A 57,671-nucleotide genomic window follows, 5' to 3' on the forward strand; every position below is an offset into this window, starting at 1 on the left:
AGGCCGTGATCAAGGGCTTCCACCTGCTGACCACCAAGCCTGTGATGTACATCGCCAACGTCGCTGAAGACGGCTTCGAAAACAACCCGCACCTGGACGTGGTTCGCGCCATCGCCGAAGAAGAAGGCGCCATGCTGGTGCCGGTCTGCAACAAGATCGAAGCCGAGATCGCCGAACTCGACGACGGTGAAGAGAAGGACATGTTCCTCGAAGCCCTGGGCCTTGAAGAGCCGGGTCTGAACCGCGTGATCCGCGCCGGTTATGAAATGCTCAACCTGCAGACCTACTTCACCGCCGGTGTCGAAGAAGTCCGCGCCTGGACCGTCCGTGTCGGCGCCACCGCGCCACAAGCCGCTGGCGTCATCCACACCGACTTCGAAAAAGGCTTCATCCGCGCCGAGTGCGTGGCCTACAGCGACTTCATCCAGTACAAGGGCGAAGCCGGTGCCAAAGAAGCTGGTAAATGGCGTCTGGAAGGCAAGGACTACATCGTCAAGGACGGTGACGTTTTGCATTTCCGCTTCAACGTCTGATCGCAGCGCGCTTTGTAACAGGAAAGCCCCCATCTCCGGGGGCTTTTTTGTGGGCCAATCGCCACACGCTCGCCCGGCATTTTTCCTGACTCAGGTCAATCCGAGCAGAAAATGCGAATTAATCTCAAATAGATCCTTGCTATTCCACGGATAAGAATTATTCTCATTGAACATTTTCAAGGAGAACGAACATGACTTATCTGATAGACGCCTGGCTGGACCGGCCACACCCTTACCTGCGCATCCTGCACCGTGAAACTGGTGAGGTGTGTGCCGTGCTGGAAGAAGACGCACTCGATGAACTGCGGGATCAGGGGGATCTGGATGTGCACAGCCTCAGTTCGTGTGAACCGGGTGTGCAGAAGGAAATGGTACGAAGCCTGTTTCTGTTCTGCTACGCCCGAGCGTTGCGCCCGGCGTGTGAACTTCATTGAACAGCTCAACCTTCAAGCTGCGCGCTGCTGACTGAGCGAAAGCGTCAATCCGCAACGTACAGCTTTGACAGCTTGAAGCTTGTGGCTGCTTTTACAGGACGTCGAGCAGTTCGACGTCGAATACCAGCACGCTGTGCGGCGGAATGCTGCCCACGCCCTGAGCGCCATAGGCCAGTTCGCTTGGAACGTGCAGACGCCATTTACTGCCGGCCTTCATAAGTTGCAGCGCTTCGGTCCAGCCAGCGATCACGCCACCCACCGGAAATTCAGCGGGCTCACCACGGTCGTAGGAGCTATCGAACACAGTGCCGTCGATCAGCATGCCGTGGTAGTGAGTGCGCACGTTGCTTTCACGGGTAGGTTGCTCGCCTTCACCTTGAGTGATGACTTCGAATTGCAGCCCGGACGCCAAAGTGGTCACGCCCTCACGCTTGGCGTTTTCGGCCAGGTATTCCTTGCCAGCGCCAGCAGCGGCTTCGGCTTTGGCAGCCGCTTCAGCCTGCATGATGTCGCGAATGACTTTGAAGCTGGCGGCCATTTCTTCCTGGCTGACGCGGCTTGGCTGGCCACCGAAGGCGTCGGTCAGGCCTGCCAAGATGGCATCCAGGTTCACGCCCGGTGGCGGGTTGTCACGCAACTGGTCACCCAACTGGCGGCCAATGCCGTAGCTGACACGGGTTTCGTCGGTAGACAGATTGACTTCGGACATGCTGCTGCTCCGCTTGGAGAACGCCCGCAGGCGCCCTGAACTAAAAGGCCGAGCAGCCTAGCACAAGCCGACGCATCAGGTCATGGCTTACCACGCCGAGCGGATTGACATCGGCACACGCACGGTTTGCTCTTCGGTATCCCGGATTCCGCACATCTCATCGTGAACCACGGCGTGCACCAGATTGAAGGGCATGTCCGACACCGCATGCAAGACCTCCCGGGCGTGCTCGACCGAACGCAAGTGCATCGTCTTGCCGTGGGCATCATTGAGCGGGTGAGCCGCGCCATGCATGCGCGCTTCAAGCAGGTAAATACCGCCTTCCATGGAGATAAGGTTGAGTTCGTCAATGCGACCGGCACTGGCGTGGGCGGTGAGTTCCTGAAGATTCATGAGAGGGTCCTCGTTGATCCAGGATGAAGATGAACGAGTGACAAGTCTTGCTCAGTCTGGCTGAAGTACAAGGTTGGGAGGGAGCCGCTGGTCTGCTTTATGTAGGAGTGAGCTTGCTCGCGATAGCGTTATATCAGACACAGATGAGGTGTCGGATATAACGCTATCGCGAGCAAGCTCACTCCTACAGGTCGGTGGCGAACCTCTGACTCAATGCTTGGTCAGCTTGTCCAGATAGCCCATCGCAAACGCCGACACCACGAAGGTCATGTGAATGATCACGTACCACATCAGGTATTGGGTTTCGATGTTCTTGGCGTCCATGAACACCCGAAGCAGGTGAATGGAGGAGATAGCGACGATGGAAGCCGCGACTTTCATCTTCAGGGAAGATGAGTCCATCTTGCCCAGCCAGTTGAGCTTTTCCTTGCTCTCGTCGATGTCCAGTTGCGAAACGAAGTTCTCGTAACCGGAGATCATCACCATCACCAGCAGACCGCCCACCAGCGCCATGTCGATCAACGACAGCAGCACCAGAATCAGGTCCGATTCAGCCAGCGAAAATACATTGGGAATGACGTGAAAGATTTCCTGGAAGAACTTCAGCGCCAGCGCCAACAGCCCCAGAGACAAACCAAAGTAGATCGGCGCCAGCAACCAGCGCGACGCGTACATGGCATTTTCGATAAAACGTTCCATTGAAACTCACAGTTAATTGAAAGCTCGCGAGTATAGGGCGAAGGCTGTGCAGCACAACCCATCACGACAAAACTTGAAACAATTAACTCGGAGACAGATCCGCCTGCGGTGAAGTGCACGCCACGTTACGACCCTGTGTCACAGGAAAAACGACGTGGCGCTCACTGGATCGTAATCCGTCAGTTGAGTGGGAACGTTCGATGGCCGTGAGACGTGCCCCCATTGATCCGGCGCAATTCGCCTTGCAGATGAAGGCTCCAGATCGGAATTTCCTCGGCCGTTTGATAGCCATGCAACGCAAGGCTTTCAGCAATCGCATCCAGTACCGATTCGGCCGCAACCGGCCCATGAAACGGTCCTTGAGCTTTTAGCGCAGAAGGTTGTTCACCCGACATTCCAGCGGCGAACAGTAAGGTCCACATTCCGTTATCGCCAGACAGCGGGCGAATGACACATTCGATACGGGTCACAAGACCCAGGCATTGACGAGTAAGACAGAGGCTGCGCGGCATGGCGAGCTCCTCATTGATTGCAGTATTCATTCCCTTGAAACGACCGAAGGAAACGCGTCAGTCCGTTTGACAACTGCTGTAACACGACAATACGAAGAAATATCCCACAGGAAAAGAGCGAAAACAAAAAGGGCGCCGAATGGTCATTTGGCCATCAAACGCCCGGTTTAGTTGACGTCAAACCCTTAACTTTTCAGCTCAGGCTGTAATTGTGGCGCCTCTTTTTCGATCTCTTTGAGGTCATCTTCGCTGAGCATTTCGGCGATATCGCGCAGGCGATCCACCACACGGCCATTGACCGAGTTTTCAGGGAACTGCCCCTCTTCGTCGGCTTCGCCCACCGGCTCGCCCACCAACAGGCTCAGCGCTTCGTCCACTTGGCGTACCGCGTACACATGGAATTGCCCCGCACGTACGGCCTGCAATACGCGCTCATCGAGCATCAGCGTGGCGACGTTGGCCTGCGGGATGATCGCGCCTTGATCCCCTGTCAGGCCACGAGCCTCACAGAGTCGGAAAAAGCCTTCGATCTTCTCGTTGACCCCGCCCACCGCCTGCACTTCGCCGAACTGGTTGATGGACCCGGTGATCGCAAAGCATTGCTTGAGTGGCGTTTTCGACAGCGCGGAAATCAGCGTGCAGACCTCGCCCAGCGACGCACTGTCGCCGTCCACGTAGCCGTAGGACTGTTCCAGCGCGATGCTTGCGGAGATCGCCAGCGGGAACTCCTGCGCATAACGACTGCCCAGATAGCCCGTCAAAATCATCACGCCCTTGGAGTGGATCGGCTGACCGAGGTTGACCTCACGTTCGATGTCAACGATGCCGCTGCCGCCCGGGTACACCGTGGCGGAAATCCGCGCAGGCACCCCGAACGCCGAATCGCCCACTTCCAGCACCGTCAGGCCGTTGCATTTGCCAACGGCTGCGCCTGCGGTGTCGATGAGGATGATCCCGGCGAGCATGTCGTCGAGAATCCGCGCCGACACCCGCCCCGTGCGCGTGGCCTTGGCCTTGAGTGCACGCTCGATATGTCCGGCGTCCGTGCGTTCATCATTGGCCAGGCTGCGAATGAAATCGGCTTCGCTGACCAACTGGAACAGATCGCCAATACGCGCCGACAAACGCCCCTGGTGCTCGGCCAGCCGCGCACTGTAGGTCGCCAGTCGGGCAACGGCATCGGCGGTCAACGGCGCCATGCCCTCTTCCGAGGTGCGGGTTTTCAGCAGTTGGGCGAACTGCTCAAGGCTCTCGTCGACCATCGGGATGTCTTCGTCGAAGTCCACCAGTACCCGGAACATCTCCTGGAAATCCGGATCGAGGTCTTGCAGCGTGTAGTACAGCGAACGGGCACCGATGATGATGACCTTCACCTGCAACGGGATGGTTTGCGGGGTCAGGGTCACGGTGGCGATGCGGCCCAACTCACCCAGCGGCGATTCCATCTTCAGTTTGCGCGATTGCAGAGAACGCTTGAGCGCGTCCCACACGAACGGCTCGCTGAGCATTTTCTCCGCTTCAAGGATCAGGAAACCGCCGTTGGCCCGGTGAATCGCCCCCGGACGCAACTGGCGATAGGTGGTGTACAGCGCGCCTTGGTCGGTGCTGTATTCGATGCGGCCGAACAGGTTGTCGTAGGTCGGGTGCGGCTCGAACACCACAGGCGCCCCGCCGCTTGCCGAATGCCCCACCACCAGGCTTGGGCAGTATTGCTCTTCCAGCAGCTTGCGCGCCTGAGCATCGCTCTTGCTGTCATCGACCAGTTGCTCGACCACCGTTTTCAGCAGATTGACCTGCACGGCTTGCAGGTACGCACAAACCGCCGCGTTTTCGGCGTATTGCTCGGACAGCGGCGCCAGCAACGGCTGCAACGCCAGAATGATGGTTTCTTCATTCAGTTGGCGCATCTGGTTGCTGGACTCGCGTTTCCATTGTGGCAGGCTGGCCAGCTCCTCATTCAAACGCTCTTCCAGCGCCGAAATATCGCTGTGGAAACGCTCGCGCTCAGCATCCGGCAATTGTGAGAACTCGGCCTCATCCAGCGCCTTGCCATCGAGCATCGGGGTGAAGGCGATGTTGCTGCTGTCCCGATAAAGCGCGATGTCCTTTTCCAGTGCCAGACGCTCGATCACGTCCAGTGCACGGTCGTAGCGCTGGTTGAAGGCGCGGTCAATGCCGCTTTTCTTTTGCTGGTAGGACGGGTGCTCGAAGACCGCAGGAAATGTCGACAGAAGGTTGTCGATCAGTCCGTTGATGTCGGCAATGAACGAACTCGCACTGCCGGGCGGCAATTCCACCGCACGTGGCTCGCGTGGCTCGTCGAAATTGTTGACGTAAACCCAGTCCGACGGGGTCTGCAAACGCTTGCCCTCGGCCTTGAGGTAGCGTTTTACGAAAGAAAAACGGCCCGTGCCGGGCTCGCCCATGACGAAGACGTTGTAACCGGGGCGCGGCATGGCGACCCCGAACTGTAAGGCCTCGACCGCTCGTTCCTGACCGAGCACGCCGCGAAAGGGTTCCAGATCGTTGGTTGTCGTGAAGCTGAACTGTTCAGCGGAAAAGGGACGGGTCAGCGCCTCAGGCGCTAGTCGCAGGCTGGCAGCTACAGAATCGGGCATCGGACATCCTTACATCAGGCGGGGCAGATGGGGGCATTCTGGCGCTCGCTGCACCAGACTGGCAAGGCAGGAACCCTCGGAATCTTTTTCCCCTGAAGAAGCGACTTACAAGACCCAAGCGATTTGGGCGACAGGCAACAAACTGCAATAACCCACGGAACGTTCGGATCGTGCCTAAACTCCAACCTGCGCGGCCGGTAACAATTCAATAAACCGGCCCCCCCCTGGCGCCGTTCTGGCCAGGCATCCGACCCTTGGTTGAAACAACAGAGACTAAAGCTATGAAACGGATTCTTCTTGGTACTCTCCTCGCCGCTGCATCCCTGAACGCCATGGCCCAAGCGCCTGGCGGCCCTGATTGCGGCTGGGGCAACATGCTGTTCGAAGGCCAACGCGGTACTCCAGCTCACTTCCTTGCGTCCACCACCAACGGCACCTCCGGTAACGCCACGTTCGGCATGACCTCGGGCACCAACGGTTGCTCCACCAACAGCGCGCTGACCTATGGCGGCAAGTCCTGGTTTGCCATGAACGGCATGATGGACGAACTCTCCAAGGACATGGCCATGGGCCAGGGCGAAGCGCTGACCACCTACGCGGTGGTACTGGGCGTGAAACCTGAAGATCGTGCGCATTTCGCCGCGGTCACCCATGAGCACTACTCGCAGATCTTCAACAAGGCTGATGCCACCGCCGAAGACGTTCACACCAACACAATGGACGTGTTGAAGAATGATCCGACGCTGGCCAAATACGCCACACAAGCTTAAAACGCTGTATCCCCCTGCCCTCTTCGGAGGGCAGGAGTCGAACGCCTCCGTCCAATCCTGACTAGTTGCCACACTATGCTCAAACGCCTTGCCCGGCGGGCGCTCTACATGTGTGCCCCGCTGTACGCCGCGCAGCTTTCTGCTGCACCGCATGTCGACAATGATCGTTTGCAGCAACTGGCCGACTCCCGATTCTGGATCGCCATCGGCCATTACGAATCCGCCAAGCTGGGCGGCTGGCGCAGCTACGTCGATGACCCGAAGTTCTTCCTCGCGGTCGATGGCGCCCATGACCCGAAGGCCGAGCTGGCCGCCACCCTCGAAGCGATCTATCGCCCTGTGGTGCAAGGTAAGGAAGACCTTCATCCGCAATGCGTTTATCCCTCGCGCACGCGCTTTTTGCGGAACGAACTGAAGCTGACAGACCTGCCTGCCGTCGACTGCAAAGACTTCAACAAATGGTTTTCCGACGTCGCGCCGGACAGCACAGTGATGATTTTTCCGGCGGCCTACCTCAACAGTCCGTCTTCCATGTTCGGCCACACCCTGCTGCGCATCGACCAGAAAGGCGTGCAGGAAAATCAGACCGCACTGCTCAGCTACGCAATCAACTTCGGCGCCTACATCGAAGGCTCCGACAACAGCATTCTCTATGCGTGGAAGGGCCTGATGGGGGGCTATCCGGGCCTGTTCGCGCTGGTGCCGTATCAAGAAAAACTCTCAGAGTACCGTAGCCTCGAAAACCGTGACCTGTGGGAATACCGCCTGAACCTGACGCCGGAAGAAACCCGGCGCATGGTCGAGCATGTGTGGGAACTCAAACAGATTCGCTTCGGTTATTTCTTCTTCGACGAGAACTGTTCGTACCGTCTGCTGGAGCTGCTGCAAGTCGCGCGTCCAAGTCTGAACCTGACCCCGCAATTTCGCCTGACCGCCATTCCCACCGATACCGTGCGAGCGGTGAAAGACGCAGGCTTGGTGGAGAAAATCGATTATCGCCCTTCGAAAGAGCGCGAACTGCTCAGCCGCGCCGAACCGCTGAGCCACGACGAAAAACAGTGGGTGCTGAAGATCAGCGCCGATCAGCAACAGATGCGAACCTCGGAATATCAGGCGCTGGCAAAAGATCGCCGGGCGTTGATTCAGGACGCGGCCTATCGCCTTGAGCGTTATCGTGCCAATGGTCAGGAGCGCGACCCAGTGCGGGCGCAGCGCAGCTACGACCTGTTACGCGCGATCAGCACCAACCCGCCGCCTGCGCTGCACATCGAACGCCCCGGCCTGCCAGAAGACGGCCATGAATCCCGCACCTGGCAACTGGGCGTCGGTACGCGCGATGACAAGGCTTTTGCCGAATACGGTCTGCGCATGGCGTATCACGATTTGAACGACAACGCTTATGGCTTCCCGCTCGGGGCGCAGATCGAGATTCTGCAACTGAAACTGCGCCAGTACGAAAACAATAAGTGGCAGGTACAGCGGCTGGATCTGGCGACCATCCGCTCACTTACCCCGCGCAACGAACTGCTGCAACCCTGGTCCTGGCAAGTGACGGGCGGGTTGGAGCGTGTACTGGGCAAGCATGGCGACGAGAATCTGGTCAGCCATGTCAACGGCGGCGCGGGGGGCACGTGGAAACTGGGGGACGATGCCTTGGGCTTCGCGTTGGGCACGGTGCGGGTCGAGCACAACAATGATTTCGATGCGTTCGTGTCACCGGCAGCAGGTTTTGACACCGGGATGTTGTGGCGTAACCCGTTGGGGAATCTGAGCGTTGAGGGTAAAGGCGATTACTTCACCAACGGCGAAGTACGCCGCACGATCAGTCTGAATCAACAGTGGGAATTATCGCGCAACCTGGGGCTGCGGTTGAGCGCACAACGGCAGTTCAGCGAAATGACCTCGCCAGTGAATGAGGTGATGCTGGAATTGAAGTGGTATCACTATTGAAAAAAAGAGGCGAAACGGACGGTTTCTGCCAGAGGCGTGTTGATCGTTCCCACGCTCTGCGTGGGCACGTAGCCTGTGACGCTCCGCGTCACCCCTACAGTGTGAACGGGGTTACCACGCGGAGCGTGGGAACGATCAACGACTTCGGCAGAAGCAGCGCTGTCACACCACCTTCGCGGTGTAGCCCTCTTCCACGATCAAACTGATGATCTGCTCGGCAGCCAACTGGCTCTGCACCGCCACTTCGCCTTTGGCCAGATCGATCTGCACATCCGCCGCCGGGTCTTCACCCTTTATGGCGTTGGTAACCGCGCGAACGCAGTGGCCGCAGGTCATGCCTTGAACGTTGAACACTTGCATGTCGTGACTCCTCGGGTGAATGAAAAGCATTGAATGACGGCATCTTTGACCTTCCCACCATGGCAAGGTCAAGTTTCTCTTGAACCTGCCGGGCTGGCATTCAGCGTCACCCTGAGCCAAAGTGTTTCATCAACGATCATCAGGAGAATCGGCCATGCGCTGGTCAACCCCTCGTCTTTTCGGATTTCTCGGCCTGCTGGCTTGCGCCTCCTGGGCTCAGGCCGATGAGGATTACGGCGTACTCATCATTTCCCGCGAGCGGCTGGAAGTAGGCACACCGTGCGAAATCGGTATTTATATGCAGGATCAACTGGTGGGCCGCTTGTTTCAGGAAGAAACACGCTCGTTCAACCTGCCTGCCGGTGATGTTTCCGTGCGTTTGCGCGTGCTGCCCACTCAGACGCCAGGCTGCTCGCCAGGCATCGAAGCGCAGAACAACACCCGGCTGCATATCAATGCCCACGACGTTCTCAAGTACCGCATTGCCTCCGGGCCCAATGGCATGTACCTGAAGAAAGCCGAGCTGAATTACTGAAATTTTCCGACAGGAATGCATTGTTTGTGGGAGCCGGCTTGCTGGCGAAGCGGTGTGACATTCCCTGATGAGTTGGCTGGCAGTCTGTTATCGCCAGCAAGCCGACTCCCACAAATCGGGTCACTCCGAAGCCATGGTTGACCTTCACAATAATTGCCTCCATGACTAAAACATCGGGACTTGACCTTGCCAACGTGGCAAGGTTGATCCTTGCTGGCAATCGCCTTCAAGGAGTGCCCGGAATGTCCAGTCCCGATACCTTCGACCTGCCGATCACCGGCATGACCTGCGCCAGTTGCGCGGGGCGTGTCGAGCGTGCATTGCGCAAAGTACCTGGCGTGAAGAACGCCACAGTCAATCTCGCCAACGAGCGTGCCCACGTCGAAGTGCTGGAACAGATCGACCCCGCTACGCTCATCGCGGCGGTGGATAAAGCGGGTTATGGCGCCAGTCTTGAACAGGACAGCAAAGCGCAGCAGGCCGATCAGCGAAAACGCCACGACAGCGAACGCTGGCACCTGATCCTCGCAATTATCCTCGCACTGCCGTTGGTGGTCCCCATGCTGCTGCAACCGTTGGGCGTTCACTGGATGCTGCCCGCGTGGGCGCAATTCGTTCTGGCAACACCCGTGCAGTTCTTCCTCGGTGCGCGCTTTTATGTGGCGGCATTCAAGGCCGTAAAAGCGAAAGCCGGGAATATGGATCTGCTCGTCGCATTGGGCACCAGCGCCGGTTACGGCCTGAGCGTTTATCAGTGGCTCGCCGCGCCGTCCGGCAGCATGCCGCACCTGTATTTCGAAGCGTCTGCGGTGGTGATCGCTCTCGTGCTGCTGGGCAAATACCTGGAAAGCAGCGCCAAACGCCAGACCGCCAGCGCGATTCGTGCACTGGAAGCCTTGCGGCCGGAGCGCGCCATTCAGGTCATTGACGGCCAGGAGAAGGACGTCGCTATCAGCGCATTGAACGTGGGCGATCTTGTTCGGGTGAAACCCGGCGAACGCTTTCCGGTGGACGGCGAGGTCATCGAGGGCCAGAGCCATGCCGATGAGGCGCTGATCAGCGGCGAAAGCCTGCCTGTCGCCAAACAGCCCGGTGACAAGGTTACAGGTGGCGCGATCAACGGCGAGGGACGGCTGCTGGTGCGCACGCTGGCGCTGGGGTCTGAAACGGTGTTGGCTCGCATTATCCGGCTGGTCGAAGACGCGCAATCGGCCAAGGCGCCGATCCAGAAGCTGGTCGACAAAGTGAGCCAGGTGTTCGTCCCGGTCGTCCTGCTGCTGGCACTTGCCACGCTGGTTGGCTGGTGGCTGGCGGGTGCGTCGGTCGAAACCGCGCTGATCAACGCGGTCGCCGTGCTGGTCATCGCTTGCCCGTGCGCCCTTGGACTGGCAACACCCACCGCCATCATGGCCGGGACGGGCGTGGCTGCGCGCCACGGCATTCTGATCAAAGACGCCGAAGCCCTGGAACGCGCTCACGAAGTCACCTCCGTGGTGTTCGACAAAACCGGCACGCTTACCTCAGGCACACCGCGCATCGCCCATCTGAGCGCACTGGACGGCGATGACGACACCCTGCTGAAACTGGCCGGAACGCTGCAACAGGGCAGCGAACACCCGTTAGCCAAGGCCGTGTTGGACGTGTGCGCAGAGCGTGGCCTGACGCTGGAAAACATTCACGACAGCCGCTCACTGGCCGGGCGCGGCATAGCGGGATCAGTGCAGGAGCGCGCACTGGCCTTGGGCAATCGCCGCTTGCTGGAAGAAAACGGCCTGTCCTCCGATGCGCTGAACGAATCCGCCAAAACGTGGGAAGCCGAAGGCCGGACCCTGTCGTGGCTGATCGAACTGAAGCCGGAGCGTCGCGTGCTGGGCCTGTTCGCCTTTGGCGACACGCTCAAACCTGGTGCCACCGAGGCCATCAAGCAACTTGGCGCACGCCAGATCAGCAGCCACCTGCTCACCGGGGACAATCGCGGCAGCGCCTACGCCGTCGCCGATGCGTTGGGCATCACAGACGTTCACGCCGAAGTCCTGCCCGCCGACAAGGCCGCCACCGTGGTCGCCTTGAAGAAAACCGGCGTGATCGCCATGGTGGGCGATGGCATCAACGACGCTCCGGCCCTCGCCGCCGCTGACATCGGGATTGCAATGGGCGGTGGCACCGACGTCGCCATGCACGCCTCGGGCATCACGCTGATGCGCGGCGACCCCCGGTTGATCCCGGCAGCACTGGACATCAGCCGCAAGACCTACGGCAAAATCCGCCAAAACCTGTTCTGGGCCTTCATCTACAACCTGATCGGCATTCCGCTGGCCGCATTCGGTTTACTCAACCCCGTGCTCGCAGGCGCCGCCATGGCACTGTCCAGCGTCAGCGTCGTAAGCAACGCGCTGCTACTCAAGACTTGGAAACCTGACGATCAGGGAGACGCACAATGAACATCGGACAAGCCGCCAAAATCAGCGGGCTGAGCGCCAAGATGATTCGTTACTACGAGTCCATCGGTCTGCTCCATGCTGCCCATCGCACCGACAGTGGCTATCGCCTTTACAGTCGGGATGACCTGCACACATTAGCGTTCATCAAGCGGTCAAGGGATCTGGGATTCTCACTTGAAGAGGTCGGCAAACTGCTGACCCTCTGGCAAGACCGCGACCGGGCGAGCGCCGATGTCAAAGAACTGGCCCGCCAACACATCGATGAGCTTAATCAGAAGATCGCTGAACTGACGGGGCTGCGCGATACGTTGCAGGACCTGGTGGAGCATTGTCAGGGGGATCACCGTCCTGACTGTCCGATTCTCAAGGATCTGGAATCAGGCGGATGTTGTGCACCCACAAAAAACCCGGCATAAGCCGGGCTTCTCATCAGTTCATCACTGCATCCAGGGCGGCGTAGGCTCTTCGGCCTTGCCCGGTGGCGCGTCATCAGCCTGCCGTGCGGCCTGACGCCGTGCCTCATCCCGCTGGGCCGCCTCAATTTCGCGCAACACGCCTTTGACGTCGGCCTGGTTGGTCGGATCGTCGAAATGGCCGGTCAGCACAGTGGCGGGGGACAATGTGCCCGCCTGATAGTGAGACCACATTTCTTTGGCGAACCGGGTTTTCTTCAGTTCAGGGGCGAAACGACCGAAGTAGGCCGCCATGTTGCCAACATCCCGCTCCAGCATGCTGAAGGCATGATTGTTCCCTGCTGCATCGACAGCTTGTGGCAGATCGATGATGACCGGGCCGTCAGGTGACAACAACACGTTGAACTCCGAAAGGTCACCGTGCACCAGTCCGGCACACAGCATGAGCACGATCTGCTGAATCAGAAACGCGTGATATTCCCGGGCCTGATCCGGTTCGAGGGTGACGTCGTTCAGCCGTGGCGCCGCATCGCCGTAGCCGTCCGAGACCATTTCCATCAACAGCACGCCGTCGAGGAAGTCGTAGGGTTTGGGCACCCTGACGCCCGCATTCGCCAACCGGAATAGCGCAGAAACTTCAGCGTTCTGCCACGCGTCCTCGCTTTCCTTGCGTCCGAATTTTGAACCTTTGGCCATGGCGCGCGCCTCGCGGCTACCACGAACCTTACGGCCCTCCTGATATTCCGAGGCCTGCCGGAAACTGCGTTTGTTCGCCTCCTTGTAAACCTTCGCGCAGCGCAGCTCTTTGCCACAGCGCACCACATAAACAGCTGCCTCTTTGCCACTCATCAGCGGGCGCAGCACTTCGTCTACCAGACCGTCTTCGATCAGGGGTTCAATGCGTTTGGGAGTCTTCATCAGCTTTTATTCTGGGTCCTTCGTTGCCAAACACGCGATCGTTGCTCGTTATACGGCAATCCTCTGCCAGCGAGTAGGGGCATGTGGAATGCAGTCATGGATTCAATTGCAGCCCATACGTTCCCTGAATTGAGGCAAGCACCTTTCATGCCGCGGCACAGCATAAACCAGCGAATGGATCACCACAGCGACAGAGTGAAAGCAGATGTGCGCGCACCGCCTGCCGCCTTGTTCAAGGCCGGAACAGATCCCCCGGTGTAAAACCGAAGAGCCCCTTGAACGCGGCAATGAACGCAGACGTTGAGTCATACCCACAATTGAGGGCGGTGCTCGTCACGCTGTCGCCCTCTTCCAGCGCGTTTAGCGAGGCGAGCAATCGCGCGCGTTGCCGCCAGCCTCTGAAGCTCAAACCGGTTTCCCGTTGAAACAGGCGCATCAGGGTTTTTTCAGACATGCTCAGGCGTTGCGCCCAGTCGGTGAGCGTGATGTCTTGCCCCGGCTCTTCGACCAGTTCCTGGCACAACATTAACAACCGGGCGTGGCGTGGCAACGGCAAAGAGAAACCGACTTCAGGCAGGCTCGCCAATTGATCGAGCAGCACGCGAACGAGGCGCGCAGGCTGGCTGTCCCCCTCGGGATAATCGACGGGCAGCAGACAAAAGGCTTTGATCAGCTCTCGGGCCAGAGGCGTGACTTCCAGCACCCGACAACGATCCGGCGCCCACAATGAATCTTGAGTCCGCACGTAGAGGCTGCGCATCTCAGCACGGGTCGAGGTGACGACTTCGTGATCCAGCCCTGCCGGAATCCACACACCCCACTGCGGCGGAGCGAAGAAACTGCCCTGCTCGGTATGGACGCCGAGAACACCGCTGATAGCGTAGGAAAATTGCACCCAGTCGTGACGATGTGTCGGCGTCCACGACCCCGCGCTCAAGCTCTCGGCGCGGGCGTAGAGCGGGCGTGGCAAATCCGCCAACACTGGAATGAGCCGCTCGGTCTGGGGACTGCGGGAGGGGGAATGTCCTTTGCTGGGCATGGGCGCGTCTTTTGTCGTGGAACGGCAGTGTACGTGATCCCATGCTAGCCCGCTTCTGCCGAAGGCGTAGGAGCGTGGCCTGCCCCGGGCCACGCTCCTACGGGCTGACGCCCAGAATCAGCGCTCCAGAATGGCAGTCACGCCTTGCCCACCCGCTGCGCAGATCGAAATCAACCCACGGCCCTGCCCCGCCACGTTGAGCAATTTGGCGAGGTTGGCAACGATGCGCCCTCCCGTCGCCGCAAACGGATGGCCTGCCGCCAATGAGCTGCCTTTGACATTGAGTTTGCTACGATCAATGGACCCCAGCGGCGCATCGAGCCCCAAACGGGTTTGGCAATATTCGGCGTCCTCCCATGCTTTCAGCGTGCACAGCACTTGGGCAGCGAAGGCTTCGTGGATTTCGTAGTAGTCAAAATCCTGCAACGTCAGACCATTGCGGGCCAGCAAGCGCGGCACAGCGTAGACCGGTGCCATGAGCAAGCCCTCTTCGCCACGGACGAAATCCACCGCAGCGGCCTCGCCATCGCGCCAGTAGGCCAACACTGGCAAGCTGCGCGCTCGCGCCCACTCCTCACTGGCCAGCAGCACGAGCGAAGCGCCGTCAGTCAGCGGGGTCGAGTTGCCTGCTGTCAGCGTACCTTTGGCGCTGCGTTCATACGCAGGCTTGAGGGACGCGAGCTTTTCCAGGCTGGCGTCGACGCGCAGGTTGTTGTCGCGCGTCAGGCCTCGGAATGGCGTCAGCAGATCGCTGTGCCAGCCCTCGACGTAAGACGCCGCCAGTTTCTGGTGGCTTTCCAGTGCCAATTGGTCCTGAGCGTCGCGTGGAATCTGCCAGGTTTGCGCCATCAACTCGCAATGCTGCCCCATGGAAAGGCCGGTGCGCGGTTCGCCATTGCGCGGCAATTCGGGTTTGAGGTTGCGGGGGCGTAGTTGAGTCAGCGTCTTGAGCTTGTCGCCCGTGCTTTTCGCGCGATTGATTTGTAACAGAATCTGCCGCAAATCCTCGTTCACGCCGATGGGTGCGTCGGAGGTCGTATCGACGCCACCTGCAATGCCGCATTCGATCTGGCCCAATGCGATCTTGTTGGCCACCAGCAGCGCCGCTTCCAGTCCGGTGCCGCAGGCTTGTTGCAGATCGTAGGCAGGGGTTTGTGCGGACAAGCGCGAGCCCAGTACACACTCGCGAGTCAGGTTGAAATCCCGGGAATGCTTGAGCACAGCGCCCGCCACGACCTCGCCCATGCGTTGGCCGTGCAGGTTGTAACGCTCGATCAAGCCTTCAAGCGCGGCGGTCAGCATGTCCTGATTGCTGGCGGTGGCGTAGGCGCCGTTGGAGCGGGCGAACGGAATCCGGTTACCGCCGACGATAGCCACGCGACGTGTCTGAGTCATTCAAATCTCTCCTTCTTGCTCCTGCGGGATTCGGTGTATGCAGCGTAGGACTTTCTTCACCAGCGTGTGGTCCACTGGTTTGAACCCTGACTCAAGGAGCGCGTTCCATGGCATCTGATCGCTACATTGACTTCGCCAACTCAGACATCGGCCGTCGGCTGGTAGGCGCTGTGGGACTGCCTGCTCCGGCGCGTCTGGAACGTTGGCAAGCCGGGCGTCTGCGGCCTGTCGAGGGTGCGCTGCTGTTGAGTGGAGGCCCTCTGGCCGAGCGAGTCAGCAGTTTTGCCCCGCGCATGACCGATTTGCTCTTCAGCTTCGGCAACGAGGTCAGCGGCGCCCACCCATGGACCGCCGAGCAAGGCGCGAAGATCAAAGCCGTGGTGTTCGACGCCAGTATGATTTTGCACACGTCACAACTCGGTCAATTGCGCGAGTTTTTCCAGCCGGTCCTGCGTCAACTGGAACACAGCGCCCACCTCGTGATTCTCGCTCGCGCGCCGGAGACGCAAACCGACCCTTTGGCGGCCAGTACGCAGCAAGCCATCGAAGGCTTCAGCCGCTCACTGGCGAAGGAAATGCGCAACGGCGGCACGGTCCAGTTGCTGCAAATCGAAGACGAGGCCGAGGACCAACTGGAAGGCGCATTGCGCTTTTTCCTGTCGCCCAAGAGCGCATTCATTTCCGGGCAGGTGATTCGTCTGAGTGCTTGCGCTGCGAAGGTTCAGGACTGGAGTCGCCCACTGGCCGGGCGCAAGGCGTTGGTCACAGGTGCCGCACGGGGCATTGGCGCTGCGATCGCAGAAACCCTCGCGCGCGATGGCGCCGACGTTGTGCTGCTCGATGTGCCACAGGCCAGGTCCGATCTGGAAGCGCTGGCAGCACGCCTTGGCGGTCAGGCGCTGATGCTGGACATCTGCGCGCCGGATGCTGCCACGCAATTGATCGAACAGGTGCCGGGCGGGCTCGACATCGTGGTGCACAACGCGGGCATCACGCGAGACAAGACCCTCGCCAATATGACCGCCGATTTCTGGAACTCAGTGCTCAATGTCAACCTCAACGCGCCGCAAGTGCTGACTCAGTCGCTGATCGACGCGGGTGCTCTGCGGGACAATGGCTGCGTGATCCTGATGGCCTCGATCAGCGGGTTGGCAGGCAATCGCGGGCAAACCAACTACACCACCAGCAAGGCCGGGTTGATTGGGCTGGCACGGGCATTGGCACCGACCTTGAAGGCGCGTGGCATCAGCATCAACGCCGTCGCGCCCGGTTTCATCGAAACCAGCATGACTGCGCACATGCCGTTCGCGCTGCGTGAGGCCGGACGACGCATGAGTTCACTGGGCCAGGGCGGTCTGCCGCAAGATGTCGCCGAAGCCGTTGCGTGGTTGAGTCAGCCCGGCAGCGGCGCAGTGAGCGGCCAAGTGTTGCGCGTGTGCGGGCAAAGCGTCATCGGCGCCTAAAAAACCTGCCACAAGCGGCAGATGAGGAGAGACGTGATGGGAACACACTGGCGCTATCTGGACACCCCACCCGCTCTGCCGGGCCTGTTCATGCAAGCGGCGTTGCGGCGCAAGGTCCACGGCACGCACCTGCCCGATCAGGGGTTGCGCTGTTGGGTGTCGGTGGACCCCGACAAGGTCAAAGCTTTCGCCAACGTCTGCGGCTTTATTCCCGGCAGCCTGCTGCCACCGACCTACCCCCATGTGCTGGCGTTTGCGTTGCAGATGAAGCTGCTGACCGACAAAGACTTCCCCTTTCCACTGCTGGGGCTGGTGCATTTGCAGAACCGCATCAGTATTCGCAGGCCCCTGGGCAGTGTGATCAAGGCTCAGGTCAGCGTCCGCCTGGCCGACCTCAAGCCCCATGCCAAAGGGGCGACGTTCAGCCTGATCACCCAGATCGATGACGCCTTGGGCCTGCTTTGGGAGGAAGAGAGCACCATGCTGTGTCGGGGTGTGCAGATCGCAGGTGAACCCGATGGGACGTATGAACCGGCGCCCTTGCCCATGAGCGAGCTGGCCACCTGGTACGCGCCATCGGACATCGGCCGTCAGTACGCCAAGGTCAGCGGCGACTACAACCCGATTCATTTGAGCGCCAGCAGCGCTAAATTGTTTGGTTTCCCGACCGCCATCGCCCATGGGATGTGGATAAAAAGCCGTGCATTGGCGGCGCTGGACGATCATTTGCCCGCCTCGAATGTGGATATCTCGGTGACGTTTCAAAAGCCGGTGCGCTTGCCCGGCGAAGTGACGTTGTCAGCCAGCACGGCGGGGTCTCATGGGCAATTGAGGCTGGAGGGCAAGGAAGGGATCGTGCACATGGTGGGGAGTTGGCAGCCTGCAGGGGAGTAACGCCGACGACAGATTTTGCACACGACGCGTTATCTGTAGCAGTCCGGCTTGCCGGCGGTGGCGTCCTCAAAACCGCTACCGCCGGCAAACCGGACTGCTACAGGGGTTTGCACCGTTCTGAATTTACACCGACTTCACTTGATTCCTCCCCTCATCCCCCTGAAGCTACGCACCTTCAGGAGACCCGCCCCATGAACCTCGACGAACTCATCCAGCGCCTGCACCACATCCGCGATACCAACGATTGGCGGCCATTCCACAGCCCCAAGAATCTGGCCATGGCCGCGAGTGTGGAGATGGCCGAATTGGTGGAGATTTTCCAGTGGAAAACCGAGGACCAGTCCCGTCAATTACCGGCGGATGAACTGGCCCATGCGGGTCAGGAAGTGGGCGACATCATTCTCTATCTGCTGCTGATGTGCAGCGAACTGGGTCTGGACATGAACGAAGTGGTTCGCGCCAAGCTGGCGGACAGCGAGCGGCGTTTTCTGAAATGAGTGATCGTCACTTCGACCAATTGGCGACGCGCTTTGCCGAAAAAATCTATGGCGGCGCGAAGGGCGCGATTCGTCTGGCGGTTTTGCAGGCGGACCTGAACGAAAGCCTGCCGGATCGCCCCTTGCGCGTACTGGACATCGGCGCAGGGCTGGGCCACATGTCGCTCTGGCTGGCGCAGCAGGGCCACGATGTCACACTGGCCGAGCCTGCCGAGCCGATGTTCGAAGGGGCACGTCAGCGCTTTTCAGATGCCGGACAGACAGCAACGTTCATTCAGGCGCCATGGCAGGATCTGCCAAATCTGCTGAACGAACCCTACGACCTGGTGATCTGCCACGCCGTGCTGGAATGGCTGGCCGAGCCTTTCACGATCCTGCCGGTGCTGCGCCAATTGACCGCCGCCGAGGGCTGGTTGTCTCTGGCGTTTTACAACCGTGACGCGCTGATTTATCGCAATCTGCTCAAGGGCCATTTCCGCAAAATGCGCCGTAACACGCTGGCCGGTGAAAAACAGAGCCTGACGCCGCAAGAACCCCTTGATCCGCGCGAATTAGCGGCGCAACTTGAAGGTCTGTGGCGAGTCGAAACCCAGAGTGGCGTTCGGGTGTTCCACGATTACATGCCGGTGGAATTCCAGACCAAGGCCGATCTGGCGGACTTGCTGGAAATGGAACTGGCCCATCGGCGCCACCCGAGTTTCGCCGGACTGGGACGTTATCTGCACTGGATGTGCCGACCCGTTTGAGGCTTTCTGCGGAGACCACTATGAAACGCCGTCTCGCTTCGCTCACACTGTTCTCGACCCTGGCACTGGCTGCCTGTCAGAACCAGAACCCTTACACCGCCGTTTCCGCCGCGATCCCGCCTGCCCCGCCGCAAGCGGCCAATGCCATCGACATGAGCGCCTACCCGGCCGCACCAAGAGATTATGGGCGTTATCGCAACTGGACCTGGCTCAACGGCCAGTTGCCACCGGGCACCCAGTGGGCGGATTCAGCACAGGTGGCGGAGGCGGTGAGCAACGGCCTGGATCAGCGCGGCCTGCGCCCTTCGCAGAACCCGCAGGCGGCAGACTTGCGGGTCGCGGCTGACACCCGTATCGAAACCCGTCTGCGCCAGGTGCGCGACGATTATTACGATCCGTACTATGGCGGTGCCGGGGTGGGCTACTACAACGGCTATCGTCACGGTTACGGCGGATACGCCACCGTACCGGTGGTGCGAACCTACCAAGAGCAAGTGGTCGTGGTGAACATCAGTCTGTTCGATGCCCGCAGCGGCCAACCCGTGTGGAGCGCCAGTGCCGAGACCGGCAGTGGCGGCGATCAGTCCGATCGCGCCAAAGCGTTGCGTCAGGCCGTGCAGCGCGCTTTGGCCGCCTATCCCCCTGCGTAACCTGTTACGCGCTTCTGGAGAACCATCATGCTCCGCTGTATCGCTGTCGTGTGTGTTGCCCTGCTGCTCGCCGCCTGCCAGACCGATCGCGTCAATCGCGATTTCGACGCACAGCGCGACTTCGGCGGGTACAGAACCTGGGCCTGGAAAGAACCGGGCCTGCAATATCAACCCAATGACCCACGCATCAAAAGTGACCTGACCGAACAACGCATTCGCCAGTCGGTCAGCGAACAACTCGACCAAAGGGGTTTGCGCATGGCGGCGCCCGGCGCCAAGGCCGATGTGCAGGTACAGGCCTGGCTGATCGTTGAAAACCGCCAGCAAATGGTCACCACCAACTACGGCGGTGGCGGCTATTGGGGCAACCCGTGGGGCGGTTACTGGGGCGGCCCGATTGGCACCGAAACGCGTAACGTCGATTACAAGGTCTCGACGCTGCAAATCGACATGCTCGACGGCAAGGACGGCAAACTCGTCTGGCGCGGCAGTACCGAACAGGTCGTGAACGACGGCAGCGCCAACCCGGCTGCACGAGAACTGGCTTTGCGTCAGACCGTGCAGAAAATCCTGCAGCAGTATCCGCCGCATTGATGGATAGCAGACCGATACATAATTGTCGGTCTGCCCGATACCCTGTGGGAGACAACCGATCGCGTCGGTGCCGTGCTGACGCGCGGCAAACACAGGACCCTGTGGGAGCGAATTCATTCGCGAAGCGGAGTGTCAGGCGACGTTGATGCTATGGCTGCCGACGTCTTCGCGAATGAATTCGCTCCCACAGGGAACCGGGACCCCATCAACAGGCCCGAGCAACATCTTTCTCCCGGCACACTCCCTGCGCCCCAACTACACTCCCACCCCGGGTGAGTAGCGATGGCGTAGCCGAAGGAGTGCTGGATGTCTCCCCTGAAATCTCCCTGCGCGCGCCGGGACCGGCAGCGTGGTGCCATAGGACTGCTGGCCGCGCTGACCATGGCCCTGGCGCTGTTGTGTACGCTGGTAGTGGTCGACAGCGGTCGGTTGTTCATGGAAAAACGCACCCTGCAACGGGTCGCCGACATGGCCGCACTGGAAGCGGCGAGCCTGAACGGCGTCTGCACCGGCAGTAACACCGCCAGCACCTACGCCACTCAGAGCGCCACCCGCAACAGCTTCACCGTCACAGACAACACACGTACCCTCACTACCCGCTGCGGCACGCTCAGCACAGGTTCGAACGGCCTTCGCACCTTCACGGTCGATGCAACCAAAACCGATGCGATTCAAGTGGTGGTCAGCCATACCGTATCACGCAGCATCGCGGCAGGCATTGGCGCGATGTTCGACACCAACCCCACACCCTCCGACATCCAATTGACCGCCGTGGCCGTGGCGACCCCGGCCTTGCCGCCGCTCGCGCAGTTGACGATCAACAGCTCGCTAGCGACCGTGGACAGCACGCAAGCCGGGTTGCTCAACACGTTGTGGGGCGGGTTGCTCGGCGGCACGCTCAACATCTCGGCGGCGGGCTGGAACGGACTGGCCAACGCCAACATCAACCTGCTCAGTTACCTGAATCAACTGGCGATCGACGTCAACGCCCAGGCCGGCAACTACACCTCACTGCTGGCCACCAACATCTCCGTCAAACAACTGCTTACGACGGCTGCCACCGTGCTGCCGCAAAACAATTCCGCCGTTCAGACAGCGATCAGCGGCCTGCTCAGCGTCAGCACCATTGCCAGCGGCACGACGATCAAACTGCAAGACCTGCTGAACCTGCAAACCGGCCTGCCATCCTCCGCTCTCAATGCCAACCTGAACGTGTTTGGGTTGTTGCAGGGCTTCGTTCAAGTGGCCAACAGCAACAGCGGGGCCTACGCCACGATCCCCGCCAACGTGTTGGGGCTGGTGGGGTTGAGCACCAAGGTGAAAATCGTCGAACCCTCTCAACTGTCCGCCGCCGGGGATCCGCGACTGGCGACCGCCAACAGCAGCGACCCCAATCAGATTTACGTGCGCACCGCGCAGGTGCGCACATTGACGAGCGTGGATTTGAGTTCGCTCAGCCCGGTGCTCAATATCGTCAGCGGATCACTCAACACCCTGCTCGCGCTGCTCAGTGCAGACGTCCAGATCGCACCGGCGCCGCTGTCGCTGGACATCAGCCTGGAGGCCGCCAGCGCCAGTAGCCATGTGACCGGCTATAGCTGCTCGTCCGACGCCACCAAAACACTGGCAGCCGACACCAATACAGCGCTGGTCAAACTCAAGGTCGGCAAAATCGACAGCAGCACGTGGAGTTCTTCGGTGGCTGATCTTCCGGCGCCGCAGGAGTTGGTGCTGCTGAATATTAGGACAGGCAACCCGAGGGTCGATTACGGGGGCGGCGGCGTGGGTTTGTTGGTCAACCTGCCGGTCGCAGCGAACAGGGCAACGCTGAATTTCGCTCAGCCTGCCGAAATCGGCGCCACCCCGTCGCCCGTACTGTCACTCAATGGCGACCCGAACATCGTGACCAGCCTGGGCAACAGCCTGAGCAACCCGGTCGTGCTGCACTCGGCCACCAACGCAGGCTTGCTCGGCCTGGTGATCAACGCCGTGACCTCGCTCGTGAATGGCTTGGTCAGCACCGTCACGTCAATCGTCAGTGGCCTGATCGGCCCATTGCTGGACCCGTTGCTGAACCTGGTGCTGAAAAACCTCGGCGTGAACATCGCTAACGTCAACGTGGGTGCCAACCTCAGTTGTCACCCGGCGCAGGCGGTGTTGGTGATTTGAATGCGCGCCCTCCCCCGTAGGAGCGCGCTTGCCCGCGACCCCGGACGATCGCGGGCAAGCCTCGCTCATACGCCCTTCGGGCAGAAACAGGTCTTAATCCCGCGCAATCGGCAACGCGATCCGGAAACACGCCCCTTCGCTGGCGTTGCTCACGCTCAGCCGCCCCCCCATTTGCTCGACGATGCCATAACTCACCGATAACCCAAGCCCGGTGCCGACGCCCACGGGTTTGGTGGTGAAGAACGGCTCGAAAATCCGCTCCAGCAGACGCGGATCGATGCCGCCACCGTTGTCCTCGACGATCAACCAAAGGGTCTGATCGTCCTGTTCCACGTGCAGCGCGATCCAGGGTTCCAGCTCGGGGGTCTTTTCTTTCTTGGAAAGCAGCGCATCGCGGGCGTTGACCATCAAGTTGATCAGCACCTGCTCTAGCTGGTCGACGTGCCCGCGCACTTGCACGCGAGGCCCCGGTTCGCCTACCCGCAACTCGACGCCCTTACCTTTCATGCCCTCGGTGAGCATGTTCAGGGTGCCATCCACGGCATCAATGGGGTCGAACAGTTGCTGTTCGATTTCCGAACGACGCCCGAACACCCGCATGTGGTTGACCACCCGCGCCGCGCGTTGCACCTGGGTATCGATGCGGTTCAGTTTGTCGGTCAGGTATTCGACGTCGGTGTCGCCATTGCTCAGGCGTTTGAGCACGTTGACCACCGCCATGCGCATGACGTTGAGTGGCTGGTTGATCTCATGGGCCAAACCGGTGGCCATTTCGCCAAGGGTGGCCATTTTCGCACTCTGATTGAGTTGCATGCGCGTGCGACGGATTTCCGTGTTGTCGCGGCCCACGGCCTGGATCTCCACCAGCTTGCCGCTGTCATCAAAAACACCCCGATCCGCCCAGACCCACCAGGCATGCTCACGGCCTGGCAACTCCAGACAAATCTCGGCGGTGCTCATCGGCGCCTCCGGCGTCAGTTCGTCGATACGCCGCAAGAACGCCTCTTTCTGCTCGGCAGAGAACCAGTTGCCCAGATTGACGCCCGGCAGTTGTTGCGGCGTGCATTCGAGGTAGTCGGCCAATGGGCGGTTACCGAAATTCAGTATCAGATCCGGCGTATAGCGGCAGATCATCGCGGGCGAGTCTTCGACGAGAATCCGGTAGCGCTCCTCGCTCTCCCGCACACGCTCAGTCGCTTGAGTCGCTTCTGTGACGTCCAGCCACAATCCGACCGCCTCCACCGGCATGCCCAGATCGTCACGCAGCAAACGCGCTTCATCCAGCAGCCAGTGGTATTCGCCTTTCTTGTCGCGCAGGCGATAGCGGCAACTGACCACGCCTTCGCGCAGCAACTGGCGAGTGCGCTGGAACCAGATATCGCGGTCGTCGGGGTGGACGTATTGCGTGAGCAGACCCTCAGCGCATTCGGCCTGGGTCCAACCCAGTAACGGCGTGAGGCTGGCGCTGAAGAAGGTGGGCTCCAGACTGCCCCGGTCATAGCCGAGCACGTAGATCACGGCCGGTGAACTGGCGATCAGGTTATCGAGCCGGGCGTGGGCGGCGGCGGCCTGGATTTCCTGGTTTTTGATGTCGCTGACGTCGAGCATGAAGCCCAGCACCCGCCGGGCCTGCCCGCTGACCAGCACCTGCCCCTGAATCCGCAGCCAGACCGGAGGTTGGGCCGGGTCTTCTTGCTGCAAGCGCACGCATGACAACATGGGTGTGCCGCGATCACGCAACAGCCCCAGACGGCTTTCCAGCTCATGGCGGTCCGCCGGGTGAATCAACTGCAACCACTGCGTCAACGGCAGCACATCGCTGCTGCCCGGCAAGCCCAGCGTGCGGGCCAGTTGTGGCGCCAACTGCACCTCGTCGCTGTCCGGCAGGAATTCCCACCAACCGGTGCCCAGCAAGTCCTGCAACACCGCCAGACGCTCAAGTTGATGACGATGCGCCTGATCGGCGTGCCGATACAGAATCGGCCCTGCCAACGCCGAGCAGAGGTTCATCCATTCGCGCTCGCCCAGTTCTGGCGCCTGTCGCGCGGCGTTGTAGAAGCCGAACAACAGCCAGGCCTTGACCGAGCCTTCCTTGTGATGGGGCAGCAAAAATCCGTCGGCATTGCCAAAAGCGCTTTGCAAGTGGACGAGTTGAGTGGGCTCGCCAAAATCGATCTGATGGGTCTGGGTGCTGACCAACGCGTCCAGATCGGTGCCCAGCCGCTGGCCGTCCTGCCACAATTGCGGGGCGGTCTGGGCGTTGAACTGCGCGTAGATCCGCCAGCCTGCGCCACCCGGTTCGGCCAATGCCAGCGCCAGGCAAGGCACGCGGTAACTCTGGGCCAGCTCTTCAAGCTGTTCGGCGGTCACGGCCTGTAACCGGTCGACATGGCAACCACGCACTTTTTCCGCCAGTTGCCCGGCCAGTCTCAGGCACTGCTGACGGCTTTGGGCGACGTTCGCCTCCTCCATCAGATCGCCGATGTCCAGCAGTTGCAGCAGCCATTTTTCGCCCTGCGCCTGGACCCAGCCCCGAGTGTGCAGCACCTGACCATTGGGGCGCCGGAAGTCCAGATCGAGCATGTGCCCGTGCCACTCTTCCGGCGCACCTTCCACCACCAGCGCACTGCCAGGCATCAAATAGCCCATCAGACGCTGTGCAGGCGTGACCACCGCAGCCAGCCCGAGCGCGTTGCGCAGCGGTTTGCTGATGCCCGTCACACGGCCCTCCTCGTCCAGTTGCATGTGCCAGTCCGCAATCACCGACGCAGGCTCGACAACCGCAGGTTCGGGCTGTTTTTTCGGCTCGTGTTCGGCAGGCGCCTCGCGTCCGAGCCAACGATTGAGAATTTCGTTTTTAAGGGGCAAGTTGCAGGCTCGCTTGGGCAGAGAGGTAGGTCGGCAGATTCGGTACGTCACCGATTCCGGGGAGTGTTAAAACGGGCACCACTTGGGTCAGTTTGCTTCTGGGGTAGTTGATGCTGACTTGAAGCAATTTGCCGTCAAAGCTGACCGACGTATCGGACGCCACGCTGAACGCGAACGGCGTGGGTATCCACGACAATTGGGTGGTCAGGGCTTGCGTGGCCTGATTTTTGACCACGGTGACGTAACCCGAAACGCTGGGGCTGATCGCAACGCCCTGGCGCACGGCCTCGGCCGCAGCGTTGTTGAACGACTGCATCAGCAGCAGGGGCAAGCTGTAGGTCAGAAGGCCATAGAACACGGCAAAGAAAATCACGAACACCACCGCAAACTCGATGGCGGCTGCGCCTTTTTGTTTTCGAGGGGGGAATATGCGAGGTGTCCTGCGCATGCCGACGTCTACCCTGACAGTGCTACCTTGCAAGGAGCATAGATTCTTTCCGTAAAACAGGACGTTTTTTAGCCCATGAATTTACTGATCCTGCTGCTGTGGTTTGCCGCCTGCGCCGACCAGGATGCTCGGCACAGAAGGGTTTCCAACGTGTTGACCCTCGGTGGTGCAGCGCTGGCGCTGGTCTACCTGCTGATGAATGGCAGCACGTGGCTGGGCGCCTCAATGACAGAGGCAAGGTGGGCGGTACTGTGGGCGCTGTTACTGACACTGCCCGGCTACGCGTTGAAGAAACTGGGTGCCGGGGACGCGAAGTTGCTGGTCACCGTTGCGCTGACCAGCGATCAGCTTCATGTGCTGGGCACATTTGTCGGCGCTGGATTCACCAGTTTGATGTGGCTGCTGCTGCGTCAAAAAATCTGGCCCCATCTGGCTCAAGGGGTTAGAAACCGTTATCCCCAGCTCGCCCCCGAGCCGTCAAACAAACAGCCGTTCGTGCCCTTCCTGTTCACCGGTTTTTTGATGACGACACTCTGTCTTTCCTGAGCTCGCATGCGTAGCAGCACGGCCGTGCTGCTACAGGAAAATCGGTAGATCGCCCCCATGCATCTCCCACTAGTCGAAATGCCATCTCATGCTATGTACATAGTCCAAAAGTGAGTCTAGGTTTAGTCCTACGTCCGGGCAGAGAACTGTCCTACAGTGGATTGCCATAAGGATAGGCATGGCGCCGGACCCGGTTCAGCCGTAGTCGCAGCAGGGAGTCGCGCGTGAACAACCATCCCGCTTTAAAGATTCTGATCGTCGACGATCAGCCCCTCATCGTGGATGAGATCCACGAATTTCTGGAAAACAGTGGCTACCCGTGCGTGCCCTGTTACTCAAGCCGCGAAGCCCTCGAATGTTTTCGCGAAGACCCCACCGTCGCCATCGTGCTGTGCGACCTGGACATGCCCGGCATGAACGGCATCGAACTGGTCGAAGCCATGAAGCGCGTGGCAGGGAAAACGCGGATCTTCGAATCCATCATGCTCACGGGCCGCGCCGAGAAGCAGGACGTGATCAAAGCCCTGCGCGCGGGGATCGCCGATTACTACCAGAAGCCGGTAGACCTGAACGAGCTGCTCGACGGCGTGCGGCGTCAGGAAGAATCACTGGAAGAACGCGTGAAGAACGTACAGCACCTGGGCCATCTCAACGACAAACTGCAATTTCTGGCGGCGTCCATCGACGATCTGTGCCAGGACCTGGACAAGTCGCGGCAACTGGCTCAACCGGCGCTGGCGGACAGCGAGGGCGATGTGCAAATCCCGTCCATTTTCGAACAGCTTTCCCCCCGCCAGCTCGATGTCGCCAAACTGGTGAGCAAAGGCAAGACCAACTACCAGATCGCCTGCGAGCTGGGCATCACCGAGAACACCGTGAAGCTTTACGTTTCACAAGTGCTGCGCCTGACCCACATGCACAACCGCACGCAACTGGCGCTGGCATTGTCCCCCACCGCGACCGCGCGAGGGCGGGTGACGGCGCACTAAAGCCTGTGGGGAACTACCGGCCGCTCTGGCGCGCAGCCAACACATTTTCCCTGTAGGAGTGAGCTTGCTCGCGATTGAGGTCTGGCCATCACAACTGCAGTGACTGACCCTATGCCATGGCGAGCAAGCTCACTCCTACAGGGGATCGTTGTCTAGTCGTCAGGCGATTCCCATTTCGGGAGCCCGATCAATTCCCCCACCGCCCCGCTGCCAGACGCGCTCCCGCCCTTCTTCTGTTCATAGAAGTCGGGGATCGGGTGCTGGTAGTTGTTCAACCAGTGCTGCTGATCAGTTTTGCGACCTCAATATCGGCCAGATTCCCATCCACGTTCAACTCTCTGTATCGCCCGATTGCGACACTGTACCCGCCGAGAACAAACGCGAGTGCACACCCCATTAACGCGTTGAGCGTATTCATCGTCATGGAGGATGCGACGGCTGGCGATGCCTCGTTACCAAGAGCCATAGGGGATGCCAAATTTGTCGATGTATGCTCGCGACTCAGGCTCTAACTCCAGGGCGTACCTTCCGTTGGTACGTCCCAAGTCAGGGCCTTTGTCGACTACTCGACCTTGCACGCGGCTGACTTCAATTGCATCAATACAAACCCCCATCAACCAGGTCTTAACAACGCCGCCCGGGGCCAGCCCAATGACCAGATTCTTTCTGTAATCATCGATCCAGACCTGACTTGCACCGCAATATGTTTTTCCACCCTCGTGCATTGAGCGCTGTATCGACTCAGGAATTTCTACATAAGCCTCGTAGGTTTGTGGCTCTGCCAGGGATTGCCAGCGCACGTAAATCTGACGAGGGACATCGGCGCGCCAGACATGCTTCCCCGCCCCATCTCCCGGCTGCTTGGTCCAACCTCTCGGGTTTCCCCTCAGATTAGGTGGCGTGTGAATGGCCGCCACGCCACTCATGGCGCGCCTGAAAACCCGACCTTTGACGTCGACCACATTGGCGGTTTCGATCCAGACCTCCATGTAGTTGGGCGCCAGAAAGCCCAGTCGCCACGCGTCATAAGGCAGCTCTACTCCATAGTCATTAACGTGGCTGCACCCGCCGAGAACCATGGCGAGTGCGCACCCCAAAAGCGCTTTCACCATGGGTGATCCGCTGGCTGGCGATAGCGCGTTACCAGGAGTCATAAGGAATACCGAACTTGTCGATGTAAGCCTGAGATTCCTGATTAGGCGGGCGGTAATAGTGACCGTCTGACAGGCCGCCATAGGGTCCTTTCTTTACAATTTGGCCCTGCACGCGGCTGACTTCAATCGGCTCTAGGCATCCGCCCTGAATCCACGTTTTGGTCACGCCGCCGGGGGCCAAACCGATTGTCAAAAAGTCTCTGAAATCAACTATCCACTTCTCGTCTGCCTTACAGTACGCGTGCTCTCCCTTGAGCATGGCTTCACGAGTTCTCTGGGGGATTTCTATGTAAGCTTGATAGGTTTGCGGCTCCGCCAGAGACTGCCAGCGCACATATATAAAACGCGGAAGACTAGCGCCTGAAACCTGCTTCCCGGCCCCCCCTCCCGGACGTTTCGGCCAACCTGCCGGATCCCCTCTAAAGTTCGGTGGTGTCTGGACTGCCGCCACCCCACTCATTGCACGTTTGAACGCCTTGTCATTGATGTCCATCACATCAGCAGTTTCAATCCAGACCTCCATGTAATTAGGAGCAAAGAAACCCAACCGCCAAGAGTCATACGGCAGTTTTCCTCCATAGTAATTAACGTGGCTGCACCCGCCGAGAACCACGACGAGTGCCCCCCCCAATAATACTTTGAGCTTATTGATTGCCATGGATAATCCGCCGGTGATCATCGGCGGGCCGGTTGATGAACAGGACTCTTATGTCGGTTCTGTGCCTTTCCTTCACCGCATTCCAGCTCGCGGAGAGGTGGATGTAACGGCGGAGTAGCAAGTCCTCTTCGGCGGCGGTCAACTCCAACGCTCCCGCTCTTCCTGTTGCGTAATTCAGAACTTTCGCCGTAATAAGCGTTAGGTCTTCAGGTAAGGCCAGACGCGGATCTCGGTCGTTGATCGCATCGAACGGCGCTCCATGCTGTACCGCCAACTCCCGCATTGTTCTTAAATAGACCTTCGACAAGTCCCCCTCCACCTCACGCTCAAGTGTGCTCATGACGTACACCTGTTTGTAGGCAGGCGTCAGATTGTCCCGAGTGCGTGCTTCGTCCTCTGACCAGATGTGCATCTTCGGCTCGATACCTTGTTCGATCAGGCGCTTGACCAGTGGGCCGACACTTTGACGAGCGCTGGAGACGGCCCGTGCTTGTTCGTTGGGCAACGTCTTGCGCTCCCGGCTGCTGGTGGGTTTCGCCACCAACAGTCGTTCGCGCATGCGAGGTCGGTAGCCACCGCCGATGTCCGAATGGGCACCGGGCAGCACGATGTCGTTGCCAGTGCGGATCAGGGCGAAATTCAGGCGATGCTCATCCCGGGCGACCAGTTGCACGATTTTGCGGGCGCAACCTGTAGGCAATCCAAGGTCGAGGCCTGCGTTGCGCGCATTGCCGGGGCTGAAGTCCAATTGCAGGGGCGCGACGATGCCGGGTACGGTGTCGAACAGGCCGATGAAGTTCAGGTGAATATCGTATTGGATTCGCCACCTAAATCCTGCGCCAAACATGGACGCACCAGCAGGCAGGACTTTGGCAAGCAGACTGTTCGCACCTTTTCTTAGGTCATTGGCGAAGTGACGCGCAGCAGCCGCACCGCGGCTGAACCCAAAGACATCAACGTCTATTTTCGAGATTTTCACCGCCGGATTGTTTCGAACGAACAATCGTACGCTCTCTAAGATCAACGAGGTGCTTTGCTCAACCCGAGCCACAACACCATACTTCCCCGTTCCAGTACCCTGCCCCCACAGATCGTCAGCGCCGCCGCTTATAGTTCCGATCCCCTCCAGATAGACCTTCAGCGCTGCCTCTTCAGCGTCCGGCTCAATCGAAATGTCGGAGTGATCCCTATACAAGTCATACAACCGCGCAATATTGCTGGTGTCATTCCCGTAACTGCTATCCGGCGCACCGCCGTCGAGGCCATAACCGTGCTCGGCGCAGAATTGCTGAATGGCGTCAGCCTCATTTTCCAGCCCGACATCCCGCGCCATGCACCCCGCTACGGATTCGCTGTTGGCCTGGTTGTTACCGGTGCCATCGAAGAACACGCCCAGGCGCAAAGTGATGAGCTGTTCCTGCTCGACTTCTTCCTCCTCTTCTTCAAGTTCCAAGTTGGCAGGCATGATCTCGCGCTGCACGTTCGCAGGTGGCGGGCGAACGGAGGCCATCGGCGCGGGGGGATAACCCGGAACCGATCTGGCGGCCACGTGATTGGCTTTGCTCTCATAAGACGACTTGAACAACGACGGGTTTAGCGTTGCACGACAGGGGCATGAGCTGTAACTGTCCAACGAACCGGCCACGCGTTTACCGTGGCTGACGATGTAATCGATGCCGTCTACGATTGTGTAGATTTTGCCGTCGACGCCACAGGTGACCCGGTCGCCTTCACGAGCATGATCGATGCCGAACATGTTCACGCCGCTGTGCGCATCGATGACGACACCACCGCATGAAGTCTTGTCGCCTTTCCTTATGAAATACCCTTCCGCCATACGTTCGCTTCCCTGTTGAAACACGCATCCATGCGAGTGGTGTGTAGCCATTGTTGGGTCGGCCACTCAACGGCGGTCGAGCACAGTCCGGGGACTTCTAGCCCTCAAGCTCGGCGAGGAAATCATCAGGTAATGGCGTGTCGGATCGCTCAACAAAGACGAACCTGTCATTTCGGGTGTTGATGATTTCATCCCCGTTGCTCAAGCGGCTGCCGACGAGTGCGAGATTAAATTGTGTAGTGCCTGAGCCGGTGATGATCTGCGCGCAAGCACCATTGGGGTAAGTAACGACGTCGCCCGGCTGCGCGAGGCGCAACGTCTCACCCTCACGCGTCTCGCAGGTGATGGCCGATGTGGCTTGAAGAATGACACCGCCATCGCGGCTCTGGCTGCCTTCGCTGGCGGGTCGATAGATCGCAATGACCGGGTTCGGAGCGACAGGAACCCCCGGCCGGCAAGCGGTGGTGAACACGAATTCATCCGCTCCCGCCAACGCGGGTTCGCGATTAGTGGCGCAATTCATTGCACGGAGGTGCTCGTCTGTAACGGTGTTGTCGTAGAAAAGCGGTGTCGCTGTACTCATTTGAACTCCAGATCATGAGCGCGTAATTGGGCTGCTGATCCGGGATAGGGATGAGCAAGCATCGTTTGGGCGCTTAGGGTGGAGGACGAGACGAGCAGCGTATGTCGGCATGGCCGATACAGGGCGTCAGAAATGCAGGAGAGTGGCCTAGGCTGTTTCCTACAGAAAGAGGAAGCCTTCAATGTTCGCTTTACGAGTAGGGTGACGGCACATTGAGATTTCAGCGCAGGCTTAGCCGTTGGAAAATCGATGGCCGTCCGGCTACACAAAAACCTGTAGGAATGCCGCCCAGAGCAAGCTCACCTCTACAGGGCCCCGTGTTGACTGCGCAACAGCGCAGTGTCTGTACAACGGGCGATTTTGCGCAGCACCAAGCGCATTCAACTCCCGCCCGAGCCACCGCTGCCCGACACACTCCCGCCCTTCTTCTGCTCGAAGAATTCAGGAATCGGGTGTTGGTAGTTGTTCAACCAGCGCTGCATGCTCAGGTCGCGCTCGATGGGCGCCTGGGGCTGCGGGGTGGTCGAGGCGGCCTTGCCGCTGGCTTGCAGTTGCAGCCATTGCTCGGTGGGTGTGTTGGAAGACGAGGCGTCGTCCGCAAGCGCGATGCCGCCAAAAGCCGCCATACAAAGCCCGATAAAGACGCTGGATTTCATGGCTGGCTCCCTCCATCCGTTGTTGTCGCCGCCACCGCCGCAACCCTCTCAGGCTTGACCCGCACGCTGGCGGGCGATGTCTTGAGTTTTTCCGCGCGGGCCTGTGCATCACTGACCTGATCCGGCGTCAACCCTGCCCGTGAGACCAGTTCGGCAGCCTGTGTCCAGTTGTCCTGATAGATCAGCAGCGTCACCATGTTCGACGCCGCCAGCGTGTCGGACTGCTTGAGTTCGATGGCCGTCAGGAACTGGAACTTCGCCTTGTCCAGCTTCAACTGGTTGAGATAAACGACCCCCAAATCGTTGCGAATTCTTTCATCGGTGGGCGACAGTTTTACTGCCGCCTGCAAATGCATCAGGGCCTGATTGTTGTCCCCGCGCGCCGCAGCGAGCTGGCCCAAGCCGTGCTCACCTTCGGCGGCACGGCAGGTGCCTAAAAGGCTTCGGTACAACGGCTCCGCCTCGTTGCTGCCCAGCAAGCGCAGCACGCGCGCCTTGCGCAGCCGGACTTCCGCCAGGTTCGGCGGCAGGCTTTCCAGATGCGCCAGGCTGGCGTGCAGACGCCCTTCATCGGCCATGTCCTGGGCCATGTTCAGGGCCAGTTCCTGATCGGACGTCGGCTTGGTACAACTGGCCCCCGTGGTGTGTGCCAGCCACGGCGCGCTGCCGTCACTGGCACAGCCACTGAGCAGAGCCAGTCCGATGACTGCGATGACTGCTTTCATGCGATCTCCCTAAGAACTCAACGCCTTGCCTATGGCTGTGAAGCCCGGCCCTGCGATCACGATCAGCAGCGCCGGAAACAGAAACACCATCATGACCACCGACATCTTCCCTGAGAGCTTGGAGATGTACTCCTGCAAGCGGGTCATGCGGCGGTCGTCGATCAATTGCTTGAGCGCGAGCAGCGATTTCATCGCCCCGCCGCCCTGATGAATCAACTGGTTGAGAATCACGCAGGTGTCGCTGAATTCATCGACTGCCAACTGCGCGGCGGTCTTGTTCAACTCGTCCCCCAGCTCAAGGCCGGAGTCGACCCGCACCAGCATCACTCGCAGCTCGGACGACAGCACCGGCAGTAACCGACGGCCCTCGTTACTCAGCACACGCAGCGCTTGCTCAACCGCCATGCCGGATTCAAAAAGAATGCGCAGCAGCGGAATGAACGTGCCGACCTCGGCCAGTGCCTCCTTTTGTCGTCGCTGAGCCGCTGCGGCGAGCGTGCGCTTGGGCGCCAGATAGCCCAGCCCCATGGCAAAGATCGGCGCCAGCAGCGGGTAGGTCACGTCGTCGAAGAACAGGCTCTGAATCAGCAGCACGACACTCAAGACCACCAGCGGAACGCCCACCTGGAACGCCGCGAACAGCGAGCGCTGGCTCGCTTTGCGCCAGCCGATGCGGTTAAGGAGAATCTGCGTTTCGCTGTCCATGCTCACCGAGCGTTGCCCGAAGCGGCTGTCGCCGAGCAGTCGCAACAGCGTACTGACGCGGCTGTCCCGTGCGACCTCACCTTGCAGGCGCGACATGATCAGGCGCTCGCTGCGGCGCTGGCGGGCGACCGTGATCATCAGAAAGAATCCGGCAGCCGCGAACATCAGTGCACTCAGCAGCAATGCCATGTCAGATACTCCGCAACATGCGCCACAGCGACAGACAACCCAGGGTCTGCATGGTGAAGGCGACCATCAGCATTTTCTGCCCTGCAGCGTCATTCCACATATGCAGCAGGTAACTGGGGTTGACCACCATGAAGTAACCCACCATCGCCACTGGCAACAGCGCCAGAACGACCGCGCTCAAGCGGGTCTCGCCCGTCATCGCGCGCAATTGCCGGGCAGCCTGCTCCCGGTCACGAATCAGGCGGATCAGGTTTTCCAGCAACTCACTGGCGTTGCCGCCATAACGATGGTTGACGCGCAGCCCCAGCGCGAACAGACGAAACTCCTCACGTTCATAGAGTTCGGCAAAATCCTGAACGGCATCCGGCAAGGTGATGCCCAATTGCACGTTGCGCTTGATCCGCGACATCGCCTCGTTCAGCGGGTAGCCCGAGGCGTCGATACCCTGCAACACCGCGTCCCCCAGCGTCCGTCCGGACTTGAGGCTGCGGATGGTGTGATCGAGCAATTGCGGCAACTGGCTGATCATCCGTCGCACTCGGCGCTGGTAGCGAAAGCTGACGTAAAAGCGCAACACAATGACCGGCAACAGCATGCCCAGCAGCAGCCCGAGGCCGTCGTACAGCAAGAACCCCAGCAACATCACCATCGCCCAGACAGCCAGCGCCAGTGGCAAACGCTCAGCCGGGCGCCCCAGCCCGGCGCGCAGAAACGCACGTTCGAGCCGGGCCAGGCCCGGTTTGGCGGCCACAGGCTCAGGGCGCCCGATCAGCAGACGCGCCATGACCCGCTCGTTCACGCCTTTGTTCAGGCCGCGATAAAACAGGTACACCGACAGGCCGGCGAGCAGCATGAACATCACGCCGAAAACGATGGCGCCCTTCATCTTGAACCTCCTATTCCCGGCCCAGGTTCGGTACGAAAACCAAGCATCGCGGAACCTAGTAATCCAGTTGCCGCAACTTGTCGCCTGCCGGGTTCATCGCCTCGCGCATGAAGCCGAATCCGCTGCGTCGATCCAGGCGGAAAAGCGTGTTGGTGACGTACACGTCGTCGCGAGTGCCCACCACTTCCACCACCTCGCTGACGCAACGTCGGCCGTCCGGCATGCGAGTGAGCTGAATGATCACGTCCAGCGCCGCGCAGATCATCTGGCGCAGGGTTTTCTCAGCGATCTGCCGCCCGGTCAGCCCCACCAGCGTTTCCAGACGCAACAGGGCATCCTGGGCGTTGTTGGCGTGCACGGTGCTCATCGAACCGTCGTGGCCGGTGTTCATCGCGGTCAACACGTCGAGCACTTCGACGCCACGAATCTCGCCGAGGATGATGCGGTCAGGGCGCATCCGCAGGGCATTGCGGATCAGGTCACTGGCGCGTACTTCGCCATGGCCTTCGGCGTTGGGCGGGCGGGTTTCCAGGCGTACCACATGGGGGTGGCCGAGCTGCAATTCGGCGACGTCTTCGATGGTCACCAGACGCTGCTGGGTGTGAATCATCTGGCTCAGAACGTTGAGCATGGTGGTCTTGCCGGTGCCCGTACCGCCGCTGATCAGCACGTTGCAACGCTTGCTGACCGCGTTTTCCAGAAAGTCGTAAATCGACTGATCGATGGTCTGCATGGCCACCAGATCAGAACTTTTGAGCATGTCCTTGCGGAACTTCCGGATCGACACGCACGGCCCGTCCAGCGCAATCGGCGGGATGATCGCGTTGACCCGACTGCCATCCGGCAAGCGCGCATCGACCATCGGCGAGGACTCGTCCAGACGTCTGCCCAATGGCGCGAGAATCCGCTGAATGACCCGTTCGACGTGATGCGAATCGATGAAGCGCAGGTCCGAGTGATGCAGCACCCCTTCGCGCTCGATAAACACTTTGTTCGGACCGTTGACCAGAATTTCCGTGACGCTCTTGTCCCGCAGCAGCACTTCCAGCGGACCGAAACCGGTGAGTTCATCCACCAGCTCTTCGGCCAGCCGCTCCATTTCGTAGCGGGAAATCGCCAACCGCAGACGCGCGACGTATTCGGCCACCTTGTCCGTGACGAACTGCGCCAGCGCCGGCCGTGTGCCTTCCAGCAGGTTGCGCCCGCTTTCTTCGATGGCGTCGATGATGTAGCGGTGCAACACCAGTTTCAGGCCCTGCCCGTCGCCGCCACCATCGGCGGGGCGCGCGGACACGCCAAAAAGTTTTTCACCTTTCATTTGTTGGCCCTCAACAGACGGCCCAACCAGCCGTCACGGGGTTTGTCGGTCGTCTGCGACTGGCTCGCCAACCGCTCGCCAAGGTGCCGCAAACCGGTGCTCAGCGACTCCCGAGACGACAGCTCGAACAGCGACAGGCCCTGATTCTTGGCGTTGAGTCGGAACTCCGGACTGAGCGGCAACACGGCCATCGCGGGCAGTCCGAACGTTTTCTCCAAGGCATCGGAATTGGGCGTGACCTGGCGCAGGTACTTGTCCACCAGCAACCCGGCCTGTTGCAGCTTCAAGCCTTTCTCGCGCCACAGATTGAGAATCGCCAGATTGCGTCGACACTCGATGACGTTCTGGTCGGCGTACCAAAGCAATTGGTCGCAGTGAGTGACAAACGTGCGCAGCGACTCACTGTCCTGCTGCCCCACCAGATTCACCACCACATGCTGAAAATGCTGGCGCAGCGCGCTGAGCAGCATGTACAACTCGGCCGCGCTGGTGTGCTCCAGCGCCATGTCATCGTCGCCATAGGCCAGAATCCGCAACTGACTGGGGTGAGCGGTGAAGGCGCTGTCGATCAGGGTCGAGTCGAGTCGCCGCAAATGGCGCACCGCATCGCCGAAGGTGAACGAAGACTCAAGGCTCAACATCGCCAGGCTGTCGCCGCGCGGCATGCCCAGATCCAGCAGCAACGTGCGCTGACCTTTCTGTTGCGCCACCAACGCGAGATGGGCCGACACCAAGGCGCCGTCGCCGTCACACTGGGCGCCGTAGAGCACGGTCAGACCGCCCATGTTCGGGTTCGCCGCCACGGCAGGCAGGCGCTTGCTGAGCCGCCGGACCAGCCCCGCCACCTCACTGGAACGCGAGCCATAAGCCACAAAATCCCGCGCCCCTGCACGCATGGCGTTGAGCACCAGTTGGTTGTCCATGCCGTCGCCCAACGCAACGATGGCCAACATCGGTTTGGCCTCCAACGCGCCTTCGATCAATGCGCTCTGGTTCACCAGATGCTCACGGTCAAGCCCGACGAACACCACGCTGGCGAACGTGACGTCCACCAGCGCCAACAGCTCGTCGAGGCTGCCCGTTCCGGCGCTGACCACTTGCCCCAGCGGCGCCAACGCGCCCTGCAACCATTCAAGGTCGGTGGTGTTGCGGGTAATGGCCAGAAACGTCTGGCTCAGACTCGGTCCCTGACTCATTGCGATAACCCGCCACGGTCGAACTTGCCGTTTTCGAGGAAATACATCTTGAAGAAATTCGGGTCGTAGTTGCGCAGCCCTTCGCCCGGCAACGTCGGCATCGGCGCGTTGACCGCCAGCGGCTGAACCAGATGGGGCGTGACCACCATCAGCAGCTCGCGCTCTTCCCGATTGATCTGCGAGTTGCGGAATAGCGCGCCGATAATCGGGATGTCACCCAGCCCCGGAAACTTGTCGATGGTGGCGATGTTGCTGGTGTTGATCAGGCCACTGATGACGAAGCTTTCGCCATCGGCCAGCGACACGCTGGTGTCGGTCCGACGCACGTTGAGGGCAGGCACTGTGGTGCCCGCGATAGTGACGCCGTTGGTGAAGTCCAGTTCGCTGACTTCCGGCGCAACTTTCAAGGCAATGCGATCACGGCCTACTACCGTGGGCGTGAGCGTCAGGCGCACGCCGTATTCTTTGTATTCGATGGAAATGCCATTGCCTTCGCCATTGGGCACTGGCACAGGGAACTCGCCTCCCGCCAGAAAGCTCGCGCTCTGGCCGCTCAACGCCACCAGACTGGGCCGCGCGAGAGTGTAGGCGAAACCACTGCTTTCCATCGCGTTGAGCATGCCCAGCACTTTGCTGCTGCCACCGCCCCAGACGATATTGAAGTTACTGTTGTTCAGCGGAATCGCCGGGCGCGTGGCGCCAACAGTGCCCGGGGTCACCGTAACCCCCGGAACCGTGCCGGGCGAACCAAACAGGAAGTTGTTCGACCCCCTGCCGAAGATCGAGGTACTGGCCTCTTTCAATTTGGTGCGGCTGACCTCGATGAACCGAATGTCCGTCTGCACCTGGCTGGGCAAAGAGGGGTCTTCGGAAGGTGGCAGCGCCTTGTCGGTCATCGCGGTGCTCGCCGTGCCGCGCACGAACACCATGCTCTGCCGGGGCGAGGCAGAACAGGACGTCCAGACCATGAGGCTGGTGGTGCCCGGCCCGACGCCCGTCAGCAGGTAGCCATTGTTGTCGCCTTCAGTGACATGGACGTCCGCAATCTTCGGGTCCCCCACGGCCAGCCGCGTGATCGCGACCGGTGAGCGAATGTCCTGTTGCACACCCTGGCCGATCTCCATCACTGCGGGCATCGATGTCAGTCCGGCACAGTTTGCCGTTGCCGCAGCCGCCGTCCCCTGAACCAGCGCGGATAAGATGAACGCCAACACCACAGGGTTCAATGCCACTATGAAACGCTTGCTCATGAATGCGCAGTCCTTGCTCGACTCAGGGGGTTTGCTGCGTGACCTGATTGCCACGAATCACTTCGATACCGCGTGATTTCTGGCCCGTGCCATTGCCGACCGGCGTAGCGCGGGCAGCGCCCAAATTCAATTGCTCGTAATGAATGACGTTGCGGCTGGAACCCTCCAATTGCGTGGCAATGTCGGTGTCCCCCGCCCAGTAGCGCGCCAGGTTCTTTTCTTCGGCACTGCGCACCGCCAGCCGCAAAGGACCGGCCTGCGAGGCGAGCATCAAGCGGCTCAGAAGTTTTTCCGGAACGGCGACGACGACGCTTCGCGCACCGGATTTGAGTTTCTGCTGTTGCGCCCGGTCATCGCGGCTGAGGCCCTGATCATCCTGCCCCTGATTCACCGGCCCCATGAACGCCCCGACGCTGAGCACGCGCAACGCAGGCACGACCGTCTGCGCACTGCGGTCGGTGCTCATCTGATCAGGCGGCAGATAAAGCAACACATCGACGTAATCGCCGGGGCTCAACTGGCCGCCTGCACCGATGATTTCATCGATCGCCAGGGCCATGGCGCGCTCGCCGGGACGAATCATCCGCGCCAGCGTGCCACCGGCTTCGAAGCTGTTGTCGTTCAGCCAGGTGCCCGCCGCGAGCGGGCGCCACGATGAGCGCCCGATGGCATCCTCAGGCTTGCTGAAACTTCCGGCAGGCGCGACCTTCAAGCGCTCGACGACCAAATCGTCTGGGGTTATCGGCTGATAGGCGGGCACGTCTCTGACCAGCACCAATACCGGCTGACGGGTGGGGTCTTCGGCAGGTTTTTCGACAGCGACAGGCGCCACGGCAGGGGCAGCGCTATCGGTCACGGGGGCCTGTGGCGCAGGCGCGGGTTGGCGGCTCAGGACCAATCCCCAATATCCGGCAAACAGCGCGCCCAGCAAAAACAACACAGCCAGCCCCATTGTGACGCGACTGTTCATGACGGCCCTCCCGTGCCTGACTACAACCTGAAAACGTTTAAAGACAACCTGTCAGTCAGTTGGCTGTGAACATTCATCCATTTCGTTATGAAAGGTAGTCGAGGTGCTTCAAAACGCCATCAACCGTGGGAAATTTCACGGCGATCTCTTCATTCGGAGGGGACGGGCCAAGGCAACGGTACGCGGGCCTCTATCACTTTCGGATTAATGCTTTCTTGTGATTGAAGAGTGGCCCAATGGGGTCAATGCTGTGGGCACGAAGGATTGTTTAACGCGTCATGCGTGCGATAGCGCCTTGTGCACTAAGGAGTAATCAGATGTTCCTGACTTTCGTATCAGCCATGATTCGACGTTTCGTGAAAGACGAGGAAGCGGCGTCCGCCATCGAATACGCGGTCATTGCGACCATGGTCGCCATTGTCGTGATTGCTTTTGTCACGCCGCTGGGGGACGCAGTCAAGGCCAAGTTCAACTTGATCCTCACGAACCTGGGCGGCACCGCCATTTAGTGATGGATCAAGACGTCACACGTGTTTCAACCACGTCTCGGCAAGGAAACCAAGATGCCCTCTCATCCCACACGCCAACAATTACTACTCGTTGACGACGAAGAGGACGCCAACGAAGAGCTCGCCGAACTGCTGGAGGGTGAAGGGTTTTGCTGCTTCACCGCCCCCTCTGTGCGGGTCGCGCTGAAGCTGTTGACCGAACACCCTGATATCGCGTTGGTGATCACCGATCTGCGCATGCCGGAAGAAAGCGGCATCTCGCTGATCAAGCGCCTGCGCGAGCACACGTCACGCCAGCACCTGCCGGTGATCGTCACCTCGGGCCACGCCGACATGGAGGATGTCAGCGATTTGCTTCGCCTTCAGGTGCTGGACCTGTTCCGCAAGCCCATCTACCACGTCCGCCTGCTGGAAACCCTCAACAACCTGTTTCCGGAACCCAAGGTTTACCAAGTCGGACCGTGATGCGCTGACATCGCCTTCGAACACGCCGGGCATGCCCCGGCGTTGTTTTGTGTGGACGAAAAAAAGACAGGGGATCATCCGACTCCCCTGTCCGAAACAGACGCGAGCGTTGAGCGAACGTGCCTTCATAGTCGACCGCCGAAGAAAGAACACTGCATCGCGGACATCAGACTCGCGAACGTTCTCACACTGCCCGGCACTACGGCCTGACGCTCAGCCACACCCCACTCAAACCACCGCCGACAACGCCTGTCACACACTGAAGGCCACCTAACGAGGACAGTGGCCTGTGGCTATATATCAGCGTTTTGCAGGCATTCGTGCAATTCGTAACTTGGTATTAATCCGTTAGGTACGACGAGGACATTCGATGGCTGGCCAACTGCATTCGCCAGCAAGCCGGCTCCCACAATGACCTCACCAGGCTCAGGTCTTTTGTTCGACGCTCTCAACCTGTGGGAGCCGGCTTGCTGGCGAATGCGTCCGGTCAGGCACATCAACACTGAAGACACGCCGCCCTCCCAGCAAACACAGAACGCTGTGGGAGATTCCATGATTGAACGCACCCTTTCTCGCGCGTCCTTGCCCTTGGCTCCTGCTCTTCATGCGCGATAGCTCAGACACCACCGAACGCGACTTGGGTGCAGGCTGAACGCAAGTCGCGTTCCGCGGCGTCTGGACCAGCGTGCATGAAGAGCAAAAGCCAAAGCAAAAGCGAATTTTGCTCCCACAGGGCTTCGCGCTGAAACCTGGCTTGGCGACTTCAATCCACTACGCTGAACTCCACTCGCGCAGTCTGTCCGCTTTCATCCAGCACACTCAGTTGATAACGCCCCAATCGGGTGAACGTGTGGGTGTAGCTGTCCTGATTCGCGGTATCCCCCACCGGCGCACCATCGATGAACCACCAGCGTCGGCCATTGCCCCCCAGCGCCGACAGTTTCAGACGAAGCTGCTGCTGACTTCCCGCAGGCAGCCGCAATTGGTCACCTTCACGCACACCCACAATCGAGATGGGTGCGGCAAGGCTCAAACCCTGAGGCGGGCAAGAAGGGTCAATGACAGGCAGTCGCGCTTCCCGTCGCTCGCTTTTCGGCAACCAAGGCTCCAGCGGCGCAGGCCAGAGCGCGATGTCGCGGGCCTCGGCCTGTGGACAACTCGCACCGACGCGCAGGCCTTTGTCGTTGATCCAGACTTTCTCCAGCAAACCTAAACCCAACGGCTGATCGGTGGCTTGCAGCGTCGGCGGCGTGGTGCCATCCAGCGTCCAGGCGAAACGCTGGCGTCGGCAGTTGGGGTCACTTTTGCTCATTGGCTGCCCCAACGGCCAGCAGATCGCGGCGACACCGACGCTCAACGGCACCGGCTGAACCGGCGGCAGGATGTTGCGCTGAGCATCGCGGTTGACCAGCAGATCGTGCACTTGCAACATCAACGGCGCCGCAGACGCCAGGCCAAACTGCCCTGGAACCGGCGTGCCATCAGGTCTGCCAATCCACACGCCAATCAGGAAGCGAGGCCCGACGCCAATCGACCAGGCATCGCGAAAGCCGTAGCTGGTGCCGGTTTTCCACGCCAGTTGTGGGCGCTGCACCAACTCGGCGTGGGGGTCCAGATCCGGTCGCGACTGGCCACTGAGGATGCGCCGAATGATCCACGCGGCCCCCGGCGACATCATCGGTCGGTCACGCAATCTGTCTTCAGGCTGCAAGCGAATGTCGGCACTGCGCCCTCCCCTCGCGAACGCGGCGTAGCCACCGACCAAATCTTCCAGACGACTCCCCGCGCCACCCAGGATCAGCGCCAGATTGGGTTCGGCGAGCGGAGGTAACGTCAGGGGTACACCACCATTGCGCAACTCTGCCGCAAAGCGCTTCGGGCCATAGGCTTCCAGTAACTGCACGGCGGGCAAGTTGAGCGACATCGACAATGCGGAGCTGGCGGCCACCGCACCGTTGAAACCAGACGAGAAATTGCCCGGTCGGTAATCGCCATAACGTCGCGGCACGTCCTGCATCAGCGATTCGGAATGAATCAGCCCCGCGTCCATGGCCTTGCCGTAGAGAAAGGGCTTGAGTGTTGAACCCGGCGAGCGCAGCGCATTGACCATGTCGACGTGCCCAAAGCGCTTGTCGTCGCCAATGTCCACGGAGCCGACGTAAGCGCGCACGGCCATGTTCTCGGCCTCCACCACCAGAATCGCCGCTGACGTGCGCTCGGGCAGACGCGCGCGCCAGCCCAGTAACAAGTCTTCGAGACGCCGCTGCAAACTGGCGTCCAGAGTGGTGCGAATCAATGGCGGGCTGTTGGGGCGATTCAGGCGGCGTGCCAGCAACGGCGCCAGGCTCGGCTCCTGACGCGGCGCCAACAGCAGCGGTTCTTCCAGCGCTTCGTTGACGGCCTGTTGCGGCCATTGGCCAAACTCGGCCAGCCGCTTGAGCACTTTGTCTCGTGCGGCCTGCGCACGTTGCGGATGGCGGTCCGGGCGCAACCGGCTGGGCGCTTGCGGCAGCACGGCCAGCAACGCGGCGTCAGCGCGGGTCAGTTGTTGGGGGGATTTTCCCAGGTAGGCCCAACTGGCTGCCGCCACGCCTTGCAAGGTGCCCCCGAACGGCGCGCGATTGAGGTACAGGCCGAGGATTTCCTGTTTCGACAGGTGCCATTCCAGTTGCAGCGTGCGCCACAACTGTCGAAGTTTGCCGGGCAAGGTGCGCGAATGCGGATCGAGCAAACGCGCCACCTGCATCGACAACGTGCTGCCCCCCGACACTACGTGGCCGCCGCTGAGGTTCTGCCACGTCGCCCGGACCAGCGCCATCGGGTTCACGCCGGGATGTTGATAGAACCAGCGATCCTCGTAGGTCAGCAGTGCTTCAAGGTAATAGGGCGAGACCTGCTCGACCGTCACCGGATAACGCCACACGCCGTTGGCATCAGCGAAGCGCCACAAAGGCGTGCCGTCTTCGGCCAAGACGACGCGAGCCAAGTCGTCTTTGGGTAACGGTAACGGCCAGATACGGTCAACGAGCCAGAGCAGCAGGCAGACGCCAATGAGTACAACGCCGATGCGTCGTAGCACACGTGTACGCCTATAAAAAACTCCATGCGTCATGCCAAACAGCCTTTATGCTCTAGGGAACTCGCCCAGCCCATCGACAGCCAAAGCGAACATTCCCTTTCGCGTTTCATTTTTTTCATCAGGAAACAGACATGCAGGTAGAAAGCATTTTCGAGTGGCTGGGCCAGGTCATCGGGGCCGTGATCCGCTTCGTGGTCGATGGTTTGAGCTGGTTGTTCAACCTGTTCACTCATGCCGGTGGCAACTTCGTCGACGGCCTGGCGCGCACGCTGGGCATGGACACCTCGCTGATCAGCATCGTGGCCCTGATCATCGGCCTGATGCTGCTCTACTCGGCGATCCGCGCCTTCATGCGCGCCTCGATCATCATGGGGATCATCTGGTTGTTTCTGGGGCTGTGGCTGTTGAGCTGGATTATTCATTGAGCAGCGATTTGCCAGGTTCGTAACCCTATCTGGGAGTGAGCTTGCTCACGAATGCTGACATCCAGCCAGTACATCTTTAAAGGATGTACTGGCCTCTTCGTGAGCAAGCTCACTCCCACAGAAGTTCAATGATTCCAGCCCCTACCCATCACTTCTTCCCTTTCACCACCAACTGCGCTGGCGCATCACCCAGTGCCTGCCAGTTCGGGCGGTACATCGACTCCACTTGCGGTGGCGGCACACGATAGGTGCCCGGTGTCACGGCCCGCGCCAGATACAGCAGGTGCACCGTGTTGAAGCCCTGCAAATCCACCGCCGCCACATAGCGGTCGCCGCGGAATTCCTGGTGCTTCAACCCGGCGTTTTCCATCGACTCCCGCCACTGTTTTACCGACTCGCTGGCATCTTCCAGGCTGGCCGCGCTTTGCGCCAGATTCTGGTTTTCGATTTCAAGACCGGCAGGCAGCAGGTCAACCACCAACGCGTCCGGCACACGCTCTTTGGATTTCAATTCCAGGTGCACCAGCACCAACTCGCCGCTCTTCAAGGCATTGAGGTTCAGTGCCTCGCCATCCATGCCCAAGTACTCGCGACGAATCGCCAGATTCTCACCACCAGCCGCAGGCGGCTGCGAGGGGTAGCCAGAAATGGTCATCTGCTGATACAGCGTCTCGCTGCCGGTGTTCTGCACCGTCAGCGGAGAGGCCAGTACCGAGCTGTCCAGTTTCACGCCCGGCTGATCGTTGCTCAGTTCGCGGTTGTTGCTGCCGCTGTTCAACGTCGCGGCCCATTTCGCCTCAGGCTTGCCCAGCAGATCACGCCCAGCGAGGAACAGCGAGTTACGCTCCTGAGTCGACAAATAACGACTGGCCGCGACCTGATCCGCCAACGCAAACAGCCGCTCCTCGACCTTGTCCGACGCCAGTTTGTTTTCTTCGAGCAGCGACAGAATCAACGCCTGATCACGCAGCGGACTGCCGTAATCCGCCAGCCAGTCGTTGGCCTTTCGACCCGCTGCCAGCCCCGCCAACAGCGCCTGATCGGCACGCGGTTTGTCGCCCATTTTTTCCAGCGCGATAGACAACTGCACCAATGGCAAGCCTGAACGCGCATCGCTGCGGCGATCGAACAGACTGCGCAGCGCACCCAACGGCGCCTGTTGACTGCGCGACAACACCAGACCGGCGTAGGCCTGAACGGCAAAGCGGGTGTGGTCGGCGTTTTCGCTGTAGTTGACTTCGATCTGATTGCGCTCTTGCAGGTAACGCAGCAGCCGTTCATTGGCCTTTTTCAGCGCCTCGGGCGGCACCGCGAAGCCCTGATCGCGAGCGCGCAGCAGGAAGTCGGTGACATACGCGGTCAGCCAGTATTCCTCTTCGCCATCCGAACCCCACAGGCCGAAGCTGCCGTTGTAACGCTGCATGCCCAACAGGCGCTCGATGCCGATCTCGATCTTGTGTTTGCGCACCTCATCGGACTCACCCTCAAGCCCCAGTCGCTTGAGGGTGGCGGCATCGGCATACAACGACGGATACAGGCCGCTGGTGGTCTGCTCCAGACAGCCGTAGGGGTAAGCCTTCAGCGCACGAATCTGTTCGCCAAGGTTCAGCGGTGGACGGCTGGACACCGACAGCAGCGCCTCACGCCCGGCAGGTTCGAATGCATCCAGCGCACCGTCCGGCAGGCTCCAGGCCTGATCCTTGAGCACGGCACGGTACTGACGCAGCATCGCCGGATAAGCCGGACGCACGCCAATGGTCCACTCGCGGCTGAACGCTGGCAGGTTTTCGCCCGGCAGGTCCAGGCCATTGACGGTCACTTTGATCACGCCTTGACCAAAACCGCCCTGCGCTTTCACCGGGATCTGCAACGTCGTGCGCTGGCCTTGATTCAGGCTGACCGCTTTCGCGCCGTCGCCTTCACCCAGGCTCAACTGCCCTTCTGCTGTGACCTGCACATTGAGTTTCTGCGCTTTGCCGGACAGGTTCGACAGGTCCAGCGCCACTTTGGTCTGGTCGCCTCCCGCCAGAAAACGCGGGGCCGACAGTTCGGCAATCAGCGGCGCGGCCACAACGGTTTTCGCTTCGGCCATGCCATAGCGTTCGTCGGTCCAGGCCTGCGCCATGATCCGCAGTTCGCCGTTGAAATCAGGAATGTCGACGCTAACTTCCGCATCGCCCTGCTCGTTCAAGGTCACTGGAGCGCTTTGCAGAGCAACGATGGTCACGCTGGTTTCCGGGCGCTTGCCGCCCTTGGCCAGTGCGGCATCACCACCGAAGGCCAGACTGGCGAGACGATTGCGCCCGGCTTCGATCAACTGGCCATAGATGTCGAGCTGATCGGCACCGTATTCCTTGCGCCCGAACAGGCTGGCGAATGGATCGGGCGTAGCGTACTCGGTGATGTTGAGAATCCCGACGTCCACCGCTGCCACCAGCACGTGCACGTCTTTTGGAATCGAGCCATCGGCGTTCTTCGCGTTGACCTTGAGTTTGAGCGCCTGCTTGGGACGCATCTTCTCGGGCGCCGTCACGGTCAGCGCCAGCTTGCGTTGCGAGCGATCCAGCGGCAGGTGCAGCACGCCGACGGCACGCTTGGGCGTGACATTGGCCTTGCGTTCACCCGGACGAATCACCAGCGCGCTGACGTACAGGTCGTGGCGTGCCCATTTCTTGTCCACCGGCACGTCGAAGGTCTTGCCCTCGGCGGGCACGTCGATCTCTTGCCACCAGAGAGGCCCCTCGCTCGACTCCACCAGCAGATAGCCCTTGCCCGCAGACGGCGGTGTGACGGTAACTTTTGCGGTGTCGCCATCGGCGTAGGCCGGTTTATCCAGCGCCAGCTTGACCTGATCAGGACGCACGGCGCCGCCTTCGGCGTTGTCCTGCCAGCGATAACCGGCCCAGAAGCGCACGCTGCTGACGATGCCAGTGGCCGGGTCTTCGACCTCGACGCGGTAAGGCCCCCACTCCACCGGGAAGCTGACTTTGACGGTGGAATCCTTCTTCACGCTGACCGTTTCTTCGGACAGGTTGAGGAATTTCTCGTTGTAGTGATAGCTCCAGCCATCGCTCTCCGAGTAATTCCAGTAATAGTCACGACGCTCACGAATCAGGCGAACTTTGAGGTTGTCGGCCGCCAGTTTGTGGCCTTCGGCATCGGCCATCAGCACTTCGAATTCCACCGGGCCATCGCCATCAGTGGCTTCGCCGTCGAACAGGCCACGCAGGCCCGGCATTGTGTCGGCAGGCCAGACCGGTTGTTCCAGACGCCGAGTGATCGGCCGTCCGCCCGACTCCTGCAAACTGGCTTGCAGCACCAGTTGCAGCGGCGAGCGGGCCTTGGCCCATTGACTGTCGATGCTCAGGTCCAGTTGGCCGTTGGCATCCAGCGTGCTGTCTTCAATCTCCAGATCCTGCTTGAGGTCTTCTTCGGTGATCGAACCGAATTGATAGCCCGGCAATCCCGGCACCGCTTCACGCAGTGGGCGCACGTACAGCTGACCGGTCAGGCGATTGCCCGAGGCAGGCGCGCCATAGAGGTAACGGCCATTGATGGACACATCGAATGGCGCGTCAGGGGCCAGCGGGGTGTCGCTACCCTTGAGTTCGAGGGCCATGCGCTCCGGCAGGAAATCCTCGACCTGAAATTCATACAACTGCGGCTTGCCATCGCCCAGGTCGAAGACCAATTGCCAGCGTCCTGTCGGGGCTTCGTCCGACAGTTGCAGTTGGTATTGATACAGCCCGGTGGCGTCAGCTTCCCACACGAATTTGCGACTGACCTGCTCGTCGGGGCGTCGCACTTCGACGGTGATCGGCTGAGGTTTCACGCCCTTGCCGTCGTTGTCGCGCAACAGGCCGTTGAGCAGCACGGTTTCGCCGGGGCGATACAGGTCGCGCGGGCCAAAAATAAAGAATTGCAGCGGGTGCGCTTGCGGGCCGCTGATGTCGAACTCGGCCAGATCCAGCGCTGCGCTGTTCAGACGCAACAGGCTGGTTTGCTCGGCCTGCTTGGCCAGCAGCACTTCGGCCTTGGCGGGCAACGGCAGCTCGGCGTGACCAGCATTGTCGGTCTTGGCCTGACCGACCACGCGCCCCTTGTTGTCATACAGCTCAAGATCAACGCCATTCAGCGCCTTTCCACCTTCCAGCGCTTGAGTGAAAACGTCGAGGCGATTGGCGTAACGATGCGCCGACAGGCCGATGTCACTGAGGGTGAACAGCGTTGCAGGCTGGGAATAGTTGTAGGTGCCTGAGGCGCGCATGACCGCCAGATACACACCCGGCTGTTGCAACGGCTTGAGCCCGGCAATCGGCAGCAGCACGGTTTCCCGAGTGTTGCGCGCAGGGTTCAGGTCGAAACGACCGCCGTAAACCAGATCGGCCATCGGCAGCAGTTCTTTGGATTCATAGCTTTGCAGGCTGGACGAGCCTTCCCATGAACTGAGAAACGCAGGCAGTGAGTCCGGCTTGATGCGGAAGAACTCGACATCGACCTTGTCGACGTTCAACGCGATCACCGGCAAGCCCTCGGCCAGGCGGGTCGGCAACAGGCTGCCACGACTGGCGAAGCCAACCGTCGCTTGCAGGTCAGAGGTTTCCAGGCGCGCTGAATACTCGGCCGCCAGGGTGTTGTTGTTCACGGCCGCCAGACCGGGATCGATGGTGAGGACCAGTTTGCGCTTGGGTTCCAGATGACGCAGACGCAGTTCCATGAGGTTGTCCGACAGCTCCCAGGCGCCATCGACCTTGCCGTTGACGCTGTCCACCAAGTGCACTTTTTCAGCGAACTTCTGGTCGGGATTCAGCGGCACGGAAAAACTCAGCGACAGCGTACTGGCGCCGTCGAGCTGGATTTCCGAGACGTCCACCACCGTCAGCTCACGCCCGGCGTAACGCTTGCTCAGCGCCGGGATGTCCAAAGCGGGCTTGGGTTTGGCCGTTTCTACGGCTGCGGCTTGAGGCGCGGCAGGCTGCGCGGGGGCAGAAGCGGGTTTGTCGGAAGTGGAGGAATCGCAGGCACTGAGCAGTACCAGCGCACAGGCCAGGAACAATCCTTTGTTAAGCATGAGGCACTCATTGGCGGCAGTTGTGATGAGAAGCAGCAGTTATAGCACCGCAATCGGGATCGTAAAGCGCGGCGCGGACATAGACCGTGGGTTTGTGCATTTGTTCGCAGGGGCCGCTTCTACTCGCACATCGGCAATGTCTTCGCTTGCGTTACAATCCCGCGCTTGCACGGGAGCCCTCATGTCCAACTTTCTCTCTGACTGGCGCCAGCGCACCACCCATCGGCAGGTGTGGGCGCTGGCGGCGCCGATGATTCTGTCGAACATTTCGGTGCCGCTGGTCTCACTGGTCGACAGCACTGTCATCGGCCATCTGCCCCACGCTCATCAATTGGGCGCGGTGGCTGTCGGCGGCACGCTGTACAGTTTTCTCGCCTGGGCGATGAGCTTTCTGCGCATGGGCACTACAGGGTTTTCCGCTCAGGCTGCCGGGCGCGCAGACGGGGTCGCGCTGCGCCAGGTGTTGCTGCAGGGCCTGTTGCTGGCCTTGGGCTTTTCCTTCCTGCTCGGTTTGATCGGCCTGCCGTTTCAGCACCTCGCGCTGCAAATGATGCAGCCCTCTGCCGATCTCAATGATCTGACTCGCGACTTCTTTCACACCCGGCTGTTCGGTTTGCCTGCTGCACTGGCGAGCTACGCGTTGGTGGGGTGGTTCCTTGGTCTGCAAAATGCCCGGGCGCCGCTGGCGATTCTGCTGACGACCAATCTGGTCAACATCGCGCTCAATCTGTGGTTCGTCCTTGGACTGGATTGGGGTGTGGTCGGCAGCGCCCGAGCCTCGGTGGTTGCGGAATGGATCGGAGCGTTGCTGGGCCTGGCGTTGACTCAACGAGGCCTGCGCGACTATCCGGGCCATCTGGCGCTCTCAGTGCTCAAACGCTGGACGAGCTGGCGACCCTTGCTGGCCGTGAACCGCGACATTTTCATCCGCAGCCTGGTGCTGCAATCGGTGTTCTTTCTGATCACGGTGCAAGGCGCACGGCTGGGCGACGCCACCGTGGCAGCCAATGCCCTGCTGCTCAATGGCCTGCTGCTGACCGCCAACGCACTGGATGGCCTCGCCCACGCGGTTGAAGCACTCTGCGGCCACGCCATCGGTGCGCGTGACCGAGACGCCTTGCGTCGCGCACTCAACGTAGCGGGCGGGTGGTCACTCATTTGCAGCATCGCCTTCGCGCTGTTGTTCCTGTTCGCCGGGCATCTGTTCATCGAAATGCAGACCGACATCACCGCCGTGCGCGAAATTGCCTTCGTCTATTTGCCCTATCTGGCCCTGTTGCCCCTGGTGGCCGTCTGGAGTTACCTGCTCGACGGCCTGTTCATCGGCGCGACTCGCGCGCGGGAGATGCGCAATGCGATGGTGGTGAGCGCACTCATTGCTGCGCCCTTCGCCTGGCTGGCCAGCACCTTGGGGAACCACGGGCTGTGGATCGTATTTCTGCTGTTCATGGCGCTGCGAGCACTGACACTGGGCTACCTCGCCCGCGGCTTGAATCGCAACGGAGGCTGGTTCGCCTGACCCAGCGGCTGATCAGGCTCATGCCAACCCGGCCTCCTCGGCTTCGGCGATGGACGACAGCATGATGCGCAAGCCGCTGAGCGAAATGGATCTGGAATCAATGGTCACCATGCTGTTGCCCACCCTGAAATGCATTTCATTGTGCTGGGCCATCCGCACGATGAACTGATCGTCGATCGAGAAGCTCTGCGACTCATCAAGAAACATGGATCTGTCGATACGCGTCGTGATCACCCGGCGCGCAGGCGAGTCAACGTTGGGTTCGGTCTCCGGATTGATGTCCGGGTCCCACAGCCGGTCGCTGATATACGGCTTGCCGGGGTCACCATTGCGAAACCGGACAACGACCTCCATTCCGCCCCACCACGGCTGGCGCGCCTGGGCGAGAACCGTGTCGAGCGCAACCCAGCATTCATTGAAACGCGCACGATCCCCCTGATTGCTCCAGTCAAAACGCACCTTGAGCCGCCCCTCCGCATTCGGCGCGACGGGTTCGAACAGCCGACCGACCACACAGGCCCGCTGCATGCACATGCGAGGTGTGGACGTTTCCATTTCGCTCATTCGACGTTGCTCGGCGTCCTCGTCGAAACGCGCGGGCTTCTCATCAGTGAATACCACCACATGCCGATGGCGTGCATGCAGGAAGTGATAGTACATCCCCTCCTCCGCACAAAGCCGCTGGACCAGTTGCAGATCACTTTCGTGGTACTGCCCACAATAATCACGCGCCTGACAGGGCCGCTTGCGCTGCCAGAGACAAGCGCGCGGGCCGATACCGTGTTCGTCCAGCACCAGCTTGATGATCTCTTCGGCGGTCATGTCCTGGAAGACTCTTTGGTTGTACCGATAAGCCATCAGCCCCAATCGAGGCCCCAGCGTCAGACGGTAGCGGGAGGGGGCGACAGGTATCAGATTGCCGGATACGACACCGGTCGGAACGCGAACGATGCTCTGGATATACCCGTGAATGCCGGTACGCGCGCCCAGCTCATGCAACCAGGCTGCGCTAAAGAGCAATTCATGGGTATCCAACGTGCTTTCAGGGTGAGTGATATCGAGCGTGAACAAATAAGGCTGGTTCGGCTCTTCGCTGCTTTCGCAGGCCACGACCTCAAAGGAATGCCTGGAGCGATTGATCTCCAGACGCAGTGGCATGGCTTGGGCGAGCGGTGACATGGAGAGAATGACCTCGACAGACAATTTCAGGCGGTCGAGGATTCTGTAACAGAACGTCTGCGAAGTAGAGAGGGTAAACGCAGAACAGGAAAGGCCCTACAACGCTGGATAGCACGCCTACAAAAATCCTGTAGGAGTGAGCGTACTCACGACAGCAGCGTGTCAGACCATTGGCCTTTTTGACACACCGCTATCGTGGGCTGGACGCCCAGAGTACACACCTACGGGTACAGCGTCCGGCTCCGTTACGACGACAGGTACGAAGAACGCGTCAGGCCCAGACGCAACGCGTCCAGATACTGAGTCCGCTCCCGCGGGCTGATGCGCGCACTGGCCACTTTGTCGCGGTAGTGGGTCATCAACTCTTCCGGCGACAGGTGCACGTAACGCAGCATGTCTTCGATGGTGTCGTGGGTTTCGATACCAGCCGAATACGCGCTGCCGTCCTGATTCTGGTAGATGTTCACCGAGTCGGTGTCACCGAACAGGTTGTGCATGTCTCCCAGGATTTCCTGGTACGCACCGACCAGGAACACGCCGAGCAAGTAGTCTTCGCCGTCGTTCAGCGCATGAACGGGCAGGCTGGTTTCAATGCTCTGCTCGTCGACGTACTGGTTGATCTTGCCGTCGGAGTCGCAGGTCAGGTCTTGCAGCACGGCACGACGGTCCGGCTCCTCGTTCAAGCGGTGCAACGGGATGATCGGCAGCACCTGATCGATGGCCCACGTATCCGGCAAGCTCTGGAACACCGAGAAGTTGCAGATGTACTTGTCAGCCAGTTTGTCGTTCAGTTCATCCAGCACTTGGCGATGGGAACGCTGACGTGCCTTCAACGAGTTGTGCAGACGACGGCAGACGGCGAAGTAGCACTGCTCACCGAGGGCCTTTTGCGCCAGCGTGATCTTGCCGTCCGAATACTGGGCAGCGATGTCGCTCATGTAGTGCGTGGCGCGCCAGTAGGTTTCGGTGACCATTTCGATGTCGGTCGGCCCCAGCAGATCGATCAGCCATTGCAGGGTTTCCGGCAGGCTTTCCTTGTCTTCGATCACCGGCACTTCGTCGTTGTGACGCTCAACGTCAGTGACCTGAATCACCAGCATCGCGTGGTGGGCGGTCAATGAACGACCGCTTTCCGAGAAGATGTGCGGGTGCGGCAGGCCTTGCGCGTCACAGAACTCCTTGAGCATGCCGACCACGACACCGGCGTAATCGTCCATGTCGTAGTTGATCGAACTGGCGTTGCGCGAATGGGTGCCATCGTAGTCAACACCCAGGCCGCCGCCGACGTCGATGTGATCGACCGGCAGCCCCAGGTTGCGCAGCTCGCCGTAGTAACGAATGGCCTCTTTGAAGCCATGCTGATAGTCGGCCAGGTTGGCGATCTGCGAGCCCATGTGGAAGTGCAGCAAGCGAATGCCCTGATCCAGACCGGCTTTGGTGAAGCGCTCGACCACCGACAGCAGTTGCGCAGCAGACAGACCGAACTTGGACTTCTCACCCCCGGTATCCGCCCATTTGCTCGACGCTAGCGACGACAGGCGCACGCGCAGGCCCACTTGAGGGGCGACTTTCAGCTCGGCAGCTTCTTCGATGACCAGTTCGACTTCGGATTCTTTCTCGATGACGATGAAGACGTTGTGGCCCAGCTTCTGGCCCATCAATGCCAGACGAATGAATTCGCGGTCTTTGTACCCGTTACAGACGATGGTGCCGCCCTTCGGCGCCAATGCCAGCACAGCCATGAGCTCAGGCTTGGAGCCTGCTTCAAGGCCGATGGAAACGTTCTGGGTGGCGATGATGTTTTCCACCACCGCTTCCTGCTGGTTGACCTTGATCGGGTACAGCGCAGTGTACTTGCTCTGGTATTCCAGGCGCGCGATGTTCTCGTCGAACGCACCGGTCAACTGACGCACGCGGTCTTGCAGGATGTCGGGAAAACGCACCAGCAGCGGCAGGGACAGGCCGCTCTTGCGCAGCTCCTCTACCTGCTCGTAAAGGTCGATGGGCGAACTGCCCGGGCCGTTGGGGCGAACTTCAACACGCCCGGCTTCGTTGATTGCAAAATAACCAGCCCCCCAATGGCGAATGCCATAGACACTGCGGCTGTCTGCCACGGTCCATTGGCTGCCATCGTCTTTGCGTGTGCGTCGTACGGACATCGAAGTCCCCTATATAAAAGTCATGAAGCCCCGGCCTGACCGGCTGGGCGCAGTGTATAGAGTGGAAATGACGGTTTGGCGCCGATGCGCATGCGTCTCCCGAATGGCTCAGTAGACCCATGACACGCACCAGAGTTTGCTCTGAAACCCGCGCTCGACCGACAGCGAAACCTGGACAGGTGAAACGAAAGGCTCAACCGCCCGACTTTTTCGCCTTGAAACCCTGTTTGACCAGTTCGGCCAACAGCGTCTCGACGTGATCGCCTTGAATCTCGATCACGCCGTCCTTGAGCGCACCGCCGGTTCCACAACGTCGTTTGAGCGTAGACGCCAGTTCCTTGAGCGCCTCTTCAGGCAGCGGAACACCTGTGATGGTGGTCACGGTCTTGCCGCCACGGCCCTTGCTTTCGCGGCGCACGCGAGCGATACCGTCCCCTTCGGGGATCACGGATTTCTTGCAGATGCAGGCGTCGACAGGCTGGCGGCATTCGGGACAATGCCGTCCGGCGTCAGTGGAAAATACCAGGCCACCAAGGGCGGCGAAGGAGGCGGCTTTTTTGGCCACGGGCAATCCTCTTCTTGAGGACCAAAGTCTGGACGGCGACAGCCGACCGCGAAGCCCCACTCAGGCAGGGGCAGCGCAACCGGACCGTGGAGACAGTCCGGCGTGAAAAGGCGCGCAGTGTAACGGCAAACCGCCCTGATGCTAAGTGCAAATATGCGCCAATTTACGGGACTTTTGCGACGTCGCCCAAATAGCGCTTCAACGCAGCCAGAGAGTCCGGGCAATAAGGCTTTTCAGCGGTTTCACGCAGCACCTGATCGATGCCGATGAAGCGGGCTTCCAGCACTTCCTCAGGCTGCAATTTCAACGGCCCATCCCAGACTGCCGAAAACACGGCGCACCATAAGCGGTTGTCCGGTTGATCGAAGAAAAACCGCTCATGTGCCGTCAACTCGACACCGGCCACACCCAGCTCCTCTTCCAGCTCACGGGCAGCAGACTGTGCATAACTTTCGTCTGCCTGCACCATCCCGCCCGCCGCCACATCCCAGTACCCCGGATAGATGGCTTTGCTCAGAGTGCGACGATGCACGCACAGCTCGCCCGCAGAATTGAACAGCAGAATGTAGGTGCCCCGACCGATCAGCCCACGCTCACGCAATTCGGCGCGAGGCAATGAACCCAGCAACTGGTCCTGACGATCGACCCAGGCAATCAGCTCGGCGTCGGAAGCCGCGCGATGCGCGACTTCGTTTTCAGAGACCGACATCGATCAACCCTGCGACAGCAGTTGGCGCAGGTCGATGACGGCTGCGTTGGCGCGGGACAGGTAGTTGGCCATGACCAGCGAGTGGTTGGCGAACACGCCGAACGGGCTGCCGTTGAGGATGACCGGACTCCACATCGGCTCTTGAGAAGCTTCCAGTTCACGAATGATCTGACGCACGCTCACGGTGGCGTTTTTCTTCGCCAATACGTCAGCGAAGTCCACTTCAATGGCACGCAGCAGGTGCGACAAGGCCCAAGCCTGACCACGCGCCTCATAGAATACGTTGTCGATCTGCATCCACGGGGTCTCGACGATTTCTTCGTCAACCTGCGGCACTTCACCCGGTTTCACCGACACCTCGGACTGAGCTTCGGTTTTCAGGCTGGTGTTGAGTTTCACGCGGCCGACGCTGGCCGACAGACGCTGCGACAGCGAACCCAGACGCGTTCCCACGTCGCCCAGCCAGTTGTTCAGGTTGTCGGCGCGGGTATAGAAGAGGGCATTTTTCTGATTCGGGTCAGACAGGCGCGCCTGATAGCGGCTCAGCGCAGCGATGCCATCACGGTACTGCGATTCGCTCGATGGCAGGATCCAACTGCGGTTGTCGAAGTTGAACAGCGGCTCGGCGCGGGCCAGATCGCTGTCTTCAGCGGATTGCGATTGCGAGCGGGCGAAGTCTTTACGCAGAGCGCGCGTCAGGTCGCGGACTTGAACCAGCACGCCGTATTCCCAACTTGGCATGTTGTCCAGCCACAGGCCTGGCGGGAAACGGTCGTTGGAAATGTAACCGCCCGGCTTGTCGAGCAAGGTCGACACGACGGTCTTGAGGGTTTCGACGGTGGTGTAGCCAATCACCATCTGCTTGCCTTCACGCTCGGCGGCCGCCTGAGCGTTTTGCTGGACCGGAAACATCGCAGGCTCGCTGCTCCACCAGATGCCGAGCGCGACAGTGATCACCAGATAGATGCCCACCACCGCACCGACAGCGCGACTGAAGAACAGACCACCCCAATAACCACGGGGTGCCTTGCCTATCGGCTTCTCTTCAACACGCTCACCTGCGCCCGAGGTTTCCGAGCGTTTCTTCCAATCCAGCATGGCCTTGTCCTTTCAATCACGGAATTCAGTGCTTCTGACCGCAACCTTACAGCAAGGTGCGTTCGTCAGGAACGCGAGCGATGGCTCAAATGCGTAATCCGCAGGTCCGTGGGCGTCATCGCTGACCGGGAAACGCAGACAACCTGTTTGAGCGAATTCATTCGCGATGACGTGAGCATGATCGTTACACCTGCGCAGAGTGTAGGGGCCTCTTGCGAATACATTCGCACATGGAAACAGAGCCTCTCAGGCATTTCCCGATACAACAAGGGAATCCATCGGTCGCTTTTCTGTCGGATCTGGCACGCTTATGGCTCAGGAAGATAAAAAATTGACGCGAAAAGTCGATAAAAAATGACAACAAAATGACTTACGGCGCACTTGCCGATGGAAAGTGGTGCTAGCATAGCGCCAGCATTTGTATCAGGGTTTCCCCTATAAGTAGTCAGGATATGACCGAACCAGAAGATCCGAGCCGTGACCGTCTCAAGCACCATTTCGCTCAGCGCGTCATTCATCAGGCACGTCAGATTCTTGAGGTCTGGCAGCGCTTGCAGCAAAGCGAATGGTCGCCTGCCGACCTCGAAGAACTCAGCGACGCCAACCAGCGCCTGCTGCGCTTCGCCGAGCGTTTCGATCAGGTCGAGCACGCTCAACTGGCGCGTGCAATCAGTCAGTCACTTCTGGACGTGGAAGCCAACCGTGGTCGTCTGAGCAGCACGCTGATCACCGATCTTAATCGACTCATGCAACGCCTCTCGCGCACCGGCCTGCGCCACGGCGACAAGCTTGAGCACACATCGCTGCCACCGCTTCGCAAGCCTATTTACGTGATGCTGCAAGATGACGAACGGGCGGAGCGGCTGGCCAAGCAACTGGAATTCTTCGGTTTGAGCGCCCAGTCCCTCGACAGCGTTCACGCATTCCATGCGTCGCTGGCGGAGCGTCTGCCTGCGGCGGTGGTCATGGACGTGGATTTTGGGGGTGTGGGCGAAGGCCTGAAACTGGCCGCCAAAATGCAGGAAGGCCTGGAGCAGAAATTGCCGTTGCTGTTCTTCAGTCATCACGAAACCGATACCCCGACGCGGTTGGCGGCTGTGCGCGCAGGAGGCGAGGAGTTCCTGACGGGGACGCTGGAAGCGTCGAGCCTGCTGGAGAAAATCGAGATCCTCACGCGGGTCGC

51 protein-coding genes (2 of these 51 only partly in view) are annotated in these 57,671 nt (G+C 60.2%); 21 read left to right on the plus strand and 30 right to left on the minus strand.

What is annotated here, in order from left to right; translation table 11 throughout:
• A protein-coding gene (gene ychF, locus ACI2KB_RS10145) for a redox-regulated ATPase YchF (RefSeq protein ID WP_404633980.1) crosses the window boundary here: on the plus strand, positions 1-533 show its end. The gene continues 568 nt to the left of window position 1, outside the view; 533 of the gene's 1,101 nt are visible here — the last part of the coding sequence; its start codon lies off the left edge, out of view; the stop codon is at positions 531-533.
• Between the two features lie 191 nt (positions 534-724).
• Positions 725-967: a hypothetical protein gene (locus ACI2KB_RS10150; protein WP_404633982.1), complete on the plus strand. Its 243-nt coding sequence runs from the start codon at positions 725-727 to the stop codon at positions 965-967.
• A 91-nt stretch (positions 968-1,058) separates the two neighbouring features.
• On the opposite strand, the gene ACI2KB_RS10155 is transcribed toward ACI2KB_RS10150, so the two are convergent.
• The 5 genes from ACI2KB_RS10155 to ACI2KB_RS10175 all read right to left on the minus strand — a co-directional run bounded on the left by ACI2KB_RS10155 (position 1,059) and on the right by ACI2KB_RS10175 (position 5,898).
• The gene (locus ACI2KB_RS10155) at positions 1,059-1,676 is read right to left on the minus strand and encodes an FKBP-type peptidyl-prolyl cis-trans isomerase (RefSeq protein ID WP_404633984.1); all 618 of its coding nucleotides are present in this window, start codon (positions 1,674-1,676) and stop codon (positions 1,059-1,061) included.
• An 87-nt stretch (positions 1,677-1,763) separates the two neighbouring features.
• Positions 1,764-2,069: a DUF6482 family protein gene (locus tag ACI2KB_RS10160; protein WP_404633986.1), complete on the minus strand. Its 306-nt coding sequence runs from the start codon at positions 2,067-2,069 to the stop codon at positions 1,764-1,766.
• Positions 2,070-2,279: 210 nt separating this feature from the next.
• Positions 2,280-2,768, minus strand: a complete 489-nt coding sequence (locus tag ACI2KB_RS10165; RefSeq protein ID WP_404633988.1) for a TIGR00645 family protein — start codon at positions 2,766-2,768, stop codon at positions 2,280-2,282.
• A gap of 179 nt (positions 2,769-2,947) precedes the next feature.
• Positions 2,948-3,280, minus strand: coding sequence for a hypothetical protein (locus ACI2KB_RS10170; RefSeq protein WP_404633990.1), 333 nt, complete (start codon positions 3,278-3,280; stop codon positions 2,948-2,950).
• A 185-nt stretch (positions 3,281-3,465) separates the two neighbouring features.
• Complete coding sequence (locus tag ACI2KB_RS10175) at positions 3,466-5,898, minus strand: Lon protease family protein (RefSeq protein ID WP_404633992.1); 2,433 nt, start codon at positions 5,896-5,898, stop codon at positions 3,466-3,468.
• Between the two features lie 281 nt (positions 5,899-6,179).
• Between ACI2KB_RS10175 and ACI2KB_RS10180 the strand changes: the two genes are divergently transcribed.
• A complete protein-coding gene (locus ACI2KB_RS10180) occupies positions 6,180-6,668 on the plus strand; it encodes a DUF3015 domain-containing protein (protein WP_404633994.1) in 489 nt (162 codons plus the stop codon).
• Between the two features lie 75 nt (positions 6,669-6,743).
• A complete protein-coding gene (locus tag ACI2KB_RS10185; RefSeq protein WP_404633996.1) occupies positions 6,744-8,618 on the plus strand; it encodes a DUF4105 domain-containing protein in 1,875 nt (624 codons plus the stop codon).
• A gap of 162 nt (positions 8,619-8,780) precedes the next feature.
• On the opposite strand, the gene ACI2KB_RS10190 is transcribed toward ACI2KB_RS10185, so the two are convergent.
• Complete coding sequence (locus ACI2KB_RS10190; protein ID WP_404633998.1) at positions 8,781-8,978, minus strand: heavy-metal-associated domain-containing protein; 198 nt, start codon at positions 8,976-8,978, stop codon at positions 8,781-8,783.
• A gap of 154 nt (positions 8,979-9,132) precedes the next feature.
• On the opposite strand from ACI2KB_RS10190, the gene ACI2KB_RS10195 reads away from it, so the two are divergent.
• The 3 genes from ACI2KB_RS10195 to cueR all read left to right on the plus strand — a co-directional run bounded on the left by ACI2KB_RS10195 (position 9,133) and on the right by cueR (position 12,370).
• Positions 9,133-9,513 (plus strand): hypothetical protein, encoded by a 381-nt coding sequence (locus ACI2KB_RS10195; RefSeq protein ID WP_404634000.1) that lies wholly within the window; start codon positions 9,133-9,135, stop codon positions 9,511-9,513.
• A 242-nt stretch (positions 9,514-9,755) separates the two neighbouring features.
• A complete protein-coding gene (locus tag ACI2KB_RS10200; protein ID WP_404634002.1) occupies positions 9,756-11,954 on the plus strand; it encodes a heavy metal translocating P-type ATPase in 2,199 nt (732 codons plus the stop codon).
• Complete coding sequence (cueR, locus tag ACI2KB_RS10205) at positions 11,951-12,370, plus strand: Cu(I)-responsive transcriptional regulator (RefSeq protein ID WP_404634004.1); 420 nt, start codon at positions 11,951-11,953, stop codon at positions 12,368-12,370. Before ACI2KB_RS10200 ends, cueR begins: the two co-directional genes overlap by 4 nt.
• Before the next feature lie 21 nt (positions 12,371-12,391).
• Here the strand turns inward: cueR and ACI2KB_RS10210 are convergent, their stop codons facing one another.
• From ACI2KB_RS10210 to ACI2KB_RS10220, 3 genes are all read right to left on the minus strand, one after another.
• On the minus strand, positions 12,392-13,285 hold the full coding sequence (locus ACI2KB_RS10210) for a PA4780 family RIO1-like protein kinase (protein WP_404634006.1): 894 nt from the start codon (positions 13,283-13,285) through the stop codon (positions 12,392-12,394).
• Positions 13,286-13,517: 232 nt separating this feature from the next.
• Positions 13,518-14,324 carry an AraC family transcriptional regulator gene (locus tag ACI2KB_RS10215; RefSeq protein ID WP_404634008.1) on the minus strand — a complete coding sequence of 269 codons (807 nt, stop codon included), beginning with the start codon at positions 14,322-14,324 and terminating at the stop codon, positions 13,518-13,520.
• 117 nt (positions 14,325-14,441) lie between these two features.
• Positions 14,442-15,719, minus strand: coding sequence for an acetyl-CoA C-acetyltransferase (locus tag ACI2KB_RS10220; RefSeq protein WP_404634010.1), 1,278 nt, complete (start codon positions 15,717-15,719; stop codon positions 14,442-14,444).
• A 107-nt stretch (positions 15,720-15,826) separates the two neighbouring features.
• On the opposite strand from ACI2KB_RS10220, the gene ACI2KB_RS10225 reads away from it, so the two are divergent.
• The 7 genes from ACI2KB_RS10225 (at position 15,827) to ACI2KB_RS10255 (ending at position 22,732) form a co-directional block, all read left to right on the plus strand.
• Positions 15,827-17,182 (plus strand): 3-oxoacyl-ACP reductase, encoded by a 1,356-nt coding sequence (locus ACI2KB_RS10225; protein ID WP_404634012.1) that lies wholly within the window; start codon positions 15,827-15,829, stop codon positions 17,180-17,182.
• Positions 17,183-17,218: 36 nt separating this feature from the next.
• Positions 17,219-18,076, plus strand: a complete 858-nt coding sequence (locus ACI2KB_RS10230; RefSeq protein ID WP_404634014.1) for a MaoC/PaaZ C-terminal domain-containing protein — start codon at positions 17,219-17,221, stop codon at positions 18,074-18,076.
• Positions 18,077-18,267: 191 nt separating this feature from the next.
• Positions 18,268-18,573 (plus strand): nucleotide pyrophosphohydrolase, encoded by a 306-nt coding sequence (locus ACI2KB_RS10235; RefSeq protein ID WP_404634016.1) that lies wholly within the window; start codon positions 18,268-18,270, stop codon positions 18,571-18,573.
• Positions 18,570-19,319, plus strand: a complete 750-nt coding sequence (locus ACI2KB_RS10240) for a methyltransferase domain-containing protein (RefSeq protein ID WP_404634018.1) — start codon at positions 18,570-18,572, stop codon at positions 19,317-19,319. The genes ACI2KB_RS10235 and ACI2KB_RS10240 overlap by 4 nt, the downstream gene beginning before the upstream one ends.
• A gap of 20 nt (positions 19,320-19,339) precedes the next feature.
• Positions 19,340-19,969, plus strand: coding sequence for a DUF4136 domain-containing protein (locus ACI2KB_RS10245; RefSeq protein WP_404634020.1), 630 nt, complete (start codon positions 19,340-19,342; stop codon positions 19,967-19,969).
• 27 nt (positions 19,970-19,996) lie between these two features.
• Complete coding sequence (locus ACI2KB_RS10250) at positions 19,997-20,563, plus strand: DUF4136 domain-containing protein (protein ID WP_404634022.1); 567 nt, start codon at positions 19,997-19,999, stop codon at positions 20,561-20,563.
• Positions 20,564-20,869: 306 nt separating this feature from the next.
• Entirely contained in the window at positions 20,870-22,732 is a 1,863-nt protein-coding gene (locus ACI2KB_RS10255; RefSeq protein ID WP_404634024.1) for a TadG family pilus assembly protein, read from the plus strand.
• Positions 22,733-22,825: 93 nt separating this feature from the next.
• Here ACI2KB_RS10255 and ACI2KB_RS10260 read toward each other — a convergent pair whose 3' ends face one another.
• A complete protein-coding gene (locus ACI2KB_RS10260) occupies positions 22,826-25,600 on the minus strand; it encodes an ATP-binding protein (RefSeq protein ID WP_404634026.1) in 2,775 nt (924 codons plus the stop codon).
• On the minus strand, positions 25,590-26,048 hold the full coding sequence (locus ACI2KB_RS10265) for a TadE/TadG family type IV pilus assembly protein (RefSeq protein WP_404634028.1): 459 nt from the start codon (positions 26,046-26,048) through the stop codon (positions 25,590-25,592). The genes ACI2KB_RS10260 and ACI2KB_RS10265 overlap by 11 nt, the downstream gene beginning before the upstream one ends.
• Positions 26,049-26,123: 75 nt before the next feature.
• On the opposite strand from ACI2KB_RS10265, the gene ACI2KB_RS10270 reads away from it, so the two are divergent.
• Positions 26,124-26,594, plus strand: coding sequence for a prepilin peptidase (locus ACI2KB_RS10270; protein ID WP_404634030.1), 471 nt, complete (start codon positions 26,124-26,126; stop codon positions 26,592-26,594).
• Between the two features lie 224 nt (positions 26,595-26,818).
• The gene (locus ACI2KB_RS10275) at positions 26,819-27,583 is read left to right on the plus strand and encodes a response regulator (protein ID WP_404634032.1); all 765 of its coding nucleotides are present in this window, start codon (positions 26,819-26,821) and stop codon (positions 27,581-27,583) included.
• 452 nt (positions 27,584-28,035) lie between these two features.
• Here ACI2KB_RS10275 and ACI2KB_RS10280 read toward each other — a convergent pair whose 3' ends face one another.
• From ACI2KB_RS10280 to cpaB, 12 genes are all read right to left on the minus strand, one after another.
• Positions 28,036-28,695 carry a DUF2931 family protein gene (locus ACI2KB_RS10280; protein ID WP_404634034.1) on the minus strand — a complete coding sequence of 220 codons (660 nt, stop codon included), beginning with the start codon at positions 28,693-28,695 and terminating at the stop codon, positions 28,036-28,038.
• 28 nt (positions 28,696-28,723) lie between these two features.
• Positions 28,724-29,395 carry a DUF2931 family protein gene (locus ACI2KB_RS10285; RefSeq protein WP_404634036.1) on the minus strand — a complete coding sequence of 224 codons (672 nt, stop codon included), beginning with the start codon at positions 29,393-29,395 and terminating at the stop codon, positions 28,724-28,726.
• A complete protein-coding gene (locus tag ACI2KB_RS10290) occupies positions 29,382-31,232 on the minus strand; it encodes a PAAR domain-containing protein (RefSeq protein ID WP_404634038.1) in 1,851 nt (616 codons plus the stop codon). The genes ACI2KB_RS10285 and ACI2KB_RS10290 overlap by 14 nt, the downstream gene beginning before the upstream one ends.
• Before the next feature lie 97 nt (positions 31,233-31,329).
• Positions 31,330-31,815 (minus strand): hypothetical protein, encoded by a 486-nt coding sequence (locus ACI2KB_RS10295; RefSeq protein ID WP_404634040.1) that lies wholly within the window; start codon positions 31,813-31,815, stop codon positions 31,330-31,332.
• A gap of 380 nt (positions 31,816-32,195) precedes the next feature.
• The gene (locus ACI2KB_RS10300; protein ID WP_404634042.1) at positions 32,196-32,471 is read right to left on the minus strand and encodes a DUF3613 domain-containing protein; all 276 of its coding nucleotides are present in this window, start codon (positions 32,469-32,471) and stop codon (positions 32,196-32,198) included.
• A complete protein-coding gene (locus ACI2KB_RS10305; protein WP_404634044.1) occupies positions 32,468-33,196 on the minus strand; it encodes a tetratricopeptide repeat protein in 729 nt (242 codons plus the stop codon). The genes ACI2KB_RS10300 and ACI2KB_RS10305 overlap by 4 nt, the downstream gene beginning before the upstream one ends.
• Before the next feature lie 9 nt (positions 33,197-33,205).
• The gene (locus ACI2KB_RS10310) at positions 33,206-34,090 is read right to left on the minus strand and encodes a type II secretion system F family protein (protein WP_404634046.1); all 885 of its coding nucleotides are present in this window, start codon (positions 34,088-34,090) and stop codon (positions 33,206-33,208) included.
• A 1-nt stretch (position 34,091) separates the two neighbouring features.
• Positions 34,092-34,976, minus strand: a complete 885-nt coding sequence (locus ACI2KB_RS10315) for a type II secretion system F family protein (protein ID WP_404634048.1) — start codon at positions 34,974-34,976, stop codon at positions 34,092-34,094.
• Between the two features lie 55 nt (positions 34,977-35,031).
• Positions 35,032-36,294 (minus strand): CpaF family protein, encoded by a 1,263-nt coding sequence (locus tag ACI2KB_RS10320; protein WP_404634050.1) that lies wholly within the window; start codon positions 36,292-36,294, stop codon positions 35,032-35,034.
• A complete protein-coding gene (locus tag ACI2KB_RS10325) occupies positions 36,291-37,490 on the minus strand; it encodes a pilus assembly protein (protein ID WP_404634052.1) in 1,200 nt (399 codons plus the stop codon). Before ACI2KB_RS10325 ends, ACI2KB_RS10320 begins: the two co-directional genes overlap by 4 nt.
• A complete protein-coding gene (locus tag ACI2KB_RS10330; RefSeq protein WP_404634054.1) occupies positions 37,487-38,740 on the minus strand; it encodes a type II and III secretion system protein family protein in 1,254 nt (417 codons plus the stop codon). Before ACI2KB_RS10330 ends, ACI2KB_RS10325 begins: the two co-directional genes overlap by 4 nt.
• Before the next feature lie 22 nt (positions 38,741-38,762).
• Positions 38,763-39,710 carry a Flp pilus assembly protein CpaB gene (gene cpaB / locus ACI2KB_RS10335; RefSeq protein ID WP_404634056.1) on the minus strand — a complete coding sequence of 316 codons (948 nt, stop codon included), beginning with the start codon at positions 39,708-39,710 and terminating at the stop codon, positions 38,763-38,765.
• A 317-nt stretch (positions 39,711-40,027) separates the two neighbouring features.
• On the opposite strand from cpaB, the gene ACI2KB_RS10340 reads away from it, so the two are divergent.
• Positions 40,028-40,219, plus strand: coding sequence for a Flp family type IVb pilin (locus tag ACI2KB_RS10340; RefSeq protein ID WP_404634058.1), 192 nt, complete (start codon positions 40,028-40,030; stop codon positions 40,217-40,219).
• Between the two features lie 54 nt (positions 40,220-40,273).
• Positions 40,274-40,684, plus strand: a complete 411-nt coding sequence (locus ACI2KB_RS10345; protein ID WP_404634060.1) for a response regulator — start codon at positions 40,274-40,276, stop codon at positions 40,682-40,684.
• Positions 40,685-41,447: 763 nt separating this feature from the next.
• On the opposite strand, the gene pbpC is transcribed toward ACI2KB_RS10345, so the two are convergent.
• Positions 41,448-43,763 (minus strand): peptidoglycan glycosyltransferase PbpC, encoded by a 2,316-nt coding sequence (pbpC, locus tag ACI2KB_RS10350; protein ID WP_404634062.1) that lies wholly within the window; start codon positions 43,761-43,763, stop codon positions 41,448-41,450.
• A gap of 131 nt (positions 43,764-43,894) precedes the next feature.
• Between pbpC and ACI2KB_RS10355 the strand changes: the two genes are divergently transcribed.
• Positions 43,895-44,188, plus strand: a complete 294-nt coding sequence (locus ACI2KB_RS10355) for a hypothetical protein (RefSeq protein ID WP_404634064.1) — start codon at positions 43,895-43,897, stop codon at positions 44,186-44,188.
• A 148-nt stretch (positions 44,189-44,336) separates the two neighbouring features.
• On the opposite strand, the gene ACI2KB_RS10360 is transcribed toward ACI2KB_RS10355, so the two are convergent.
• A complete protein-coding gene (locus tag ACI2KB_RS10360) occupies positions 44,337-49,259 on the minus strand; it encodes an alpha-2-macroglobulin family protein (protein ID WP_404634066.1) in 4,923 nt (1,640 codons plus the stop codon).
• 181 nt (positions 49,260-49,440) lie between these two features.
• On the opposite strand from ACI2KB_RS10360, the gene ACI2KB_RS10365 reads away from it, so the two are divergent.
• A complete protein-coding gene (locus tag ACI2KB_RS10365) occupies positions 49,441-50,778 on the plus strand; it encodes an MATE family efflux transporter (RefSeq protein WP_404634068.1) in 1,338 nt (445 codons plus the stop codon).
• 18 nt (positions 50,779-50,796) lie between these two features.
• Here the strand turns inward: ACI2KB_RS10365 and ACI2KB_RS10370 are convergent, their stop codons facing one another.
• From ACI2KB_RS10370 to ACI2KB_RS10390, 5 genes are all read right to left on the minus strand, one after another.
• Positions 50,797-51,981, minus strand: a complete 1,185-nt coding sequence (locus ACI2KB_RS10370) for a contractile injection system protein, VgrG/Pvc8 family (RefSeq protein WP_404634070.1) — start codon at positions 51,979-51,981, stop codon at positions 50,797-50,799.
• A 221-nt stretch (positions 51,982-52,202) separates the two neighbouring features.
• On the minus strand, positions 52,203-54,116 hold the full coding sequence (gene speA, locus ACI2KB_RS10375) for an arginine decarboxylase (protein WP_404634072.1): 1,914 nt from the start codon (positions 54,114-54,116) through the stop codon (positions 52,203-52,205).
• Positions 54,117-54,309: 193 nt separating this feature from the next.
• Complete coding sequence (locus ACI2KB_RS10380; protein WP_404634074.1) at positions 54,310-54,681, minus strand: translation initiation factor Sui1; 372 nt, start codon at positions 54,679-54,681, stop codon at positions 54,310-54,312.
• 163 nt (positions 54,682-54,844) lie between these two features.
• On the minus strand, positions 54,845-55,390 hold the full coding sequence (locus ACI2KB_RS10385; protein ID WP_404634076.1) for an NUDIX hydrolase: 546 nt from the start codon (positions 55,388-55,390) through the stop codon (positions 54,845-54,847).
• Between the two features lie 3 nt (positions 55,391-55,393).
• Positions 55,394-56,488, minus strand: a complete 1,095-nt coding sequence (locus ACI2KB_RS10390) for a DUF2333 family protein (protein ID WP_404634078.1) — start codon at positions 56,486-56,488, stop codon at positions 55,394-55,396.
• A gap of 452 nt (positions 56,489-56,940) precedes the next feature.
• Here ACI2KB_RS10390 and ACI2KB_RS10395 point away from each other — a divergent pair, with 452 nt between their 5' ends.
• Positions 56,941-57,671 carry the start of a diguanylate cyclase gene (locus tag ACI2KB_RS10395; RefSeq protein WP_404634080.1) on the plus strand. Its footprint extends 928 nt past the window's final position, so only the first 731 of its 1,659 coding nucleotides appear in the window; it begins with the start codon at positions 56,941-56,943; its stop codon lies off the right edge, out of view.

It is taken from the genome of Pseudomonas sp. NPDC088444 (assembly GCF_044900175.1).
GTDB lineage: Bacteria > Pseudomonadota > Gammaproteobacteria > Pseudomonadales > Pseudomonadaceae > Aquipseudomonas.

What these genes read in the sequence shown, in the direction of transcription:
- ACI2KB_RS10220 (WP_404634010.1), bottom strand. Translation starts at nt 15,719, where the DNA reads ATGACTCAGACACGTCGCGTGGCTATCGTCGGCGGTAACCGGATTCCG.
- ACI2KB_RS10285 (WP_404634036.1), bottom strand. Translation starts at nt 29,395, where the DNA reads ATGGCAATCAATAAGCTCAAAGTATTATTGGGGGGGGCACTCGTCGTG.
- ACI2KB_RS10190 (WP_404633998.1), bottom strand. Translation starts at nt 8,978, where the DNA reads ATGCAAGTGTTCAACGTTCAAGGCATGACCTGCGGCCACTGCGTTCGC.
- speA (WP_404634072.1), bottom strand. Translation starts at nt 54,116, where the DNA reads ATGTCCGTACGACGCACACGCAAAGACGATGGCAGCCAATGGACCGTG.
- ACI2KB_RS10200 (WP_404634002.1), top strand. Translation starts at nt 9,756, where the DNA reads ATGTCCAGTCCCGATACCTTCGACCTGCCGATCACCGGCATGACCTGC.
- ACI2KB_RS10255 (WP_404634024.1), top strand. Translation starts at nt 20,870, where the DNA reads ATGTCTCCCCTGAAATCTCCCTGCGCGCGCCGGGACCGGCAGCGTGGT.
- ACI2KB_RS10215 (WP_404634008.1), bottom strand. Translation starts at nt 14,324, where the DNA reads ATGCCCAGCAAAGGACATTCCCCCTCCCGCAGTCCCCAGACCGAGCGG.
- ACI2KB_RS10295 (WP_404634040.1), bottom strand. Translation starts at nt 31,815, where the DNA reads ATGAGTACAGCGACACCGCTTTTCTACGACAACACCGTTACAGACGAG.
- ACI2KB_RS10340 (WP_404634058.1), top strand. Translation starts at nt 40,028, where the DNA reads ATGTTCCTGACTTTCGTATCAGCCATGATTCGACGTTTCGTGAAAGAC.
- ACI2KB_RS10355 (WP_404634064.1), top strand. Translation starts at nt 43,895, where the DNA reads ATGCAGGTAGAAAGCATTTTCGAGTGGCTGGGCCAGGTCATCGGGGCC.
- ACI2KB_RS10225 (WP_404634012.1), top strand. Translation starts at nt 15,827, where the DNA reads ATGGCATCTGATCGCTACATTGACTTCGCCAACTCAGACATCGGCCGT.
- ACI2KB_RS10165 (WP_404633988.1), bottom strand. Translation starts at nt 2,768, where the DNA reads ATGGAACGTTTTATCGAAAATGCCATGTACGCGTCGCGCTGGTTGCTG.
- ACI2KB_RS10175 (WP_404633992.1), bottom strand. Translation starts at nt 5,898, where the DNA reads ATGCCCGATTCTGTAGCTGCCAGCCTGCGACTAGCGCCTGAGGCGCTG.
- ACI2KB_RS10195 (WP_404634000.1), top strand. Translation starts at nt 9,133, where the DNA reads ATGCGCTGGTCAACCCCTCGTCTTTTCGGATTTCTCGGCCTGCTGGCT.
- ACI2KB_RS10185 (WP_404633996.1), top strand. Translation starts at nt 6,744, where the DNA reads ATGCTCAAACGCCTTGCCCGGCGGGCGCTCTACATGTGTGCCCCGCTG.
- ACI2KB_RS10280 (WP_404634034.1), bottom strand. Translation starts at nt 28,695, where the DNA reads ATGGTGAAAGCGCTTTTGGGGTGCGCACTCGCCATGGTTCTCGGCGGG.
- ACI2KB_RS10305 (WP_404634044.1), bottom strand. Translation starts at nt 33,196, where the DNA reads ATGAAAGCAGTCATCGCAGTCATCGGACTGGCTCTGCTCAGTGGCTGT.
- ACI2KB_RS10360 (WP_404634066.1), bottom strand. Translation starts at nt 49,259, where the DNA reads ATGCTTAACAAAGGATTGTTCCTGGCCTGTGCGCTGGTACTGCTCAGT.
- ACI2KB_RS10265 (WP_404634028.1), bottom strand. Translation starts at nt 26,048, where the DNA reads ATGCGCAGGACACCTCGCATATTCCCCCCTCGAAAACAAAAAGGCGCA.
- ACI2KB_RS10290 (WP_404634038.1), bottom strand. Translation starts at nt 31,232, where the DNA reads ATGGCGGAAGGGTATTTCATAAGGAAAGGCGACAAGACTTCATGCGGT.
- ACI2KB_RS10365 (WP_404634068.1), top strand. Translation starts at nt 49,441, where the DNA reads ATGTCCAACTTTCTCTCTGACTGGCGCCAGCGCACCACCCATCGGCAG.
- ACI2KB_RS10345 (WP_404634060.1), top strand. Translation starts at nt 40,274, where the DNA reads ATGCCCTCTCATCCCACACGCCAACAATTACTACTCGTTGACGACGAA.
- ACI2KB_RS10250 (WP_404634022.1), top strand. Translation starts at nt 19,997, where the DNA reads ATGCTCCGCTGTATCGCTGTCGTGTGTGTTGCCCTGCTGCTCGCCGCC.
- ACI2KB_RS10320 (WP_404634050.1), bottom strand. Translation starts at nt 36,294, where the DNA reads ATGAAAGGTGAAAAACTTTTTGGCGTGTCCGCGCGCCCCGCCGATGGT.
- ACI2KB_RS10180 (WP_404633994.1), top strand. Translation starts at nt 6,180, where the DNA reads ATGAAACGGATTCTTCTTGGTACTCTCCTCGCCGCTGCATCCCTGAAC.
- ACI2KB_RS10325 (WP_404634052.1), bottom strand. Translation starts at nt 37,490, where the DNA reads ATGAGTCAGGGACCGAGTCTGAGCCAGACGTTTCTGGCCATTACCCGC.
- ACI2KB_RS10160 (WP_404633986.1), bottom strand. Translation starts at nt 2,069, where the DNA reads ATGAATCTTCAGGAACTCACCGCCCACGCCAGTGCCGGTCGCATTGAC.
- cpaB (WP_404634056.1), bottom strand. Translation starts at nt 39,710, where the DNA reads ATGAACAGTCGCGTCACAATGGGGCTGGCTGTGTTGTTTTTGCTGGGC.
- ACI2KB_RS10170 (WP_404633990.1), bottom strand. Translation starts at nt 3,280, where the DNA reads ATGCCGCGCAGCCTCTGTCTTACTCGTCAATGCCTGGGTCTTGTGACC.
- ACI2KB_RS10155 (WP_404633984.1), bottom strand. Translation starts at nt 1,676, where the DNA reads ATGTCCGAAGTCAATCTGTCTACCGACGAAACCCGTGTCAGCTACGGC.
- ACI2KB_RS10240 (WP_404634018.1), top strand. Translation starts at nt 18,570, where the DNA reads ATGAGTGATCGTCACTTCGACCAATTGGCGACGCGCTTTGCCGAAAAA.
- ACI2KB_RS10390 (WP_404634078.1), bottom strand. Translation starts at nt 56,488, where the DNA reads ATGCTGGATTGGAAGAAACGCTCGGAAACCTCGGGCGCAGGTGAGCGT.
- ACI2KB_RS10245 (WP_404634020.1), top strand. Translation starts at nt 19,340, where the DNA reads ATGAAACGCCGTCTCGCTTCGCTCACACTGTTCTCGACCCTGGCACTG.
- ACI2KB_RS10235 (WP_404634016.1), top strand. Translation starts at nt 18,268, where the DNA reads ATGAACCTCGACGAACTCATCCAGCGCCTGCACCACATCCGCGATACC.
- ACI2KB_RS10300 (WP_404634042.1), bottom strand. Translation starts at nt 32,471, where the DNA reads ATGAAATCCAGCGTCTTTATCGGGCTTTGTATGGCGGCTTTTGGCGGC.
- ACI2KB_RS10385 (WP_404634076.1), bottom strand. Translation starts at nt 55,390, where the DNA reads ATGTCGGTCTCTGAAAACGAAGTCGCGCATCGCGCGGCTTCCGACGCC.
- ACI2KB_RS10230 (WP_404634014.1), top strand. Translation starts at nt 17,219, where the DNA reads ATGGGAACACACTGGCGCTATCTGGACACCCCACCCGCTCTGCCGGGC.
- cueR (WP_404634004.1), top strand. Translation starts at nt 11,951, where the DNA reads ATGAACATCGGACAAGCCGCCAAAATCAGCGGGCTGAGCGCCAAGATG.
- ACI2KB_RS10210 (WP_404634006.1), bottom strand. Translation starts at nt 13,285, where the DNA reads ATGAAGACTCCCAAACGCATTGAACCCCTGATCGAAGACGGTCTGGTA.
- ACI2KB_RS10315 (WP_404634048.1), bottom strand. Translation starts at nt 34,976, where the DNA reads ATGAAGGGCGCCATCGTTTTCGGCGTGATGTTCATGCTGCTCGCCGGC.
- ACI2KB_RS10270 (WP_404634030.1), top strand. Translation starts at nt 26,124, where the DNA reads ATGAATTTACTGATCCTGCTGCTGTGGTTTGCCGCCTGCGCCGACCAG.
- ACI2KB_RS10150 (WP_404633982.1), top strand. Translation starts at nt 725, where the DNA reads ATGACTTATCTGATAGACGCCTGGCTGGACCGGCCACACCCTTACCTG.
- ACI2KB_RS10330 (WP_404634054.1), bottom strand. Translation starts at nt 38,740, where the DNA reads ATGAGCAAGCGTTTCATAGTGGCATTGAACCCTGTGGTGTTGGCGTTC.
- ACI2KB_RS10310 (WP_404634046.1), bottom strand. Translation starts at nt 34,090, where the DNA reads ATGGCATTGCTGCTGAGTGCACTGATGTTCGCGGCTGCCGGATTCTTT.